Origin of the sequence: Bacillus sp. FSL R9-9410, from assembly GCF_038050385.1 — a bacterium.
Classification (GTDB): Bacteria; Bacillota; Bacilli; order Bacillales; family Bacillaceae_G; genus Bacillus_A; species Bacillus_A cereus_U.
Genome location: NZ_JBBOTV010000003.1, coordinates 346,029 through 403,699, shown reverse-complemented (window position 1 = coordinate 403,699; position 57,671 = coordinate 346,029). Strand labels below are relative to the sequence as shown.

The following is a 57,671-nucleotide window of genomic DNA, read 5'->3' as shown; positions in this document are numbered from 1 at the left end:
TACGCTCGCGTATTTCCTTCCACACTTTATGAAGCATTATCTTCATTTCGATTTCTTCCATGCAAACCTCTTTTACGTGTTTCACTCTTCTCAAGAAATGGAATTCAGAGTTTTTCAAGTCGCCCAGGTACAAATGTAATTTATCAGAGGACATGTGTTGAATAAGTGTGGAAAGCACAACACGTACCATACTACTTTTTCCGCTTCCTGTTTCTCCTGCAATTAATAAATGTGGTGTATTTGCTTCAACCATGTCATACACAATCATATTTCCAAATTGGTCCCGACCTACCACAACAGGAAGACGATGTTGTTTTAGTGACGGCTGCCATTGTTTAAAGCTGTAATTGTATTGTTGTAGTCCTGCATCTGAATGAAACACATTAAGTACAAATCGTTTAATATCTCCTTCAATTGCTACGTTGTGTCCTAATATTTGTTGAAAGCAAAACCATTTCTTTTCGATGTTCTTGGGATCCAAACCATTCAGAATGGTAAATACGTATCTAACTCTTTCTTGTGTGGAGGAAATATCATGTATCTTTGGATAGATCGGAACTTTACCACCTCGTGTTTGATGGTCCACATATAAACCAGCTTTTCCAAATACCCCTATAAGTCGATTCTTCAAATTTTGTTTATGAAACCATTCTTTGATGATTCCCATGTCACACCTCCTAGAACATGATTAAAATTTTAATAAATACATAACCGATGAAACAAACCCCGCCTATCCTCATTCCGTGGTACATTCCATCGCTTAAAAGTTTAGCTGCTGCAACGTGATCATTTTTTACAAGATGCTTTTCTAATATCGCCCCACCAATTGTAATTATTCCTAATGCTCCTAAAGAAATGAATGTAGTTAACATATAAAACTCCCCTTTATAAACAGAATTTGAAATGCTGATGATATATGGGTTTATTAACTGGAAACCTTGATAGTGTTACTTTGATAGCCACTTTGGTAGCGACCTTGATAAAGCATATGGTGTACAGCTTGGACAATATTCACCATTTTTAGGGGGTTATTTTTGGTGAAATTAGGACATTACTGAGGACAACAGATAACTAAGGGAGTGAAAAGTTGTGTGGGGTCTTGGAAAAAAACGTACAAAGCTAGGGAAATTTCTTGATAAACATAAAATTGAACAAGAATGGTTGATAAGGAAATCAGGTCTTGGAAGGAATACGGTAGGAGATTTAGCTAATAATCCTGACAGATCACCCACAAGGAAAACAATGCAAAAGATATTAAAGGTCCTTCGGGAGTTTGACCCAAGAATTAAAGCTGATGATTTTTGGGATATGTAAAAAAACAGCCTTATTGTAGACTGGTTTTTCTGCAACTTTTACATGGACTTTTATAAGTTTTTCCTTGTTTGTGAAAGTTTTCAACATGCATTATCTTTTCACACATGAGAAAGTAAAAAGAATTGATTTCGATACAATTGATAAATTGTGTGATTTATTTAATTGTAGTGTCGGGGAGTTTTTAGAGCGTAGATGAAAGTGATTTCTGGATGTGATTAGAAAATTATTATTAACATTTTCTCTATCGCGCATTTCACGCGATTAAACGATGGATTTGTACATGAAAGAAAAGATAATCGCCTTAAAATCACAATCTCGGCGACTCATTTCATACATTTTCGCGCTTTTTCCGTCCCTCAATACTATTTAGCATGATATAACACGATCAAAAGATGGTGAGCATAAAAAAGAGATTCGCTCCAATTGAAACGAATCTCTTTTTTATGCTCTGGCAAAACTTTGTTTTCTTTGCTGCATATATTTTTTCTTCTTTCTCTCCGATCTCCAAAAACGAAACCCTACGATCATAAATCCTATCGGCCCAAATATTGGCGTCATCATAAAGAACCATCCCAACACAGAAGCTTTTATAAACAAGTAAATGAACCAACCTTTATCGGTCATCATAAATACTGTATTTGAAAAGAAGAAGCTTTTTATTTCATGTGCAAATATTCTCGAAAACGGAAAGAAAATCAGATTGATCGTTATTAAAGTAATCATGCCTGTTTCATATGATGGGATTACCCACCTGAAAAATAAATAGATCAATACACTCCACATATATGTCTTAACTAAATAGCGAGCATTAATAGACTGACACGCCCGAAACATCATTAACATGATTTCACTCCCTTTTTTATTTGATACTGTCGCTATAAAGAGTCTCTTTCCCTTTTTCTAATACGTAACCATTAATACTCCAAACACCTTTCTTATCTTTCTTAGCTTCCTCCTGGACTTTTTTCAGTTCGTCATACAAAGTAGTATTCGGAGTTTTTATGTATCGTACCACGCCAAGCCCTTGTTTTAATATATCCGCTTCTACACATTTTCCATCCAGAAAAACATATGCGAGTTGCCGATGGTAATGATCTTCCTTTTCGCCTTTGTCATACACTAATTCGACTGATTTTCCTTCTAAAAGTTTTTTGGTATAATCAGAAGCTTCCTTACCATACTTCATCGGCTTCTCATTAGGCTTAACACTCTCAGGGGTATCTAAAAGTAACATTCTCACCTTTTTTTCTGTTCCTTTTACTTCGGCCACAAGCGTATCACCGTCAACGACCCGTTTTACTTTCGCCTGTACTTTTTCTAGATCTTTTACCTTATTATAAGATTCATCCGCTACTTGTTTCTGTTCTGTTCCAACTGGTTGACTACTTGTATTTGTTGTATTCGTTGCCGTCTTATTTGCTGTTGCACATCCTGTAAGCAACATACTTGTAACAGTAAGAACTCCAATCCATTTTTTCACTCTCATGCTCTTCATTCATCCCCTTTTCCTATCCTTTTGTTTGTTGTCTTTTCGCCCGCTGCAAGGTACTTACACTAATCCCTGTCATTTCTTCCACTTGCCTATAAGATTTCGTTTTCAATAAATCAAGAGCATGTTCTATTTGCTTCTTATTATATTTCTTCGGTCGTCCTTCTTTAAAATCAGGATTCAACTTCGCAATTGCTTTCCCTTCTTGCGTACGTTCTACAATCATATCTCTTTCAAATTCAGCAAACGAACTCATGATATTAAACATCAATCTACCCGTGGGTGTATCTTCCACTACTCCCATATTGAGTATATGAACCTTAACTCCTTTTTCAAACAACACCCTAATCGTTTGAATAGCATTTTCAGCCGAACGTGCAAAACGATCTAATTTTGTTACAACAAGTGTATCGCCAGTTTCTAATACAGAAAGTAGTTCTTGAAATTTTGGTCGATCAAATTTTGTACCTGTAAACTTTTCGGAGTAAATTTCCTCGCAACCTTCTTTTTTCAACATTTGGATTTGAGTTTCCAATTCTTGGTTCAAGGTACTCACTCTAGCATATCCATATTTCACCAAAATCTCACCTTTTCTACGCTTATTTTTGACCATAAGTTTTGATGTAGGTCTATATACTGATTCTATCACACCGCAACTACGTGTTCAAAACTTTTAAGTTTTGAATAAGGAATTAAAGTATTCCGCTTTCAGAAAAATGAGAATTTATCCTTTTACCAAAATTCTATCAAATGTTAACATATTACTTGCAGCATACAATTTAATAGGAGGAACCAATCCCATGAATTCACTTTTAATTTCTTACGACTTAATTGCTCCAGGTAAGGACTACGACAAAATAACAAAAAAAATCGAAAACTATCCGAACTCTAAACGAATATTAGAATCAGTTTGGATTGTGAATAGTAATAAAAATTCTCAACAAATTGCACAAGATCTCAAATCAGTAACAGATAACAACGATAAAATATTTGTTGTAAGACTAGAATCCACCATCGGTTCCAAAGATGCTTGGTGGATAAACCTCGATGAACACACTCAATGGCTACAAAATCATTTGTAATAAAAACAACAAAAAGCACAAAAAAAAGCAACTACATGCTTTTTTTTGTGCTTTTTACATTAAAGAGGGGCAGCTAAGATACGTGTAAAAATGGTCGTAACCTGTATTGATATTTGATTAAAAATACTGCAAATGAATAATCCGTTATTTTTTGCGCACTCTAATCCATATTATGCAATAAGTTTGGAGTCGATTTTATGTTTAAACGGAAACTGTTAATGGCATTTTGTGGAGTTATAATGATGGTTTTATTTACATCTCCAATAGAAGGCAAGGCAGAAAATATATCTAATAAAGATTTTTATGATTCTTATAATACTTTATTAGCTCCTTACGCAAGTAAAACTATCCGAAGTAAACTTGGACCAGATCATCAGTATAGTTTAACGGATGCAAAAATTATAAAAATTGAGCGACCCCAAAAATATACTTTCACCTTCATTGTAGTAGCTAAATATAGAACGTATACCAACGCTCACAATCCACCTAATCATGTTGTAACAATAACTTATAATGTTAGTCCAAGCGGGGTAAAAGTTATTGATTTCAAACAAAAAAAAGAAAGAAAGTGAGTTTGTATACTCACTTTCTTTTTTATCAATAGGTGGAATAGGTGACTTTTGGTTTACCAAAATTGACTGCATTATTATAATTACTAGTATTAGTTTCTCCAAAATAAATATCAAACCAATTGTATGATAACCCTCTATTACAATATACATCTCCCATGTCTTCTACTACAAATGTGCTCTTTGCAGAACCATTAGGCATTCCAAGGCTTGTATGTGTGTTGATAATAGTACCTTTTGGAAATCTAGTCCCAGATAAAGGGTTGCCACATACAGCTGGATGAACTGCAGCAGTAGTATATTGACGTGGTGTTGTCCCATGATAAGTTTTATTACCTGCAGGAGCCACATATGCTGTTACATTCTCATTTGAATAACTAGCAAGTAGCTCCTTTCCTACTATAGATTCATTAGTTACAGTTTCATTATTTTCATTTAGATTAGTTTCTGCCAAGGAGCTAATTGGCAAGGTAAAAAGTGTTACAAGTGAAAAAAAAGTAATAATAGATTTTTTCAATTTGATATCCCCCTTAAAAACATTGATAAAACAACGTAATTTGTCACCTCCTTTATTTTTTCAATTAACCTGTGTCCTCCCTAGATAGTTACCTGTCACTCCATCTAAAAATATCTCTGCTTCTTTTTGATTTTTACTGCCTATAATTGATAAAAATATATTATTATCCTCTTTAAAAAGTCTAAAATGATATCCTTTAGAAATCACATTTTGTCCAGGTAGTAATGCGAAATCTTGTATCACTTTCTCTACCGCTGTGTTACTGTCAATTTTAATGTCATCATTTTTAATAGTGGGTTCGTTTAATTCCTCTATTACAGATGCCTTTTTTAATTTACTTTTCTCTACCGAGACAATTAATCGTTTTTTTTGATTTAATAAACCAAGGATCATGTTCCAATTTTCTTTTTTTCCGTTTTGACCACTATTTTTCCCATCATCAACACTTCCGATATATATTAATTCACATGCATCATCTATTTTCCGAGCTTCCTTTAGCCCTAATTGATAAGCTTGAAACATTGTAATTCCATCTTGTTTTTCTTGTTTTTCGGAGTTATTTTTTGTTACTTTTGCAACGAAAGGAATATCAGTATCTTTATTATTCAAAAAAGAAAGAACAAGAATAGAGGAGCCAATAACGATAAATAGTAATAATAAAAACATTATTTTTTTCAAAGGATCACTTCCGTTTTTATAAAGATATTTCTACTAAAATTATCATAATCCTTCTATTTATTCCAAAAAAACACAAATTCATATTAGATTCCACAAAGGCGCCGCACCTTCGGAAAACCTCCATTCTCCCCCACAATAAGAGCCGAATTCTTCTTAAAATAGAAAACCAGCTGATTTCATATCAAATTTCCCTAGCATATAATCTCATTAAAATGCGGACAAAACCCCTTAAAAGTTATGAACATGTAAGTTCTATTTCTATCACTACAGTAGTAATGAAATCTGTACCTAAAAATTCAGTTATGTATATTGAGAATGCAAAATAACACTTAAAATTAGTGCAAATTATCCTTTAAAACAACACATCTCAAAAAAATGATACCAATTAATCTCCTTGCCAATTCCAGACTAGCATTGTATCATTACAGATACATAGATAGGGGTTTCTTATTAAAAACACCTAGAAACAAAGTATTTACTATCGTAAACACTAAAAAAAGGAGGGATTTATATGAATTTAAACGAACGTGATGAATTTAAAGCGCTACTCCAAAAAGAACTTTTAACAAGTACACAAGCTGCCGAGATTTTAGGTGTCAGCAAACAACGATTTGGCGTAGTTATAAAGAAAAATGACCTTACACCAATTCACGAATCATCACAAGGAAAACTATTTTTAAGACGTGATATTGAAGGAATATTTAAAGGCACATATAAAACCCCTAACAAACAAGAAAATATATTAATTCAACCATACGGATCTTCTGACGAAGCACTAATTTTTTTCGAAGAGAACAAAGAATTTCTTGAAGATATCACATCAATTTACATATACCGATACAAATTAGACGCTATTCTAGATAATTTTCATGTAGAATTAGACACTGGTTTTGAAAACAAACGATTACTAGATGTTCCCCATTTAGTTTTAAGGGACGATTTTTCCGGAAAAGAAATATGGTTTAAAACATTAAACTGTGGCTATCGTGGACAAGGTCCACGATGCACTATGGATCTACTAACAAATTTAGGTATTGATAGTAATTACGCTAATAGCCTAATTACAAAACACGATGTGGTTAAATTTTTCAAGACAGAAAACGTGACATTTGAAGGAACATTCGATAATGCCACAGTAGATCCATTTCAATCAGAAGGTATTTTATCTTATTCTTGGAATAATAAATTAATTTTCGCTCAAAAAGGAAGCTATACCCTTGAATTCGACAATCAAAGTACTCTTGCATTTCTAAAAGATTACTATTCAATCGTTCCAAATATAAAAGATGTAATTATTTTCAACTCTAAAGAAGAAGCCCTTGAAAAAGGCTATTATACAAGAGATCACCGAAATAAAGAGATTGTTTATCAATTAATTATCCGAGACACTTCAAATAGAGAACTTTGGTTAAGAATCCCTCGAACACAAAATGATAGACCATTAAAACATAGTAAAGATATAAAAGAACTACTTGCAATGTGCGGTATCAATATAGAAGAACCCGTTGATAGTTTCCCAGAAACAATAAAAAAGTGGCTTAACATCCGGCCTCGTATTCAACCTTCCGAAATACTAACAAGAGAGAGCCAGAATATAGTCTTTTAATAAAAAAAGCACACCTGATATAAAACGGTGTGCTTTTTGTTTCATTTCATCAAAGCCGTCCATCCTCGAGTGATTCTTCATATTACATCCCCTTACATTTCCTTCTATACACCTTCAAAACTGAATTAGCATGTACACAGTCTAAGCAACAAAAAAATAACTAGAAATAAATGTCAAACCACTAACGTGTGTAAACCGTTAGTGATGTCAAACATTACCATTTAATGCTATTAGACTTCACTCTCCACTGTTTACATATCAATTTAAAACCTCATAATCCCGTTTCAAACCGTACAGTATCACCACAAACCGTACAGTAAGGGTTGCTAACTGCACGGTTTGTAACTGTAAACTGTCCAAAATTTTAAAGACGGAGTCAAAATAGATGAAGACTAACTCACCAATATGAAACGGATTTACTAGATTGATTGCACTGTTAGTAATCAATCTAATACAGAAAGGAAGAGTAATCAAATGAAAACAAATATTTACTCAAACGAAATCAACAATAACGAAAAGGAGAATTCAAACATGCATCTGGTTAGCAAATACGCACACATACTCTTTGAAATAAAATGCGAGACAGATATCAACGATTCATTCTGTCACGAAATGGAGATTAGCTTAGATGATTGCGAAACATTTTATACAGAAATCAATCTATTAACATTAGAAGTATTCATAGAAGCATATGAAAAATCATACAAAAAGTTAAGTAGAAAACTCAAGAAACACCTACCGATTACTTTAAGTGACAGTATTAATAATATTATAAGTAACATTCCCGAAAGAACTTCCAATCTAAAAGAATTTGAATATACTATCACAATAGAACGTGAAGAGTTGGAACAGTTCATATTAAACTTTGACAACATCCTAACAAAACTATCCATATAACACACACACAAACTATCATGGCATTTTATATCATAGTGCTACCTTACAATTTTGTTCAGCAACGCTATACGGCACAAAATACTATTGAAAATCAGTGTAATTTATCATTAAGATAATACCCTGACATTTAGAACATAAAAAGAGCGATCTAAATAGATTGCTCTTTTTATGTTTCCTATTCGCTTTGGAAAATGCGTGTTTTTATTTTGGTAGATTTATAACTTGAATCCCATTGATTATCTATATCTATTTCTCGCCCAACTAGCAAGAATCTCCTCCCTCGTTTTCAAATCTTTAGGGTCAGCAGAAAACCAGAAGCTTGCATGTTTTTCTTCTTTTACTTCTTCATATAGATCTCGAAATAAAATTTTTGCTTTATTATCATTAAATTCACTTCGTTCTCCGTATTCACCATTTGCTTTTCTACCATTTCTATTAAAAGCATAGCAATAAATTTTATTCGGGTCATCTTTATCACTTTTACTGAGTGAATATACCATAGCATTTTCTTGATCTCTTGTTTTCTCTTCCCTCACTTCCGTAGGAATAGCTGTTGAGAATTGGCGGTAAAATTGTTGGATTGCATCCCCAACACGGGTGCCGTAATCAATATTAAAATAATCTCTTAATGTTTTAGCATCTGTTAAAAGCTTTGCTGAATTTGCAGGAACGCGTAATTTGTCATTAACATTTCCTCTCCTTAAAAACTCTAGCTTTAATAAGGCATACTTAGGTATCGCCTGCCCCTTAGTGTATAATTTTACTAGCACGATAAACTCTTGCTGTTTATATGTAAATAGGAATGCGTCAATAAACCATCCGTTTTCCTCCATATCGCTCTTTAAAGCTTTTAAATTACCCAAAATAGCCAACGTAATCAAACTCCTTCCTCAACACATTGTATAGATTCAATATAATTGTAACATTCTCTATTTTACGAAAAACAACAAACACACATCGATTACGGAATTCACCCGTTGCAATCTCTTCTTTTTCCTCACCACATGAAATATCATAATAACTTTAAATCTACATTTCATGAGATTATATATTCGACATCAAAATTCTGTCTATATTTGTCCCTAACAAATATAGTTTCCGTTTGTAAAAAGCCTCCAGCATTAGTTTGGAGGCTTTTTGTTTTACATTTAAATTACTCTTGAACAACAAAACTCTTCTTTTTTAAGTTCCGCTTTATTTAATTCACATAAATGATTTAAAACAACTTGATAAATCTTCTTATTCATTATTCCACCCAAGAAGCAAATTTGTTATATCCATCATCTTCAATCCAATCATACACACGATAAACCAATGACAATCTAAAGAATTTCCCTCTAAGTGATTCAGGAACGATTTGATTCAACTTATATGGTGCCAAATCTGTATATTCCACCCATTTACCCCCTGCCCACTCATACAAATGTAACTGTTTACCGTCTTCACTATATTGATACCCTAGATAATCGAAGGGATTAGGCCCTTTACTTTTAATATTTCCATATTTATCTTTAAAACCATTAATATGAATCCCTAGTATCTTATTTCCTTTTTCTATACTTTTCATAATTTCATATCTCACCCATCTTCTATTAAAAGTCTGGGATCCGATTAAAACACATGTAACCGAGGTATTGTTAAGTCCGCCATTTATTAATCTTTTAAGAGCTATATCACTTGTTTTTTTCGCATCTTCCCAAAGAGATGCATCAAAGACCCCCGCAGCACTTTGATTTAATTTTGTTACCCAATGATTTCTTACAACATTTACTCTAAAATCAATTACATCCTGATAATGAAAACTAAAAAAAACTCTTTTCGCCATAATTTCATAATTCCTCCCCGATTAATAATAGTAATGATTATTTAGATAAAATCTCTACAAACTCTAGTATAGTGCTAATCAATTCTTCTATTGATAATGTTTCATTATTCAATTCTTCAAACAGTCTCTTCATTCTTGCATCAGCATCAGGGTAATACATTTCAAATTCTTCATTTACTTTATTCCATAAATCTTTTGCAATATAACCAGTCGCACCAACTGGGACGACGTAATTATTTTGCTCAAAAGAAATATCAAATTCTGATTGGACACCATTAGCCTTAACAACCTGTCCTTGGTCTATCTTATTACCATATAAAAAGATGCTTATCCCAGTTCTTGTAATCATATCTCGTCTATATTTTTCCCATTGCTCTTGACCTCTCTCCCCCTGTGGAAACGGTCTTAGAATAAGTCTATCGTCATCTATAGTTCCCTGGTTCATATACAATTCTTCAAGAACTCCATTGATAACAAAACTCCCTACACCAAGCCCAAAACCAGATACTATATTAAAATCCTTTCTTATTAATTCTTTACTTAACTGATGGATAAATTGTTCTGCATGTTCTGTATCCCAATGATTATATTCAACTGCACTACCAGATAAAAATACTGTTTTAGTTTTTATATTATTTTCAATTCGATGTAATATCTCGGTAATCTCATCGTAACTATTAAGTACAACAGCCTTTATATTAAAACGTGATAAATCACTAATAAATAATTCCTGTTTTCTTACTCTATATTCAAAATCTGCCTCTAACTCATTTGGTTTTCGCTCTTCTTTTTTTATTAAGCAATAATGTCGTCTTTGATCCCTTTCATAGGCACTTCTTACTCGACTTAATATATAATCTAGGTTAGGATCAGTAAAACTAAATCCAACAAATAAAAACGTCCTAGAAACTAGGTCCCCACTCAACGCTTTAATATAAGGATCCATTTTCATAGAATACTTTTCATAATCATCTTTAATCAAAACTGCTTCAGAGGGATGTTCCACGTCTCCATGCATTTTATATACGACTGCATCTCTTTTCACCTTTGTAGTAGATAATTGTTTTACGGTATACTTCACATCAGCAATCTTATTTTCTTCGTCTAACGCTTTTTCAATTAATCTATCATAATTTGTCGTCCAATAAGTATGAATTGGTAATCTAGCTAAAATTTTGTGATTCACAGTCAAATCTACTTTTCGAGAAAATTCATCCAGGATAATTTGATTAATTCTACCTCTATTCCCCTGATTCTCATTACAGTAATATTGCGCAAGACTTACTAAATCATTTTCTTTATTTACATCTAATCCAATTTCTTCAGCAATAGGCTCCAATAACTTCGCCCAACTAACATACCCTACAGACATTGATAAACCTGCTCCTGCAAAAATCGCGGCATTCTCTTCCATCACTTCTTTTGTAAAATCCTTAACAAATCGTTCAACTATTGGATTCATTTTCATTCCCCTTACCTAATATACAAATATACATCTCTTACATAAATATTTTATCATACAATAAATTTTTGCATAACAAATCAATCTCGTAATAAAATCTACTAAGCTTACTAGCCAATTGACTTCTCCCTTGTTGGTAGCGCTTTCGTAATTCAAAAAAGTATAAAACTTTCAAAAAAATATTAAGATTGAGGTTGCAACCCTTCACTTGTGGGACTAGGTAATATACTCATTTTCGGCTTAATCCAATATAAATCATCAATAAACCATACAAAACGTTCAATTAAATCCATTTCTTTTTTATACGATTCCCATATTTCCTGCATATCCACTTCAAAATCATAAGGATAAAAAGAAGTAAATGTGTTCAATTGAAAAATATCCGTAATTTCATTCTTTTTATTTTCTACAAATCTATATGAATAGGTATAAGCATCTTTTTCTGACCAATGCATTTTTTCTATAACATCTTCAATATTACCCTCTAACTCTTGGGTATAATCTGTATAGTTTCTTAAAACAACATTCAAACGTTTTTTTAAAAAATTCGCTTGTTCGCAATGACGTAACTCATGGATTAGTAAACATACAAACTTCCAATAAAAGGTGTTTGGACAGTGTTGATGGTGTTCAAAAAGTAAATCTTCAAACAGAAAAACAGTCTTTTCACGATGGTAAAATATCGCTTCACCTTCTTCCTCTAAAAACTCCCTTACCTTTCTTTCTAGCCTAGGTTTGAATTTGTTCTGTTTAAAAACCTCTTTTATAGTTGTTATATAGACTTTGACCTTTAACCTTCTTATTTGTTCTGGCAATAAGTTTACAACTTGTTGTATTTGTAAATCAGAAACATATTTCCCTTGATTAAATATTTCCATTATTATCACTCTCTTATCATTCAACTGATTTTCATATTCTTATACTAATTTTAATATATAGATTATTTTTCTTTTGAATCCGCATTTTTCCATAGCTACTATAACAGTTAACGTATCAGATTCCCATTCTCGTTTGTTTTTGTTCAAATTCCTTTTTCCTACGCACTCTTTCTAACGAAATACCCCTCATAATAAGTCTATTCTGTTCAAACTAATAACTCAAACGACAATCAACAATTTCTTCTATTACAAACACACAGCGATTCCGGAAGGCATCCGTCGCAATCACTTCTTTTTTGTATGTATCAACCTTTGTTACAGTCACCATCTCATGATGGATAGCACCGTTCCGATAATAAGATATATGTATTTCCTCTTCCGAACGCAAGGAGTGTTGTATTGCTTGCCCTATCTCTTCCACCTGCTGTGGGTCCAGAATTGGTTTTTGTATTTTATTTTGTTCCTCGATCATCTCACGAATCCCCTTGAACTGTTCCGGAAGACTAGCAAAGGGCAACCACTTTATCATGCCCCTCCCTTTTGGCATATGAGAATTCCTCATGCTTTGTGGCCCCCTAACAACATATTTCTTTCCCTTGCCGTACTCACATCACAATACGAAACCCCTCTTAAAATGCTGTTCTTCCCAAATTTCGATCTAATATCGTCCATTACATATGCTAATTTCATTTCTCTTTCTCTTCTTTCTACATTATCAAATAAGGAAAGTTGTTCCTCTCCATCTTGAATCAAATTTGTAAGAGATACAGAAATACTCCGTATCGGTTCTCCTGTATATAACCTATGTAAATAATTCATACATACATTGTAAATATCCATAGTCAAACAGCTCGCACGTGGCAAAGTACATGACTTTTTTATTCCACCCCTGTAGTCCCTGCTATAACCGATTGAAAAATGTATCGTTTGAGCTAACTTCCTTTCTCTCCTTAACCGATAAGGGGTCACCTTATCAAAAAAAGCAAATTGTACGTTAAGACACATTTAAGTCAATACCCTGTACGCTACAGGGTAAAATAGTCCTCAGGCAAGCGTTGCAAAAATTAACATATATGCAACACTTCCCTTGGGCTTGATTTTTATAGCGTCACGACGTTGCATATATTACGTTGCAAATCAATCCCCCGAAATGATACGATATTTGTAGCAAAATAGAAAAACAGACTTATGCAACGTTAGGAGAGCAAAAAATGAACTACGCATATATTCGAGTATCTACTCCACAACAAGATTATACATTTCAAAAAAAAGAAATTCTTACATATTGTGAAACTAACAAAATTGAGTTGTTAGAAGAATGTATTTTTGAAGAAAAGCAAAGTGGAAAAAATATGGAGAGAGAACAATTCCAAGTTCTTATGCAGCGACTAAGTCCAGAGGACACACTTATTGTCTATAAATTAGATCGTTTAGGAAGAAATCTTTCTGATATGATTCGTACTCATGAAAAGCTGATCAAAAATGATATTGGGATTATTGCTATTAATGATAACATTGATACTCGGAAAAAAGATGACATGACTACGAAAGTAATGGTTACAATCTTATCTTTATTTGCTGATATTGAACGAAACTATATACTGGAGCGAACACAGGCTGGACGTATTAGGTATGTAGAAAATGGCGGAAAACTGGGGAGAACTCCTAAAATCAATAAGTCTAAAACTGATTTGATACTCGAGTTACTTGATCAAGGAAAAACGAAACAGGAAATTTCTGATTTTTTAAATGTTGATAGAACCACCATTTATCGTACACTAAAACGAAATGGTTATTAGGAAAATTATTCATAACGAATGCTATCTATGCATCTAATTTCGTTTTCAAGGAATATTTGGCCATAAAAAACTGCATCTCTAATTATTAGTTATGTCCAACAATTAGAGGTGCTACTTTTCTAGTACAATGTTTTTTTGTCGTGTCGAGCTAAATATAGCATACATATAACAAGGGAATGCAGTACACATCAGCATACAAGCATTCCCTTGTTATTTTTATGTTATTACTTTACATTTTATGTCCCCACTGGTCAAAGTGATAATCTTTACCGTCGATTTTAAACCAACCGTCTGCATAAAGTGAACCATCTTCTCTAGCACAATACCAAAGGTATCCGTATGCAAGAGGAATAGGTCTATATCCACCACCAACTTGGAACCAGCCCGTTTTAGCTGCCCCTTTCTCATCGAAGTAATAATATTTATTATCGATAGTTTGCCAGCCCGTTTGTGCTACGCCGTTATTGTCGAAATGGTATAATTTACCATCGTTTTTTTCAAACCCTGCTCGGTTAGTTGATCCGTCTTCATGAAAATAATATCTTTTTCCGTCAACGTTTTTATAATCATTGAACGTATCATTGAGGCCATTTGTGAAATAGTATCTTTTACCGTCTATCATTTTCCAACCGGTATAGGAAGGTCCATCCGCTAAACTATAATATGCTATTGTATTCTCATTTTTGTTGATTCCTGTTTTCAAAATCGAACCATCTTGATTAAATGCTAATATTTTGTCGTCAAACTTAACATTAACAATGCTGTTTATAGCTTCTCCATTTAGATTAGAAACTCTCTCAAGTACGCCTTTGTCAGAAAAATGAAGAATGATATTTTGATCTTCTAGACGTAGTTCACCTTTATCGACCAGAGTACCTTCGAAATAATAAATTTTACCATCGATTTCCTGCAAACCCTTTTCAATAAGTGCTCCAGAAGCATCGGAATAGGAACGACCCTTATAGCTCCATACTGATCGTTGCAAAGCACCAGAATCATCGAAAGTATAAAACTTACCCTCAATCCGGTCATTACCTTTATTTCTCGCCGTAACTAATTCTCCAGTAGACGGATCAAAATAATAAGTCTTCCCCTTAATGTCTTGCCAGCCTTTCAAAAGGGCTCCTTCAGCATCTGCAAAATGATACTTTGAATCTTTGTTTACCCAACTGTTCTTTATTACATTCCCAGAAGAATCTTTTGCAATCCATTTAGTAGAATCTTTTTCATCAGCTACAAACTGTACTTCGTCATACTTCTGTCTCTCATTTTCTTTACCCGGATACCACTCTATTAACCAATTGTGAATTTCATTGTTGCTTTTATCATCGAAACGAATTTCAGAGTAGAAACGCTCACCAGTACCGAACTTTGAAGTATCCCTATCACCAGCTAAACTTACTCCATTCTTGTTATTTAAACGGAACTGAACTGTACCATCATCAGAATTTTCTATCTGAACAAGTTCAAACACTTCATCATCGCCAAGCGAATCGGAATATTGAAGTTCGTTTCCTTCTTTTCCTGAAAGGTATTTTGAACCTGTTTTTACGATTACTTTATTCGTTCCTTTTTTATAAGGGATAATTTGATAAGGTTTACCATCATTTAGTCTAATGAATGGCAGTAGCAGACCTGTCTCTATGACGTTAGTACGCTCCGCCAATACATCAGATAATCGATCATAATAATCTGCACGAGCTTTAGGATCATTATTAACATAGTTGTCAAGGACATCTTTAGATACTGGCTTTGAAGTCAATGTTATCAATTGTTTTTGCTTATCTGATAATTTATTTGCTATCTGATCAAATAGGGAATCCGAATTTTTAACAATCACATCCCAATCTGGAGTCCAGCTGTCTGCATATTTTTTATAAAGTGGAAGAAGAAATCTTGGGTTTTTACCAGATGCTTTTTCTACAAATGCATGTTGGCCTTGATTTATCACAACTCCGGTCTTTCCTTCGTCTAATTGTGCTTGTGTAATGTAAAGAAGATCGTGTTCTGAGACATTTGCTGCATTAGGGTTTAAATCTATAATTGCTCCTGCGTCAGTAATTTTAAGCTGCTGCCCAGATTTTAGTGGATGAGTTTCAATTCTTCCATTTGGATAGCGTACTTTAACTTGTTTAATAAAATTCACATCACCTTGTGTATGATACATGGAAATATTAAATTCCCCAGATGTAAAACTAGGAGCCTGGTAAGTTTCGTTTTCTGCATATACATCAATGTGAGTGCCTGGGTCTCGATCCCCAGGGTCTAGTCCAAGTGTTTCATAAGTATTTGCTACAGCACCTAATACAGTAATACCTATATCTACTACTGCACCTATCCCTGCGCTAGCCTTATTTTCTGCAATAGGAGCGACAGAAAAAAGAATACCTAATGCCGCTGCAGTAGGAATTACTTTCTTTCCAATTCCAATTGTTTTAAATTTCTTCTTCATTTTTGTTGTCCTCTCTTAGTAAGATTTAGCCTAGATTGCTTACATGTAACACTGTAAAAAACAAACATATAAATACTGTCGTATATTGATTTAAAATATAAAATCAATATTTATAAATTCATCTTAGTTTAAAAACCTTTCAAAAGTCTTTCATAAATGTTACAAAAGTCTTTCATTAATATCGTATAAAATTCTGAACTTTTTACGATAGTCTATATTTTTTCAGCTTGGCCCCATGCTCATTAAGCGAAGATTTTTAAGTATCCCCAAAACAAAATTTTTATTTGTAAAATGAATGAAGTAGTAAACAAGAAAGGCTGGCAAAATGCCAACCTTTCTTGTTTTTTGGGTCTTAATTTTTATTTTAATAAGATATATCGGTGGTTTACTTATGTATCAATCATTTTATTCCTATTGGTATGTCCAAGTTTTAGAAATTACTTACAAGAGTCCTGAATTGTTTGTATGAGAAGCAATGAAATGGTTTTGTAACATTTATGAAAGACTTTTGAAAGGGATTTAAATTAAGATAAGCTTACAGATAATAATGTGAATATGTTGGAAACAGTATAAATTAGAAAGTAAGGTGCAAATCCATGAAGGAAAAGATAAAGAGATATATAAAAAAAATCCCCCCTGTAGGAATAGCGATGGGGATTGTATTCAGTTTCAACCCATTTACAAAACATAAAGCAAAAGCAGACGTTGATACAAGAGAAACGATTCTTACAACATTTGGAGATACCTATGATACGTTTCTAAAAGAGCCTTTTGTTATTTTTTTATCAGAAGAAAGTGCTAAAAATGATTATACAGCTAACAATGAAAACCGTGCTTACAAAGCTCCTACTTTTAACAAAGGAGAATTTGGTATTAGTGTGTATGATTATAATAAAAACCAAAGCTTTTCTAAGAGAATTAAACTTTTCTATAAAGATGGGAAAGTTGAATATAAAACGATAAAACATGGTCAACAACTTCTCATTAAGCAAGCTGGTATCATAGTGGACTTAACTCCTGATGCCTCAGATCCATATGAACATGATATGTATTATATTACACAAAAACAATTAGATGACGGGAATACTGGTATTGCGCTTACGAATTGGCAAACATATTACTTAAAAAGTGACAATAGTGGTCAAATGAATGGTCCTTTAGCTCTAAAGTATATTAGACAGGAGTTTCCAAATATAAAACCAGGTAGTGCTTCTTTTGACCTAATGAAACTTTTTCATGCACTACCAGAAGAGAAACGAAAACTGGCAACATTAACTTCGAATCCAGTAAAAGAATCTGATATTTTTAGTTATACCTCTGATGAGCTTGCTGAGATAAAGAGACATAAGCTCGGCGTCGTTACACAGCATAAAAATGAAGAATGTTCTTCTATTTCTGTGAAAATTAGAAACAGGGATAACGTCTTGCGGACATGGGAGGATATTACGAATATTTCTGCTTCATCTAATTGGATCCCAGAAGATAGGAGCACATTTACAATTATTCCAATTGAAAAAGGATCTAATAAGGTGTACATAGAAGCAAATGCAACCTATCTTACATCTGCAAATGGTGAGGTGGGCGTTACAGGATTTCGCGCTTATGGACAAGTATGGACACTTGTTAATTATGGATTTGAAATCTTCTCTTTAAAAAATAACCACGGACAATATTTATCTGTTAATGATACATTCGTATGTCTTACTGACAAGCCTGATAAAAACACTATATTTTCCATTACTATTCAAAAAGATAAATAGAATGAGTGGTTAGCTAAATGGTATTCTAGCAAATAAAATGCAAGTTGATATAACCTCTAGAAGCTTTACAAACATTTTTAACGAGTAACGAACTAACAAGTCAATTTTCTGTACGTTAAGGAAATCGGCTACACAGATCCCTAAGTTGTTTTTAATCAATCTTTATTTCAAACCAAAAATAATTTGCCCTTACGTTGAGTATATGTATTCAATGTAAGGGCCCTTTTAAATTCATATTTTAATTTTCTTGGTTAAGATAACGTATATATCTCGGCTGAACCCCTTATTCCCCCCTTTTCGAGGGGATGGGCAAAAACACCCAATTTCGTGCTAAATAGAATGTTGTATAAATTTAATTACTCGTCATTGAAAGAAAACCAGATAATACAAACTTTCATTGTAACAAAAATGAACGTTTTTGTTACAAATCGAATAACTAAGGCTGAACCATAAATTCGTCTACAAATGATATGGAATATTTTGTATTAATACCCCTTTTCGGGGGATGGGCAAAGATACCAAATGTTAAAATGTTAACTGTACGATGAGATTAGTTTCCTTGTTACTACAATCACACAGAATTGCCCCTAGCTCCTGATAGGGCTTTTTCTAAATATCTTTATTTACATGAGAAACGTAGGTACGTTATAATAATCTCTTATTACATTCAAAGAGGTGCAAAAAATGAATAAAACCGAATTAACAAAAATGGTAGCAGAAAAAGCAGAACTTACACAAAAAGATGCAGCTGTAGCAACACAAGCTGTATTAGATGCTATAACAAATGCGCTTGCAAATGAAGAGAAAGTACAGATTCTTGGATTTGGTACATTTGAAGTACGTGAAAGATCTGCACGTACAGGACGTAACCCACAAACAGGTGAAGAAATGCAAATCGCTGCTTCAAAAGCACCTGCTTTTAAGGCTGGAAAAGAATTAAAAGAGGCAGTGAAATAATTACACATAGTGAAAAGGATCTGATATTCATATCAGGTCCTTTTTCTTTAGTAACATACTATAATTGCTTATCGTGTCTGTTTAACCAGGATTTAGAAACTTTTTGTTCTCCAGATACTTCAATCTTAACCTCGCCATTTTCTTTGTATATCCGTTCAATGATTGGTATCGTCACCATTTGTTTTTCTTTTTGTTTTCGAAAAGTATCCAAGTTGATAATAGTCATGTTGCACTCTCCTTTAATGATTTCTAAAGAAAAAGGCACCCGTATGAGTGCCCTTCCCCTAACTTGAACTACCATTTACTTTTAAGAAACATCGCTTAAAGAAAATTGTATCATATTTGTTATTTTTTGAGAATACTGATTATTAACACAGCTAAATTAAACAGAAAGAACTAACTTACTATCAAATTTGGAAGTTCATAGATGTGTAAATATATTAATTATTTTACTAGAAATTGCTGTAATGCCTCTACTAAGAATTTTGCCCCTTGTGGGCTAACATTGATTTTCCCATCTGCTAATGACAGATTACGTTCTGCAACCTCACCAGTAATCATACAAGCATGATTGGGTTCATATTTTTTCAATAGAATTGCCTCCCCTTCCACAAAGATTTCCATTGGTGTTTTATCATGTATATCAAAAGTTCTTCTTAATTCTTTTGGGAGTACTACTCGTCCTAATCCATCTATTTTCCTAGTTATTCCTATTGATCTCATTTGAATACAATCCTTTCACTTGTTATATTTTCAGTGGAATCTAGTCCCCGCTATAATTCCTCTACTTGTGACCAATCACATTTCAGACCATTTTCTTTAGCCCAGTTCTCTATCTGTTCTTGTGTCCATCCTTTTCTTGTTCCTATTTCTACATACGGCTTTGGAAGTGCTGCGAGTATTTTTGTACGATCATTTCGCCTCTTAAGCCATACTGATAATGCTGTAGGATTTCCTGAGAAAACTACTTTGCTGATGTCCCTATTCCCGTAAGCTTTGATTGTCATGCTTAATCTCCTTCTCTATTTCTTCCCATATTTCATTTATCTTGGTTGTTTGGAAATACCGCATGAGTGTACTAGCACATAATCCGAATTCTTTGAAACGACGTATTGGAATACGTCCCTCATTCACTTTATATACACGTTTTAATTTATCTGCCAATCCTTGTTTGGTATAAACTTTGCGAGTACCGTACGTTGAAACAAGCCCTACTCTTTTATGTAATTCAAGCATACCACCAAATCGTAGAGTAAAGACATCTGCATTATATATATTATGAGATTCATTTAATTGCTTTGATGTTGCTGCTTGTCCTAAACAATTAGAAAAATCAACATACATTTGAAGTAATTCTTCATCGGTTTCATTCACAACCTCGGGTGTCTTATTCATTGGTGTAATACCAGCTGCAATTAAAGCATTATTATAGTTTTGAAACATGTTTATAAAGATATGACGACTATATCCTAACTGTTCAAGCTTCTTTTGGGAAGGTACTTCCCCAAATTTTTTATACAATTCTTGCAGTATTTGAATGAGTTCTTCTCTTGTATAGTGAAATCCACACAAATCGTCTTTAGAAACACCAGATAACAAAAGTATGCGATTCCAGCGCATGTTAAAACGGGTCTCATAATATGTTACGGATGGCACTACTTCTTTATTTCTTTCGTTCATAAATACATTCTTTTTAGTCGTTCCAAGACGCATTATCTCATCCTTAAGTAACTGTAGTAGCTCTTTATCACTTTGTGTGTAGACTGTCCCGTCAAAAGGCTCATAGCCTAATGAAGTAATGAAATCTCTATACCCCATATGAAGATACCGCTTAATTACTTTGGAATCTGGCAATGTTTTGTCTGTAATCAAATCATTTGTTGTCGGGATTCTATTATTCTTACGAATCCACATATGAAATATCTCGATAATTGCTTCTGCTGTAAAAGTTCTCTGATTTAGATGTTCAAAACCAGCCGCAGCAAGGGCATTATTCCAACTCCCAAATATTTTTTTTATGGGCGTCTGTTGTTTAATATCTCTTTTGGTTGGAATCTTCCCTAATTCTTTCGCTTTATACTGAATAATCAAGATCAACTCTTCTTTTGTATATTGCATTCGTCACTCACCTACATGAAAGAATATTATCTTCTTTTCCCAACAGCTACTTTTATTCCTTTTTCGATAGCATTCCATACTTCAATTACATCGTAGTGATCTAACTCTTCTTTTGAAAGACTATTAGTTAAGTAGGTTTCATAGGAACCCTCTGAATTAGTTACATTTTCAAGATAAAAATCTAATTCATTATCATATTCATCTTTGTTTTTGCTATGACTCCCTTCACACATTTCAATTGCAACATATTCCTTTGCGAGTTCTTCTAAACTTCTCATTCCTACACTCCCCTTAATTATATTCTTATATTTATAATAACAAATACGTAGACAAACGTCTACGTATTTGTTTCCTCAAAAAATAAATTAGGAATCACTATACACGCTATAGATATTAAACAGCGTATCGGTTATGACTAGATTTTTTAAACTTGAAGGGAATTAACTGTATATCGTGTATAATTAGACAGTACCCCCTATCTTAATTTTACTATCTTATTTCAAAAGGGTATCTACACAGAACAAAGCTATTTTATTATAAAGGGAACGGAATGAAGATTTTCACTAAAGAATGGGGTGAATTAAGATGAGTCAAATGGAAAGAGATTTACAAAAGAAGAGGAAACAAGAAAAGTTGGATATGATTTATAATCATGCAGTGCAGGGAGAAGGCTATTTCCAGAGTCCATCTTATTACTGGAAAAGTATTGTGGTACAACATTTCAATAGGATACAACGCAAAGAGATGAATGTTGAACAACTTGTCAATTTTCTTGAAAAAGAGGGAATCAAGTTCTCACAACCTAAAGCGTTGATTCAGTATCCAGTGGTAGAATGTTTGAAATATATTGCAAAAGTAAGCAAAGAAAATTTACAACTATGAAAAATATCTAATACCATTACTTTAATAAGGAGTAGAGTCACATACCCATCAAGTTAAGAAATTCATTGTTACCCAAAACGAAAAAATGAGTTAAAGGCTCATAGACCACTATAGAAAGATAAAATTTTCATTTTAGGGGTAATCTAAAATAATAGCTTGATGGATGTGTGGTACTACCCCATCGCTATCAAGCTAAGCTTATGCAAAGTCAATTTTAGGCGAGATTGTTTCTTTTTTCTAAAGAGCAAGTGTAAGTGTTTGAAAGATTTGCATACGAAATAAACCCTAACGGGTTTCACTTTTTTGAATTAAGCGGCTTGGTTATCAGACATGGTACAATTGTAAACGACACCTAATATATCAAAGATCGTTTTTTTATCATATCGATGAGATTTCCGCCCATTTTGCTGTAGGAGATTGAACAGGCGAAGTAACACTTTTGATAGCTCTTGGGTGTTTTTCTTACGATTAGTCAACTATTTTTTAGAGTTATAATTGATTAAATGCCAGAGATTTTAAGCCAATTAGAATGCAAACCAAATACCCCTAATATGTGTCCATTTTTTACTAGGGGGAAGATATGGTATGATGGATGAAACTATGGTTTCAGACGGTTAACCGATAATCATAGTGCATATTATGTGTAATGAGATAGAAGAGAAGCTTCAATAATTTATTTACACATGCAATGGACGCAACTTTATGACACTTGTTATAAGGTTGCGTTTTTAATTTATCGTAATACTCAACAATATGATTTTGTCCGTAACGTCGTTGTTTAATCATGTTCTGGATGATGAGGAAAAGGAGCTTCCGCAAATGTTTATTTCCACGTTTATTGATTTTATCTTTAAAAAAGGTTTTACCTGATTGAAAACGGCGTATATCAATACCAGCAAATGCATTGAGTTGCTTGTTATTGTTAAAACGAGTAATATCTCCTATTTCAGCCATCAAGCGTACGGCAGTATTCGGTCCAATCCCAGGGAGACTGCGAATGATATCGTATTCTGCGCGTTGCTCAGCTACATACACCATCTTGCTAATACAGCTTTCTTTTTGGTGAAGAAGCTCTTGATAGCGCCTTGCGTATAATTTGAGCTGGTCACACAGAACATCGTTCTGAGAAACAGCAGGATAGCAAATTTTCGCTATTTCAAGTATCTGAATCGCTTTTTTCTCCGCCGTAATATTTGATATTTTTTTATTGGTATTGGCACGAATACGATTTTTTATAATGGTTTTAGAAAGACCTAAAACACAATCTGGGTGGGGAAATAGTTGAACAAAATTTAAAAACAAATCAGATTTACTAGTAAATATTCTTTCCAATTCTGGAAATGTTAATTGGATTACTTTATGCATACGGCCGCGAATTATTGATAATTCATCATCCAGTTCACTATATAATCTAGAAAGAGATTTTAACTGATAGAATAAATTATCAGTTCCGGTAGATACCCTTCGGGTAACTGTAAAATGAGTGAGAGCTAATCGGTGTGCGTCGCTTCGGTCTGTCTTATGAATCCGCAAGGAATCACATTGTATTTTGGCTTCTAGTGGGTTTAATAAACAATATGTATACTGGTTATTTTGCATAAATCGTTCTAGCTGTCTGGAATAGATTCCTGTTGCTTCGAACACAATTTCAGGTGATTCGCCGGTTTCATCTGTAAGCTTATGTATCTTTTCTTGTAGCTTTTTAAAATCAGGCTTAGTATGCTTGATTTCACTTTCGAATACACATTGTTTTTGTACATTATAAATTACCATATAACTTTTACCCATACTGACATCAAATGCAATAACGTGTTTCATATAGCTCCTCCTCAGGTGGAATTGAAGTCTTCAACTTACACTTATCGATTCTCATTTCTTATACACGATCTCGAAGACCAACATACTAAAAACTGATTCAAATAAGGTAAGTGAAGAAGGTCAGTTTTGTATACGGATTCAGGATCCCAAAACACCCACGACCTCCTCTTCACTTCTACTATATAAAAAATAGTAGTGCGAACCAATGCCTTGGTCTGCACTACTAATCTTAGTATGTTTTGTATAGTTTGGAATAGAAGAAGAAAATAGTCTTTAATCATATATATGGCTTTATACTCACTAAGCTCTCGTTTTTTCTTCATGAGGAGCAATTGGCGCATCTGAAACATGATAGAAGAACAGAGTAGAATGGCAATCAACTGACCATATAAATGGCACTCCAATCGTTCTGGTTTTATCTTTTTACAATGATGAATTTGAAAGAATGACTTCCACGTTTTAAATAAAATTTCGATTTGCCAACGCAAAGAATACCAGTCATGTACCTGTCCCATCGGGACAATATCTGTAGGGGTGTTTGTCATATATACATTGATACCACTGAGTCGTTTACTACGAGGAGAATACTTCATTCCTTTCTTTTTTTCTCTTACAGCTTGATCTTGTAATCGTTTTTGTTGCTGTTGTTTTGTTAATCGATGAAAAATTACACGAGCTGGCACTTTATCAATCATACCTACATAAGCATCAGCTATTTCACATGTTTGTCCTGGTTGAAGAGAGTTCATTACCGTCTCCATATCTATCTGTATATACTCTGTACCTTTCTTAATTCTTCCATCTTGAAAATAATCAGGGTTAGGATTTTTTTGATAAATACGTGTATTCGACTTGATACGAGAGATATAGTAGGCCTCTTTATCTTGTATATATTGAAGGTCTTTTAAATGAAAATAACCTAAATCTCGGATACATAAATCATTCGCCGTCACAGTTGGGGCACACAGAGAGCCGTAAGTGCGATCATGTTGTTTACCTGGACCTGTATGAATATGTAGGAACTGTCCACTTAACAAATCATACTCAAGTTGAATTTTTATCCCAGCTGTATGGCTGCATCCTCCTGCACCTGGATAAACCGATGAAAATACATCCGGGAGTTGAAATGCAGTTGAATCTAAAATACGAATACGCTTGAAAACAGAAGTGTATGGAGAAGAAATCGGCATAGATGCGGCCAATTTTTTGCTTAATAGTTCGGCTAGTAGGTGTTGTAAAAGTTGGACGGCCGCCTTATTAAATCGTTGATTCAGTCCCTCAGGACTGATAAGTACTGCTGTTGATGCTTCTAAACAGCTAGATAACTGAGTTAAAGAAGTCATAGCTACATTTTGGCTCACCCATACACATAAAGCGACTAAATCTTTTGCTTGGTACTTACTGGTTCGTTGTACAAAACCAACATCTCTAGCAAGATCCCGTAAGGTATTTGGAGATAAAAAACTTTGAATCTCTTGAGCAAATAGTTGTAATTCGTCAGACACAGAAACAGACATAAAAAACGCCATCCTTTCCTATGATTCTACAGAAAGAATAGCGCATTTTTTCATTTTAGGGGCATTTCTTTTTATTAGCTTGATAGCGATGTGGTACTACCCCTATGTAAACTGTAATTTCATTAACCTTTATTATTATATATAAATTCATTAATTAATATATCGATGTCTTGACTTAAATATAAAACTTGCTTATGAGTAAAGCCATACTTCTCTACAAGTTTAATTAGTTCTTGTTTCTTTTCTTCAATTAGTTTTTGTAAATTTCCCATCTCCATATCTTTAAAAGCTCCTTTAATACTATTTAGCAGTTAAATTATAGTATAAATATAAAAATAAGGGAACTGGAAATTTTAGTATTTGAGATTTAGAGCAGACTAATATATATATTTATTATTCTTCTCCCTTTGTCTATTTACAATATTTGATTGTAGTTCTGTAACCTTTTTTATTCACCTCGGGTTATTCTACGAATAGTTTGAGGTATAAGTACTTTTTATTTAATATTTAGTGCTGTATACATTTTATTCCAAGGATAGTTCGTGGAAGTATTTTCATATTCAAATCTCCCACTTTGGTTACCCGATCCATCCCATTTTCGTTCCCAGCCATCTATAATACGATCACCATTTACATCTATCATTGTGGAAGAAATCTCCTTTACTTTTTCACCATTCATTTTAGCAACAGGAAGGTGACCATATCCCATTTCTTTTGTATAAATGTATAAGTAACTTCCTCCATGATCTTTAGTCGTACTAAGATTGTTGACGTTTACATATTCAATCCCACCTAGTTCTGATTCAACTTTTACTACATTTAAAGACGTTAGAGCGGGAGCTGGTCCTGCTGATGCCTCAGGTGCCATTCCTAGCCCAACTACTGCTGCAACTGCTAAAGACGAAATTCCTAAAATAGACTTTTTAAACATATCCCCATCCCCTTTTTTATATTTATAAGCTCGATTGCAACATATTTTTACAAATATCTTTCTTTTTTTAAAAAAGTTAACAAAATAGACTCTTTTGATATGTAATTTAGCATATTGATTGACTTTCGGCTGAATCACATTTAGGGTGGATTGAATAATATATAAAAATCTATATATGCAGAATTGCATTTAAAATCTTCTATATTGATGTTATACTAAGATTAATCGAGAAGCATCTAATTAATTATGATTAATCACTACATTTTCTTAAATAGCATGTCAACGTATAAAAAGACACTTTAAGTAGTGTCTTTTTATACGTTTTGACCCCTAATACTAGGGTAGAACTAACACATAGTTATAAACTGTATAGAATCCCCTATTGTATGTTGTTTGCTTTTTTTATTATTATTCTGGTACGTGAAATTATAATGATTTTGTTTGTTTTTTGTGTCACTTGTAAAAATTAATATAGCATTCTATATGGATTATATGGTAATATATAAGTAGAAAATTTGTTACCATTGTTTATACTCTATTGTACGTAGCGTGAAGGACAAACCTTACGCCCAGTTAACTCGGGCGAGGTTTGTCCTTTTTTTTATTTTAAGGAGGAATTTACTATGAAAAAAATGTATAAAATCGGAGCAGTTTTAACAACCTTATGTGTTGCTTGTATCGCGATCTTTACTTTAACTAAGAATGAATCAGTCAAAACAGAAACTGTAACACCAGAAAAAGCAATTGTATCTGCTGCAGATGCAGAAAGAGCACCAAAAAATATAAAAGATATTTCAAAAAAAGAATTAAAGCAAAAAATAGAATCCCATGAAGAGTTTATTGCATATTACTACCAACCAACCTGTCATTATTGCAAAAAAGCTGCACCGGATATCAATAGTATGTCAAAAAATCATGATAGAACCATCTATCGTATTGATATTTCTACACCAGAAAATCAAAGTGCATTTCAAGAGTTTAATATTCCTGGTACTCCAGTTGTTGTAGCCTATAACAGAGGAGAAGAGGTTGAACGCCTTGAAGGAGCAGTGTCAGCTGCTACATATGATGGATTCTTTGCGAGACGTAATTCGAGCGCTAGTTAATATAGTGCTCGTTTTTCTTTGTAAGAAAGGAGAATTTACATGCAACAAAACGCCCGTATTTATTCTTTAGACATAATAAGGGGTATGGCCATACTATGTATCCTATTTGCTAATCTACCTACTATGACGGGACTAGATTCCTTTAATCAAGCAGGTTACTCCGGTATAGATAAAGTAGTTCGTTTTCTAGTAGATTTACTAATATCATCAAAGTTTTATACCATTTTTGCATTCTTATTCGGCGTGGGATTTTATATCTTTATGAGAAATACAGAAAAAAAGGGGTATCCCATATATAAACTATTTAGTCGTAGGTTATGTATTCTATTACTATTTGGTGTAATTCACTTTATCTTTCTGTGGTATGGAGATATTTTACATGCATATGCTATAGCAGGTTTTGTTCTATTGTTCTTTTATAAGCGGTCTACTAAGCTTATTTTTATAACAGGTTGTAGTTTTTTACTAGCTAGTTATACTCTACATGTTATTTTATTTTTACATGCAAGTCCTTCTATTCCTGAAGAGATACCAAAATACTATCAATATATGTTTACAGGCAACACTACTAATCACACAGTGAATCTATTTTCGAATTATTTACATCAAGTAAAAGCTCGTTTGTTCTTTCTTATGACACAGGAATTTCAACAACTTCTAATAGGGATGCCGGAATATATTGGGTTATTTTTAATTGGTTTATGGGCTGGAAAGAAGAATATTTTTAGACGTATATCGGATCTCAGAGGGAAAATTCAAGTTTTACAGTGGAGTTCGCTATTCCTATCATGTCTGCTCTCCCTCCCTATCATCTATTATTTTATAGAAACAGATGTCTATTACTCTAGCCATATCCAGTTATGGATTCTATTCGGAGGAAAATCCCTCGCTATATTCTACATATGTTTTCTTCTTTTAATATGCGAGAATGAAAAATATGTAGGGTGGCTACAACCTTTTATGGCTGTTGGTAAATTTGCCTTAACTAACTATATTAGCCAAAGTATACTCACGCTAGTGATTCTCTCAGCGTGCTTCCAGGACATTTCACAGTTAACATACTGGCAACTATGTATCTTTGGGATCCTTATTTGTATCGTACAATGTATATTCAGTACACTATGGAGTAAGTATTTCCGATATGGACCTATCGAATGGCTATGGAGAAAATGGATTTTTGAATGGGGTACTGCCCCGTGCCCATTAATTTTAAAAATCAGATTAACTCCAAAACAAAAATTTCACACAAAAAGACCAGGATTACATCAGAAGACAACTGCAACTTTACAACTACTTAAATCAAGACCTAAGAATCTGCTTAATGCAAATTGCATCTGACTACATAAGAAGGCTTATAGGAAAGCATAAAAAAACGGACTGTAAGATCCTACCCTTACAATCCATCATCAATTGCAATTAAAGAATACAGAGATCTCTAATGCAATATACCCATATAAAGTATACTATAATCCTACATCACTTATAACTAAAAGGAGTCGAATATATTCGACTCCTTTTTTTACCTATTTCTTAACTTCAGCCCATTTATAGTTAAATTCCCCACCAAAATCATTCGTCACAATACCTTTTACAGAAGAACGCTGTAAATATGATCTACCTTGCTGATAGAAAGGCGCTACTGCTCCATCTTCTAATAAGATTTTCTCTGCTTGTTTCATTGCTTTCCAACGTGCCTTTTCATCACCTGCTAAATCCGTTTTCACTTTATGAATTAGTTCATCATATTGTTTATTTGAATACTTATCAAAGTTATATGTACTATCTGTCGTAAATAAATCTAAAAATGTAATAGGATCAGGAATATCTGGCCCCCATACATCAACAGCTATGTCATAATCGCTACTTAATAACAATTCAATTTGTTGTTTACGTGGCTGCGGTTTAACATTCACAGTTAATCCATTCAAATTCTTTTCAAGCTCACCCTTTAAATACTCTGCATTTCTCTTCGCTAACGCATTGTCACTAGTTAGCAATTCTAATGTTACTTCCTCTTTCCCTAGCTCTTGCTTGGCTTTTTTCCAATCTTCTTTCGCTGCATCCACATCATATTTCGCTAAATTCCCATTCTCTTTTCGGAAGTTTTTTCCGTCCGATCCCTTTGCAAAATTAAGCGGCACAATCCCTTCCGCTGGAAGTGAACCATTGTTTAGCACTGTTTCCGTAAAAGCCTTCTTATCAAACGACTGACTGATTGCCAATCTTGCATATTTATTTTTTAACACTTCATTTTTTTGGTTCAAACGTAAAAACTGCATAGTAACTTCAGCGCACTCCTTGAAGTCAGGATTATTTCTATATTTATCTACAAAATCTCCTGTTAATCCTACACGATCAATTTGATCTGATTCATACAAATTCACTTCTGTTGACTTATCTTTTATAATATCAAAGTTAATTTCGTCTAATTTAACTGTTTTAGCATCCCAATAGCTTTTGTTCTTCCTAAATTGAAAACCTTACTCATGCTTCCAACTATCTAACGTAAATGCTCCATTATAAATTAACTGATCCGCTTCTAGACCATATTGATTCCCTTTTGATTCAAAGTACTTCTCGTTTATTGGTAAAAACGTAGGAAACGTTGTCAAATTTATAAAGTAAGGAACGGGTTGTTCTAATTGGATTTCTAATGTTTTATTATCTACTGCCTTTATCCCTAACTGATCTACAGGTAACTCTTTGCTTTTTATCTTCTTTGCATTCTTTATATCAAAGAACAAAAACGAATATTCTGCCGCTGTATCAGGGTTCACAGCTCTTTTCCAAGCAAACACGAAGTCTTCAGCTGTAACAGGCATTCCGTTTGACCATTTCGATTCTCTCAGGTGAAATGTATACGTTTTTTTATCTTCACTCACATCATAAGATTTCGCCACACCAGGAATTACTTTATTGTCTTCCCCTAGTGTATACAAACCTTCGAACACATTACGCATTACATTCATTGATTCACTATCAGTCGCCTTTGTTACATCCATTGTTGGGATCTCCGCTATATACGGTAAATTAATGGATTGTTTTGTTTCATTCTTGTCAGTTGCCTTTGCTGTATTTCCAGTCTCTTTTCCCCCACTACTACAAGCTGTTAGTAGCAGACTAGCTCCTATAATAGAAGCCACAACCGGTGTAACTTTTTTAAACATCTTACTTTCTTCCTCTCTAAATGTACGGTTCATTTAATCGAATTATCTATATATTTAACTTTAAAGGCTACGAGAAAAGAAATACCTTTTCTCATTATATATGTTTTATCTAAACAATAAACCTCTAATTACTTTACCTTTAAAAACGTAGCACTCCAGAGATTATTGTGTCAATCACTAAAATTCATTTCAAATATGGTATGTGAAATTATAAACCGTAAAAAAACATCACTATTTTGATGTTTAGGCCTAAATATAAATTTATACTTTTATAAAAATATAAATTTGTACACTTTCTATCAAACCTCAATTTAAAACAATTATTCCTTCACCAAGATATTGACCCATACACAAAAAAACATTAAGAACATATAGGTAACTATGATGAAAAATTCAAACTCAGAAAAGAGGTTGTAAAATTATGTATTATAATCCTTATCCACCTCAACAGCCATACCAGTATCCATACAATCAACAATATCCTGATACATTTAGAACTGATTTCACCACTTTGATCGGTGATTTTTTCACTGTACCCAACACAATACCTGATGTTGGTGGCGTAATATCAATACCCGCTGGAACTCGTGTATTCATTCATGACGTATCCTCCAGTGGAGTTACCATAGTAGCTCCTAGCAAAAAAGGTGCCACATGTAGAGCTATATCCGTTACTATTAGTCCTGAAACCTTAGATGGTGTGGCTAGTTTTAGATAAAATAAGATGAAACCATTTTGTAAAAAGATTAATCAAAGTGGTTTCATCTTATTTGTAGTCATAATTCAAATTAAAATTCGGAGTACATTCATTGATGAGTGTACTCATTTCCAAAACATCCACCAAGAATTTTTCTTCGATCTTGCTGCCGCTATTTCTTCCTGGGCTGATACAATAGTACGTTTAGCATCTTGAATCTCCCTGACCATCTTCATAAGATTATCATCTCTTAGCTCTAACCTTTTTTCTATCCTTTCTTCACGTTCCTTACGATCTTTCATATCTTCCTTTATTAATTTATTTCTTTCTTTAATATCCTCTTCGATTAATTTGTTCTTTTGATCTATACGATCACCTAGTCTCTTTTCCATTTCTAATAGTTTTGCTTGCTGCACCTTATTAATCTCTTCTATCATAGCGCTATAATTAAGTAAAAACCTTTTAAAACGAACCAGTTATCTCAGCAAAAAAGTAAAACACCCGGTTCATTCAACAGGTGTTTTACCTTTTATCTCCATAGTGGGGTTCAGCCGAGATACGTGTAAAACTTGGTCACAACAATACATTATTTACCAATTAGTCTTTAGAGTATAAAAATATTGTTGAATTTCAAACTAAGTTTAAAGAAAGAAGTAAGGAGGATAGATAGATGATTACCTTAAACAATTCACAGCAGTTCATCGTTATTCCGTAACAGAGGGATTTGAAGGCGGATTCCTCTCTGGAGACTCGACCAAATCCGATTCTGGACTTTATTGGAATGTAGGAGTAATGAGAGTTCATAAATCTGAAAGTATTGTACCGAAGGATATAGACGAATCAGATATATTTCGGCTTACTGATGTAGAAGATATGATTAAGAAAGCAAATAAACTCGATGGAGTAGGGAGAGGAAAAGAATTTGTCGGTGCGATTCCTACTTTTGAACAAGGAAATCATAATGGCATCATAAAAAACGGAGTCATTTTCTTTCGAGAGACTGCGGCAGAATTAAAAAATGTTCCGGTACAAGCACTTAAAGAATATGATCAAGATGTTACAACATCAGTTAAATCTAAATTTTTTGCAGTAAATAGGGTTCTGGTGCAAAAAGATGATAAATAAAAAAGAATCAAGGATTCCTAACGGAATCACCTGTTAAGCAGTTAATCCAAACAGCTGGTTGATAAAAATATTCTGATTTTGGACAGACTGGTCCTGCAAATCAATTTGTTCTTTTTTGACCATATGCATGGCTTCAACACCACTCAATATAGAGGCTGATGTTTTGTATGATTTAAATCCCAACATAGAGCGTATACGTTTTTTAATAAAACGATGATCTTGTTCTACTATGTTATTTAAATATTTTATCCTTCGGATTTTGGTGCCTATTGGTATCCTTTTTTCTTTCTTCAACTGTTCGATAGCAATTGGATAAGCAGGGTTCTTATCAACCGTGATAATACGAGGTTTTGGGACATGAAAAGACTGCAAGGCTTTCTTGAAGAATCGCTTTGCAGCCTTATGATTTCTAGACTTACTCAAATAAAAGTCAATCGTGTTTCCCTCAGAATCAACAGCACGATATAAATACATCCATTGTCCTTTTACTTTTATATATGTTTCGTCCACTCTCCATGAGTTATTCGTTTGTTTGAAATGACGTCGAATTCGTTTATCAAACTCCGGTCCATATTGATGCACCCATCGCATAATAGTTGTATGAGCCAGGAATAACCCTCGTTCCTCCATCATTTCCACCAAATCACGAAAGCTTAAGTTGTACCGTAGGTACCAACGTACAGTTAACAAGATGATGTCTGGTTGATAATGTTTCCACTTAAATAAATTCTCCTTTTCCATACTGATCACACACCTTTTATAGAGTAGTACTATCAGTATTTCCAAGTTTGATAGACCATTTTCATATACTTCAAAGTTTTTGCACCAGAACCTTTTCTGGAATATCTTCTTTTTTAATAACTAAAATCATGCATTCTTGTATCGCTTCCTTTTTTTATCGCTTTATTATATGTGCCAATAGGGAATTCGTTATCTGATCCAAAGCCTAAGTCAATTTTATTTAAATCCTCATCATACCCAAATAAAAAATCTTTCCTTTTCCTCTTCTTATTTTTTTATTAGTGTTGACACATAAAAAGAGGTTCAGACACAAAAATAGGCTGTGGAGAAGACTTTCTCCACAGCCTGAAAAAACACTTCTCTTAAGATAGAGAAGTGTTTTTCCTTCATTATTGATTAGAGCTAAAAGATTGTGATTTTTTTGCAGCTGATTGTGCATTTTGTTTTTTCACTGCATGCACATCCGTTTCAGTTGCAAATTCTGTACCATAACTAGCATTTGCACTTTGTGCACCTGAAGCTTGTGCTTTCTTTGCCTCTGCTTGTGCATTCGCTTGTTTTACTGCTTGTACATTTGTTTCAGTTGCGAATTCTGTACCATAGCTAGCATTTGTGCTTTGTGCACCTGAAGCTTGTGCTTTCTTTGCCTCTGCTTGTGCATTCGCTTGTTTTACTGCTTGTACATTTGTTTCAGTTGCGAATTCTGTACCATAGCTAGCATTTGTACTTTGGATGCTAGCGCCAGAAGTTGCCTTATTGTAACCTTGTTGTTTTTTGTTCATCTTTCTCACCTCCACAATCAATAATGTAACCAGCCCATTTAAAATCTATTCTTAATTTTATTTTTAAACTTCCGCATATTATTTCAATATTCATTCAAACTACATATTATAGAGATGAAAGTATGTACATAGGACGAGATATGACTGAACAAACCATGCTTTTAAGAAATGAATGGAAAGAAGAAGAAATATTAATTACATATTATGAAAACGGTTATTTACTCTCTAGTTATATGACTGTTGTTGATATTGATCCGCTAAATAGTACTGTCATATGTACCGATGCTTTTTATAATAAGATGACACTACAATTTTCTAACATAACAGACGTAAAATAGAATAGATTTAAGTAATCACGTTTGGATTGTTATAAAGGAGTGTATAAAATGCAAGGGAATCAGATAAGAAAGAATACAGCAAGAACAGTTATTCATAATGATATAAATAACTATCCCTATTTAAGTATTCCTATGATTATCAATGAGAAAGATGGAAAGCTTTATGAAATTTTAAGCGCCGGTTTTCATACTAATGATGCAGTAGCAATAATATCAACGGACGGTTTTGCTACAACTAGGGTAAATACACCGATCGTAACAGTAAAAAACAATGATAGTAGCATTCAAGCATACCGCTTACCTTTAGAACTGGAATATTGGGTGCTTTCTTGTATGCGTGCTGCTTCAGCAGGAAAAAATCCGTTTCCATGTAAAGTTGCTTTTGGAATCATTGACACTAAATTCCATGTAGAATTTAAATAAAAAAGAAGGGGCTACTCAATTTGAGCTCCTTCTTTCTTCAGTTATATAAACATCAATTCTCTATATTGTTTATAGGAACAAACACATTCATTGCTTCCACTGTTAGAATCTATTCTCCCCTTTGTTTATCTTCAGGTTTATAAGTTTAGCGCACTCTAAGGGCAATATAAGGCTTCATTCCCCAAGTAGTAGATACTGTATTCCCACATAACATATTTCTACCAGAATATCTTATTGCCCCTGCTTTAAAGTCAAATGTATCAAATTGTTTAAAGGTTTCTAATGGACTTTTCCCTTGAATTGCTCGTCTAATAACATCTGCAGCTATTTCATTAGCTACTCTCCTCATCTCAGCCGTGAACTTGTGTTGTGCATCAGTTTGTAATGATGAAATAGTACGATTTACTAAGTTATTTATCCAGTACAAGAAGGCACTTGGATTAGCGCTAAATACAGATACTCCCTGTAATACATCTTTTTCTGCAATGTCATTTGCCCAAGCTGTAACCCAACCGCCATTTTCAATTTTGAGTTCTAAGTCAAACTTATTTGTCAGGTATCCAGTATGACCGTGACACACAGGAGGATGATGCACTGCATGATCTATCTCATGCCCTAAATGTTCTAATCCACTGCTCAGCAAACTCATTCGTTCCAATTCAGAATTATGAATATCATGTATTGACGTTCCAGTGTATTCATAATTCCAATTACTATAATAATCATAATGACACTCTGGATAAGATAATGGATACAAAGGAAGAAATCTAGATAAATATTGTGGAGAGTAATTACTAAATTGACCACATGGAATTATATATGAGCTATATGTTTTAATTAGCATGATAATTCCTCCTATACTTCTATTATTGAAAGCAATATATGGTAAACAAGGTTAGTTAGGTACTTGTCTAAATTTAAATGGGTATAAAAGAGTATAAATTGGGGAACTTACTAAAAGGAGAATTTGATAATAATAGACCAAATTCCGAATATGGGCCAGTCTCAGCATACACATTTCTCTAACGAATTTAATCCAGGAAGGGGAGGAACAAGTTTCTCTTTTTGATAACGTAACGCAGTAAGAACAAGAAATGAATTTAGCGAAAGTAATGGATGGAATACGCAAAAAGTCTTGGAAAACCAGCATTTGACGAAGGGTTTCCTACACGCATAGCGCCACAGCTAGATACATAAACACGTTTATAGGAGTAGCATCACGAGGAGCTGAAACCGAAATATTTGCCTTTGATCAGAAATAAAAAAACAAAAGTTATATATTAAACTTTTAGTTTTTTATTGAATAATTTAGGAACTAAACTGAAACTCTTGCATACTATGTAATTAGGAAAAACAGTTTTGGAAACAAAACGACCTTTCCATCGGTGTCATCCGAAGGGAGGACCGATGTCTTCCCGCCCTACATAAGAAGATCACCTTAGGGTGGTCTTTTTGGTTCTGGTGCAAAAATCATTTAATAGGGATAGAAAGCCTACACAGACTGTGTAATTACAAATTATGATGCAATTCCAAACAGCTTATGTATGAACTTCACCTCATTTTATACAGACTTCACCTGTCGGTGAAGTTGTCCTTTTTTCAGTATGAATCTTGGTCATAGAGCACCATAAATAGTGCTCTTTTTATTTAAATGATGATCTTGTTTTGAACTACCCCCACTTTCACTTCGTTTAGAAGTGGAGGATTCCTAAGTAAAGAGTTCTATCGAACTCTAATTTATTAGGCTATCCCCGCAGTCCTTGCGGTTAGAAGCTTTATTGCTTCATTCTTTAGATTGATACTTGCGTTAATATCTCTATCATGATGTGTACGACAAGAAGGGCAGTCCCATTTACGTAGGTTTAGATTTTTAACGTCTTTGTTTTGATATCCACAACAAGAACATAATTGGCTTGAAGCAAATGTTTTCGATACGACAATGACTTGTTTGCCGTACCATTTTGCTTTATATTCCAACATGGTTCGAAACTGTGACCATGATACCTCACTAATTGCTTTTGCTAACTTATGATTCTTTAGCATATTCGATACTTGCAAATCTTCTATACCGATAACATCGTGGTTTTTGATGATTTCAGTTGAGACTTTGTCCAAGTAATCTTTTCTAGCATCTGTCATGTATTCATGAATTCTAGCAACCTTTACTCGTTGTTTATTCCAGCGAGAAGATCCTTTCGTTCTTCTAGAAAGAACACGCTGTGATTTCGCCAACTTCTCTTCTAATGATCGAAAAAACTTCGGATTTTTATAGGTTGTTCCATCTGACAAAATGGCGAAATCTTTTAGTCCTACATCCATTCCAATGTAAGAATGTGTTTTCGGAAGTTCTTGCACTTCTGTTTCCACTAACAATGACACAAGGTATCTGCCAGAAGGGTTTCGTCTAACCGTAGCATTTAAAATACGTCCATTTACTTCACGGCTTTTGGCAAATCGAACAAGACCTAGTTTCGGCAATTTAATTTTGTTTCCTACAACGGTAATGTTTTCATTTGTTTGTTTTGTGGTGTAAGATTGTACAATGTTTTTCTTAGATTTAAAACGCGGGACACTGTTTTGTTTTTTGAAAAAACGTGTATAAGCATCCGCAAGGTTGCGAACAGACGACTGAATCGCAATACTATCTACTTCTTTTAACCAAACAAACTCTTTCTTCATGGCGGGAAGTTTGGCAGAGCATGTACCATATGTCAAACCTTTACCTGTTTCTTTGTATGCGTTATCCCATAGAGATAGGAAATGATTGAATACAAAACGAGAACAACCAATCGTTTTATTGATTAGAGTTGCTTGTGCTTTATTTGGATATATACGAAATTTATATGCTTTATTGATAATCATTCATTTCACCTCCATTTCGACATGTGTCTATTATACAACAAACGTACATTCGATAGGTAGTGAAGTGATCATGACAAATTGTCCAGTAACACTTTACATATGTCGAACAATTAAGATGGCTCCATACCATCCCTTGTTCGAAGCCAATTCATCTCCCACCTACTCACTGGGCTGTGGCCCTTCACGTTCCTTGAGGAAGGAGTTTTCTTGGCTAAAATGATAAATTTAATAAAGTTCTTATGAATAGAGCAATCTATATCTAAAAGGAGTAATCATGAAAATTTTAAATATATTGCTCTTTCAATTGGATAGATTGCATTATTCGTGGTGGGCTATATTTTTCTTTAAATACATATGCCTTATGAATAAAATTCAATATTCCGTTAACACTACAGATAACATGGTAATCCTTTCTCCGATTTCCTTGCTTGAGCAGTTAACTTTTGTTAGCTGCTCTTTAATTTGTAAGAAGAGCACTCATTCAAAAACACCTACATATAATGCTATGACTTCCTTTTTCAATTCAATCAATATTTTCTCCCTAAGAGAAAATCTCCCATCATTCTCTCCCTAAATAATTGTATTTAGAAATTTTATTTATACCTTTTAATTGTTCGCTTTTTAATTCTAGCTCACTTATTTTTCTTTATAACTTTTGTATGGTGTTAATGGTCAGAAATGCTATATCCGGAGATTCTTTTTCATATTCCTCCCGAGTCATTAACTCACCTTTTCACTCGAAAATTTTTGAAATAAGCATAGCATAATCATGAATTTCACTGTTTGTTAACTTAGACTCTCTAGCCAGTTCAGCTAGTTCTAAAGGGTTTACTCTACACGATTTATATTCTATTTTAATATCTTTATAAACTCTCGATATTGTTTATGCTCTAATTTCAAGTTTTTTGTTGAATTCAGTTTTTAATTCAATAATTTCTTCACGAGGAATCCAATTTTTAGAACAGAAAATGCACAATCTAGATTCACATCGTTTTAATTCATCTTTGCAGTAGCCAATTTCGACCTTTTCTTTATGAAAATTAGAAGTTTGGAAAAGAGTATGTAATAATCAACATTAAATAAACCGAATATTATGATATGACCTCAAAGAGCTGATACATAATTTATTTAGATTGGAAAATTAAAACCTTATCTACCCGCCTTATGGCGTCTTTTCTTTTTTTAAAAGGACCTGCTCAATCACTCTATAAAAACATAAGGTAAAATGAATCCATTAAAATACTTGAGTGACCCCTTGTTTTATCCTCTTACCAAAAGGAGGAACTATTATGGGCTTTGGTGGTAGTTGTGGCGGCGGCTTTGCTGGTGGCTTTGCTTTATTAGTTGTATTATTTATTTTATTAATCATAGTTGGAGCTGCTTGCTTCTGCTAAAAAACTATTAGAAAAGACACTCTTATATGCAGTGACCCCTGTCAAGTAGACAGTAATTAAAAAGCACAACTAAGCAACCTGAGTTCTATATTTATATGGACTCAGGTTATTTAATTTCTTTTGAAATCTTTGATGATTATAAAAATGTATATATTTGTGCACGGCAAGTTTAACCTCATTCGCTTTACGGAAGGAGTATAAATGAAAACACTCTGCCTTAAAGTGACTGAAGAAGTTTTCCATACAGGCATTATCCCAACAGTTGCCTCTTCGAGACATACTTGCCTTCATCTGATATTTTTTAAGTAATTGATTATATTGACGAGATGTATACTGGGACCCTTGATCACTATGTAAGAGGATTCCCTTCACATTTCGTCTTTTTTTTGCCTTTTTAAGCGTATCTAACACAAGCTTTAAGTCGTTTCTACGACTGGTTTCATAGGCAACAATCTCATTATTATATAAATCCTTAATTGCGGATAAATACAAGCGCTGTCCGTTGAAAATCAAGTAGGTAATATCCGTTACCCATTTTTCATTCGGTCTTGAAGCGTGAAAGTCTCTATTTAGATGATTATCTGAAATCACATAAGCCTCTTTTTTGCCGTAATAAGGTCGTTTTTTCCTAATTATAGCTTTGATACCTAATTCACTCATCAATCTTTGGATGCGCTTATGATTCAAATGAAGGTTATATGTGGCTTTCAGTCACACTTGTATTCTTCTATATCCATAAATCCCTCTTAGTTTTGTATGACACTCCAATATTTTTTTCTTGAATTCAGTGTCCGCTAATTGCTTTTTAGAAGGCACTGCGTGTCGCTTTATCCATTTGTAATAGCCACTTCTGGTTACACCAGCAATGGCACATAATAGAGTAACCGTATATCTTTTTTCTAACATTTCATATATAACTTCACACTTTCTCGCTTTGGATATAGCTGACATGCCTCCATTTACATTCCTAAGAGATTTTTTAACATCTCATTCTCCGCTTCTAATCGTTTAATCTTAGCTTCTGGATTTTCAGATTTCGTTCTTGGTCTACCTAAACCTGGCCCTTTCGCTTTCCCACGTTTTTCTTCTAGCCCTTTGATACCTTCAGCTTTAAAGTGTTTCAACCAACGACTTACAACTGAGTGATGAATGCCTAATTCTTTCGCAACCGTTTTAAAGCTCATGCCTTCTTTTAAGTATAAATCTACAGCTTTTTTCTTAAATTCTACATCGTAAGTGAATCTAATTTTGCTCATAGAAAAAAATCCCCTCCATAGTAAACAGGTTAATGTGCTTTCTTTTTCCTGTCTACTATAAGGGGATCATATCAATATGAGTGTCTTTTCTTTATTTCTAAATGGAATTGCTCATTCATTCCATAAAAACATATAGTAATGTAAACCTATTAAAACAACAATCTATCCCATTGTTAAGTCTTCTAATTAAAGGAGGAAAAATTATGAGTTACGGTGATTCTTGCGGCGGCTTTGCTTTACTGATCATTCTCTTCATCTTGTTAATCATTATCGGATGTAGCTGTTGGGGCGGCGGATTCGGATACTAGGAAAGGGCACTGTTATTAGAGTCCCTTTTCTATACACACTACCTAAATAATGCAATTATGCATAACATCAAAAAAATACATATAATTAATAATAAATATAGTGAAATAATGAATGTGGATGCATACTATAAAGCAGATTCTTTTGAAAAGCATAACATATCGTTCATTTTAAAAGATATGGCGTCACTCTGATACTGATCTCAATTCTTTTGTATGCTGTGTACTAACAATCTAGTGCATATAGACGATTCTGTTTTATAGGATGTGTTTACACGTATAACAAAGGGATAATACGGAAAAATTTATATTAATGAACGTGGTTCAAGTCGGAGGAAGGCACCTTAGAGGGTTCTTCTTTTATAAAGAAAAATCCTGATGCTCCCCTCTATATAACTAAAAAAATTGTGTTATAATATCTCCTGAACATATGTATGGGATAACGACTACTTGCTGTTGGTAAGTAGCAATTTATCTAATGAAGAGATCACTTGTTTCCAAGACAAGTGATCTTTATATATACATTTCCCTTACTATATTTGAGATTCACAAGAAATTCAATTGAACATATTTGCAAAAGTCATTCCTACATTATTTTTTCGTTTCATTTGTTTCTCCAAGTAAAGCTTCGTTATTTGGATATTTTCATGACCTCCTCATAGAGTAGGGCGATCTTGTTCGTTTACATTTGCACGCTGCAATTCTTCTTAAAGAGGTTTTTCTCTATACCCAAATACATGTAGATGCTAAAAAAGAACGTATCAGTACTGTTTTCTTCGCGAGCGTTGACGCTAGAACTGGAATTTCTCTTTCCATTCTTCACGCTTTTTAACCAGTTACTATATCTACATATATGCCAAGACCATAATATTTTCAATAAAGAAGCATAGCGCTATACGCCTTCCCCGTTCAATTCAAATTCTTCCGCCTGTTACGCTGTATATTGACAAAACGAAAGAATCTCCGCTACATAACTCTTTTTTATGTCCTCTTTCGCTTTTTCTTCTCATCCATATCTTTTTATAATTGTAGAAAAAACAACTCAACACTTTACTGATTACTTATTATACAAAGGAAGAACGTCATTATTTAGACAAAACTATACATGGTATTTATACTACTCCTAATCGAATTTATAAATCATTTGATTTACCAAGCCCTATAGAAAGTGTAATTCAAACCGAACAATCTGATCGGGCATTACGAGATAAGGACTTTATATCTAGTTAGGAGGAAAAACAAAGAAAGAAAAGATGATTAATTTAACTTCCACTTTTCATAAAATCGATTCGTATCCCCAGCACTAAAAAGTATCTAGTCATTCCCTTCTCGAAAAAGAAACAAACCCATTAGTAGGATTCATGCTCATCGACAACTGTAAAAAACAGGGTTTTTGTCAACATAGAATCCATTGGTAGCCATGTTACAAGAAACAATCAGTCATAGTACACCGCAAATCAAACTGAAATATGTTGATTAATTAAAGAGGAGAAGATGGTATTATTAAACCAATTTTATATTTAAATGAAAAATCCACACTTAACTGGACTCATATACTCACACCATCCCTTCTAGACGAGCATAAAATGTACTAACGAACGAAAGGGGGTAATTATTATGGGTTTTGGTTTTGGTGGAGGTTGTGATTTCAATAGATGTGATGATCGGAGAGATCATCACAGAAAAGAAGAAAGAGAAGACAATAGAAGAGAACAGAATAACAATCCAGAGTTATTACAATTCTTAAGAACATTAACTCCTGGTACTTGTATTGTTATTCAATATGATTCTCAAAGACCTACAAGTGCAACATTCCAAGGTTTTCAAGGGAACAATGTAATTATTTTATCTGACTTTGATTGTTTCCCAGGATTAGCACGTATTGCGATTAACAGAATTAACGTAATCTCTATAAATTCACCTGATTGTAATCGTTTCTGTTGCAAGCGTAAGAAGCATTGTAGAGAATGTGAAGAACATGAGCATGATCATAGAGATGATTTTTAAAAATGAATGAATAGAAATACCTTTCCTTTAATTTTATAAGCCAATTTGCAGAAAAAACACCTATTAAAAAATAGGTGTTTTTTCTTTCCTAAATTTACTGAACTGAACGTAAATAACAAACCATTTCATATAGCGGACATATACTATTGTAAGGTCGGCATCCAAATGACCCAAATAAATACCCATGCCAAGAAATAAAACTACAAAGTATTTCTTGGCACCTTTTACATAAAACAAATAAATTTATTAAAAATGTACAAGTTAATTACAGATTTCGCAATGTGGGAAAGGCCATATCGGACTTTAGTCCGCCTTTAGGCATGGGATGAAAGGATCGCTTTTTCATAGAAAAACAGTTGTGTTTTGGTTATACTTGAACTATAGACAAGCACAAGTCTTTAAAACGCCTATGTGTTCCTTGAAAACAAGATATCATATGGAGTTTGATAGCCGAATTCACGCTATCGGTAAAATGATATGTGTCGTCAAGAACAAGACGCTAAAACATATGAACACGCATCTGTACGGTATGGTTATAGTACCGTAGCTCACGAACCTATACGGTCTGTCGTGAGAGTGGTGATGGCACACCGCAATCTTGCACGTCAGCGATACCAGAAATGGACTTCGCCTTTGGTAGCAAGAATCCCACTGACGTTAGTCAGCTTGCCCCTTTAGGGGGGGGAGTGTCAACAAGTTATTCATATTATATAATTAAGGATTAATAGATCCTATACCACCACTCCATAAAGTTACCTATATTTATTTAACTGTCTAAATGTGCAAACCTAATTGAAAATGGTTCGTTTTGAAACAATCAATTCGTGTGCTAATTCTCCCACAGTAAATTTTTTCATTCGATTAACCATCATAATCATTTCATTTAATCTATTTGCTCTAGACACCGAATCTCCTACATAACTATGACATAATTTGGCATCGTTATAATATATAGTCATGGATATTTAAATGATAAAAATAGATACAAAAAACACATGGATAGCAATTTATCTGTGTTTTTTTGTTTTATCTAGATTTCTTTAAATTATTTCTAACCGCACTTCCCGAAAGAATTCTCCTTACTCAAGCGTGTGCAGGACGATAGCCCAACGGTAAGTGGAAGATGAATTTTGGTTGGCGTAAGCCAACATATTTGCTACCCTATACTTTTATACAAATCGCTCTTTGAAAACTGAAGATATAAGGTTGTTGTAGGAAATTCGTCTACAAGGTAAAATCTTCAACGTTCTATCGTCCTGCGCTACTGAAATATGTGAAAACCAGGCGAAGAAAGTAGCGTATATGTGTCTAACGTACTCATACTATTTTTAGGGGGAGGGACTACCCTGTTAGATTGGTAAACATAAGTGACTAGTAAAAATCACTTACTTCCCAAGAAGCTCCCACTTCAAGCGTCAGCTAAGTGGTGAGTAGTTCACTAACTTCACATTTCAATAGGAGAAACCCTATTGATACAAATTTTTTTATCTTAACATTGTAAATCTGCAAAATCCTGACACCACTCCTAAAACTAGCAAACAAGTGTTAAATTAACGCTCTTTTATACTTTCTTTAATTACAGATTGTTTTTATCACTGTTTAAAATGTGTTATAAACCTGTTCACAAGTTGCGGCTGTTGGTTGAAAAAAACAGTGTTTTTTAAAACGCCCGACAAAAGGCTGATTATACCATTGTTGAGGACAATCACCTGGTGGCCTAAAATACCATAAACTAAATTTCCCAGGCCAGTACCTCTCTCCATTGATTACTCGACGAGCTAAGCGTTTTTCACTTTCTCTTGCTCTTTGATAGAAATAACCGTGAGTAACAGCTTCAAATGCGTGTTCTTGGTAAATCATTTGTCTAATGGTACGAAGATTTTTAAAATCGGAACAATTGGCTCTTATTCGGTTAATTCCTACATTTCCGACGAGCAACATACCCTGAATTCCTTCTCCTTCGGCTTCTGCTCTCAGTAATCTTGCTAAAAGTGCAATATCTGCATCTGTAGCGTTAACAACCCCCATGACTTCACCTCCATTATATTTTCTTCTTATAGTATTGCTTATTAGTCAGGATAATGACTTTTTCACATAATATAGATTGTTGTGTCTACGAAGGATGAAAGATAATTACTCTTTCATGGAAGGATTTGTATTGTCATTGGTATGAGTCTTAAAGATGGAACGACAGTTGAAGAAAAATTGCTAAATAAACTCATGCATAGAGGTATTTATAAGGATTATGTAGTTTCAATAGTTGGGGTTACTTATTTACATTTACTTTTGAGAAATATGATTCAAGTTAGTATTTTATCTTTTTCCGACATGCGTCTCCTCAAAATAAATAGAGAGACACTTGTCTCTCTTCAAAAAGTACTTTTGGGAATTTTAAATTGTCCCTCTTAGTATCAAACCTAGAACGGCCATAATTATCGTACTGATAATAATCCGTAAAATCCAAGAGGTATTCGTACTGATTTTTTCTAATTGCTTATTAATTGTAGAAATGTCTTTCTCGTTAATTATTATTCGAGTTTCTAAATTACGAATATCACGCATGATCTCTTTTTGTTCTGATTTTAGACTGTCAATTTTCACATTTAAGTCTTCCATATACTCACATCCTTCTAATATCTTAATAGAACAATCCCTATATGTTATGAGACAACCTTTTCCGGTGTGAATGTATACGAGTTATTTCCATGTTGAATCTTTATTTTATACATCTTTCCCAATTGTATTTATCATTTCTAAACTAGTACAAGCATTTGTTAATTGACCGATGGTTGTACTAATTAATCATATTCGGTTGTTTTGTTAGAACTTAAATCGAATCTCAACTACATTCTTCATATTTTAAGTATTATCAATAAAAAGTTTAGAAAATTCATGAACAAAAAACGCTCTTTCAAAGGATTTTATCAATTTCGACGGTTATTACTGCCTCTATGTCTGCGTCTACAGAACATTAAATACCCATTTTGTTCAATAAAAAGAGAGCATCCAGGACAGTAGATGCTCTTAATGTGATAAGGAGTTTTAACTGAAAATCGGAATAAAGGTGGAGCGGTTAAGCTCGTCCTATACTTTAATATATGCTTGTTCTTCTTGAAAGATGAAAAGTAAAAAGACACCTTAATTAGGTGTCTTTTTGATGTATAAGAGGTAGCTACCTGGAAAAGACCTTTCTGTATCATTATATGATTATCAATTCTCGTTATACCTAAAATGGCTGTTAAATACGTTTATTGTGTATTTTGATAGTAATTGATTTTTTCGCGAATAGCGGACGCAATAAATTCGTCAATAGTGCTGTTTGTTTCTTCGACTATTTTATTAAGTACTTGATATTCTTTACTGGACATCGTAACTGGTTTTGTCACACTGCTGCTATCTAAATAGACGCTGTTATTAATACGTTTCACTAATTTCCCTTCAATTAAATATGGTGAGAGGCTCTCAATCCACTCCATTTGCATACCCATAGGCAATTCAATAAGTGATTGTCGTACATCTAAATACCAAAAGCCCTCCTCTTCTGAAATCTTTATATTTCTTGGTGAGACATATTGGAGTATTAAGTCAACTTTTTGGAAAGAACTACTACGTAATTGATCAGACTTAGTTGACACTCCCACCCCTAAAGGGGCAAGCTGACTAACGTCAGTGGGATTCTTGCTACCAAAGGCGAAGTCCATTTCTGGTATCGCTGACGTGCAAGATGGCGGTGTGCCATCACCACTCTCACGACAGACCGTATAGGTTCGTGAGCTACGGTACTATAACCATACCGTACAGATGCGTGTCCAAATGTTTTAACGTCTTGTTCTTGACGACACATATCATTTTACCGATAGCATGAATTAGGCTATCGAACTCCATATGATATCTTATTTTCAAGGAACACATTGGTGTTTTAAAGACTTGTACTTGTCTATAGTTTAAGTATAACCAAAACACAACTGTTTTTCTATGAAAAAGCGATCCTTTCATCCCATGCCTAAAGGCGGACTAAAGTCCGGTATGGGCTTTCCCGTATCGCAAAAACTTAACAAACCTTTGATGATGGCTACGAGGTTTATCAGATAACTCGTATGCAGGTTCATATCCCGATTTTTTTGCTTCTTTTAAGGTGAATTCACTTTCAAATTCATCAATTAGTGTAATATCCCCACGCTTAGGGATAGTAATGACGCTTAGGGATAGTAATGACTCTTGCTATTGTATTCCCCTGGATATATCTTTGGAAAAGTACAGTATGATACTTTTGAGAGAATGTATACATTGCATTCGATTGATCCAATCGATGTACAAGCTTGCCTAACTCTTCTTCTTGAAGGAATTTAGTCTCACGGTTACGATATTCCTGTATAGTAGCTGTCAATTCTCCATCTTCTAACCATTTTTCTAATTGATATGTACTTATATCGTATTTTTTACTAGCCTGGTATAAAGTAAGACCTTCTATCTCCCTTTCCTTTTTAATTGAGTCTACATCCTCTTTTCTAAAAAGGAAACTCCCATCTAATCGCCATGTATCTTTATTGTTTGGAATTAATTGTCCCTGCTTCATAAGATTATTAACAACGAAACTACTAACGCTTAAATACTCCTTTACTTCCGTTGTATTCATATTGATTGGTTGATTCTCATTCATATTATTTCTCCTTTCATTTAATTTGTATTTTTAAATAGATTAACCTATTTTAATTTAAAACTTAAGAAATATATAACTGTAATTTATTACATCACAGGTAATGTTCAGGTTATTTATAAAGATAATCAAAAGTTATTTATAATTTCCAATTAAATTAATTTATATGTTTAAATAAAAAAACACAGATAATTTATAGAAATAAAATTTATACAACCATAGAAAATGGGAGATTTTCTATACTAGTTATATAATTTTATAATTTTATAATTTTATAATTTTATAATTTTATAATTATATAATTATATAACTTAATCTTATTATGTAAAAAAATTCGCATGTATATAAGGGATAATAATAGATATAAAGTTAATTCATTAGGAGTTGAATCATATTGAAATTTGAATTAAATTCGATTTATAACGAAACTTCTTTAGAAATCAATAAACAAAATTTTATAAACATAATTTTAGTGTGGAATCGTGACTATATAGATGAAGCGGAATTTAAAAAAGATAATAATGAACGAGACAATATGTGTACATATGAGGGATTTTCAGATGAAGAGATTTTATATTATTACTTGAACCGGCAAACACATTTCGATCAGGGAAAGCGTATCAAAGATGCATCAAAAACTCTTTACGCACGTGATCTAAGCCAATTTTATACAAAGTGCAGAATTTCTTCAACAAGATGTAAAAGATTATGAAGATGGACAAGTTTGGAGGAATCTAAGAAAGCATCATATCCGTAACTATCAAAAATGGTTATCTCAGGAGGCACTCTCCTATCAATCAAAAGAAAAATATAAACCATCTACGATTAGTCGAAAACTCGGGATTCTACGTTCTTATTTAAAATGGTTATATGAAGTCCAATATATTCATGAACCAATTCATGTAGCGATTCTAAGCACGACTGTGAATAAACAACATAAGCCAAAACGTGAGTTATCATATGAGGAAGTGAAGCAACTACTACATTACTACAAGGATAATGAAATTAATTATGCTTTATTATCGGTTCTGGCTACTACAGGGTTACGTGTTGCAGAAGTAGCACACGCAATGTGGAAAGACTTCGAATATGACGCTATACGTGAACGTTACTATTTAACAGTTGCTACAAAGGGAGATAATGAACGGATTGTTTCTATATAATAAGGAGATTTTTAACCGTATCGTTTCGTTCCGAATACGTAGAAAATTGCCTGTAGATATCGGAAATATAAATGGTGGGACCATATTTCAAACGAAGAACCATACTGCTTATAGGGAAAATTATCTATCACAATATATTTCTAAGATCATAAAAGATACAAAATTATCCTTTACGGAGAATATACGTATTACTCCCCACTTCTTCCGACCTTTCTATGTGCAGTACTTATATGACTACAAGGGACTTGCACCTCATGTTATCGCAGCTGCAGTAGGTCATAAAAATGACCGGACAACAAAAGAAAACTACCTAAAACAAAGATTAACGAAAGATAACGATGCAGGTACTCTCTCTGTCTAGAATTCTAATTTCGTTCATATTAAAATTAATTGTGTAATTTATATATAACAAAGAAAAACCTGTCATGGATACTTTTTTATACGAACAAGATATATATAATTTAATTGGTGATGTATGCGTTGATATAAATTCTAGCGAAGAAATATTAGTAGGGTTAATCATTACATCATTGATACGAACTAACTTGTTTTTTTGATTATTTCCCATATATTTAAATAAGACTCATTAATTGTTTGAGATGCATGTTAAATTTATACTCTTTCTCACTGTTCATAAACACTTTTACTCCACTCCTGAATTTTTAATTTATTCGCACAATTCAATTCAAATTTACATATACTCTGTATGCACATGTATTCAGATCACATTTGGGCGTGTGATTTGAAACCTACTTTTCAAAAAGCGCTATATAAGCGCTTTTTTCATATGTAAATAATCTCTATAAAATGAAATTTTTGTTACATTACCTTCCGAATAACATTTCCAATCCGGTTTATACTATAACTGTGACTTTAAAGTTACACAACCTAAATTGTAGGGCCTAATTTTCTTTTGTACAACAAGTGGTTAGCTAATCAAGCTGGCTGCTTTGTTGTGCCAAATGAAGTTTTTACTCAGATTTACGAGTCACTTCTTCTATCAGCCAAGATACGATATTAAAATCATTAGCTTCACACCTTAAGGATGTTCCGTTCAAAAAACACTCCCTCATATCCTCAATTAATTCTTCAGCAGCTTCAATTCGTTCCATACCAATTACACACCTTTTTAGAGTAATAGTATCAGTATGTCCAAGTTGTATAGATTTTTTGCACCAGCACCAGAACCAAAAATAATATTATTAAACAAATTTCATATTTAAATAAAAAATCCACACTTAACTAGACTCATATACCCACACTATCCTTTCTAGACGAGCATAAGATGTACTGACGAACGAAAGGGGGTAATTTTATGGGTTTTGGTTTTGGTGGAGGTTGTGATTTCAATAGATGTGATGATCGGAGAGATCATCATAGAGATCATCACAGAAAAGATGAAAACAATAGACAGGTGAATAATAATCCAGAATTAGCACAATTCTTACACACATTAACTCCTGGTACTTGTATTGTTATTCAATATGATCACCAAAGGCCTACAAGTGCAACATTCCAAGGTTTTCAAGGGAACAACGTAATTATTTTATCTGACTTTGATTGTTTCCCAGGATTAGCACGTATTGCGATTAACAGAATTAACGTAATCTCTATAAATTCACCTGAATGTAATCGTTTCTGTTGCAAGCGTAAGCATTGTAGAGAATCTGATGAGCATGATCATAAAGATGACTTTTAAAAATGATTGAATAGAAAAACCTTTCCTTTAATTTTATAAGCCAATTTGCAGAAAAAACACCTATTAAAAAATAGGTGTTTTTTCTTTCCTAAATTTACTGAACTGAACGTAAATAACAAACCATTTCATATAGCGGACATATACTATTGTAAGGTCGGCATCCAAATGACCCAAATAAATACCCACGCCAAGAAATAAAACTACAAAGTATTTCTTGGCACCTTTTACATAAAACAAAAAAATTATTAAAAATGCACAAACCTAATTAAAAATTTACACATATAATGTACCCTACCTCTCTTATCATCTTAAAAAAGGGATTTATTTTATATAAATCCCTTTTTTAAGTATTTAAATACCTAATATAATCTACATAACATAATCAATCCTCAAACAAATAACATAATAATTCCTAAAAACAAAATAAGATAAGAGCCCTCCCCTCTTATCTTTTACTTATATTTATTTAAAGTGTTATTAAGCTACGCGTCGAACACTAATAACATCTAGACTTGTCACATTAAGGGTCCCAGCAGCATCTACCCAAACAAGAAATCCATCCTCTACACGAATAAAGACGCCTGTTCCATCGATCGCAGTTCCGCCTGAAAAAACTGTAATTCTGTCGCCTTCTCGTAAACCGTCTAATCTTCTTCGTCCTTCAAAATTTCCCACTTCGCTCACCTCCCCATAGTCTCTATTTCTTCGGTTTCTATTACGTTTAACATATTCACATTATTTAAAATGCTATTAAGCTACGCGTCGAACACTAATAACATCTAGGCTTGTCACATTAAGAGTCGCAGCAGCATCTACCCAAACAAGAAATCCATCCTCTATACGAATAAAGACGCCTGTTCCATCGATCTGACCTCCGCCTGAAAAAACTGTAATTCTGTCGCCTTCTCGTAAACCATCTAATCTTCTTCGTCCTTCAAAATTTCCCACTTCGCTCACCTCCTCATGGTCTCTATTTCTTCGGTTTCTATTACATTCAACACATTTACATTATTTAAAGTGCTATTAAGCTACGCGTCGAACACTAATAACATCTAGGCTTGTCACATTAATGTTTGCAGCAGCATCCACCCAAATAAGAAATCCATCCTCTATACGAATAAAGACGCCTGTTCCATCGATCTGACCTCCGCCTGAAAAAACGTTAATTCTGTCACCTTCTCGTAAACCGTTTAATCTTCTTCGTCCTTCAAAATTCCCCAGTTCTCTTACTTCCTCACGTTCTCTTCTTCTTCTTCGGTTTCTATTACATTCATCACATTCACATCTACGTTCAAAAGACATTTAATATACCCCCTTTTTCCTAAAAATTTTTATCTGCATTATATAATATGAAAGAAATAAATTAATTGATTAGACTTTCTTCCTCTATCAAACATCCAATTAACTAATTTATCAAAAAAAAAATCACCAATTTTAACAATTGTACAAGCCATTTTGTATTACTTACATACATTAACAATGAGATGATAATCATCTTACTATACTCCAAATCCCAAATTACCTGTTCGTTAACTATCTTTAAAAGATAGAAAAAAGGACAGTTTTCAACTGTCCTTTTTTATTATTTACAAAGATATATATTTTGGAAATTAAACACCTCTTACTAATAAATACATATATTATATAGTGCTCCAACACACTGCTAAATAAACTCCACAAACAAAGAACTTATTTTCTATCTGTCAAGAATTTAAGTTCTTTTTTATCTATTTCACATTCATTTATATTAATAAGTGGATTCCATTTCCTTTCCGTATAATCGATTCTACGCGTTTTATCCTACGTTCCTTGCCCATGAGAGTTCCTCTCACCCTCAAAGAACTTTTGCAGCATGAAAGCTAGGGTTCAGCAACTTCACATGTGGCATCACCACAATTCCTTTTAAATATTTACTGGTTGTTCAGATAAATACTTATTAAACGCTTTAAATAAACAACTAAAACAAACTGATCAATTTCATTCCAAAATAGAGATTCTCCTAATTCATCTTAACTTTTTGTTTTTATAAACATCGCATCTTTTTTACAAACATCTTGACTCTATTTCAAGCTCACAGTGACCTCTATATGGTTAACATTTACAAAAAAAACAAAATACATTCGAATTTCTTTTTATTTTTCAGATAAAGAGAGGTGGGATACATGACTAACAGTAAAGTTAACTATACGAAAGGTAGCTATAGATATTAGCCCTATATTCTCGATGTTAATTTTTCTAGTCTATGTATTAAATTATCTACCTTTATGAGAAGTTTATATACTATGTTTTGTTTTAGTATTTTTAGGAGTTGGATGGTATAGTTTATTTATTGTGTTAATGTCTGAAAAAACAGCTCTTTATTGTGCTTGCACCATCCACATTTGGATTAATAGTTGATTATTTTAATGGATACAAAATCCCTTTCTTCTTATTAATTTCATTTATATCTATAGGGATATATGACTTAACATTACAGAAGGAAACAACAGATTTAAAACATCAAAAAAAACTGAAATTATGCCTCTTCAATAGTAAAGAGTAAATATCATAGAGTAACCATAAGGTCGTTCTATGGCGTTTATAAAAAACTCCTAATAAGTCAAGTTTGAATACTTGTTCCAGTGTACGATGGTTCCATAAATCATGTGCTATAAAAATCCGTTGAATCCACATAGATAATAGTGTAGCCTTGGAACAAAGTTTGATTAAATTAACTTAATAAACCTTGATAAAAAAGGCAAATTAAAAAAGCGTGTTTTGAAAAAAAGATTGTTCAAAACACGCTTTTCTATATTCAATTGAATCATCCTTTTATAAAAAAGTTTGATAATTTTTGTGATTTTTGCTCAATTAAAACACCCAATTTTTGAAAATCGTCGTTTAAATCTTATTCAAGATAAGCACCCAATTAGTGCAATAATATTTTTTGTTACTGCTTCAGCTGGAGTAAATACTTCGGTTATAGTTTGTCATTATTTAGGTTATAAATCAGTCCTTTTATCTTTATCTGGATTCTCCCCTAAACTAATGACCTTTTCTCCTTTTTCATAGTTTTGAATTAGGTCGGGATCCCTAAAAATCGCGTACGTTCCAAACAATCTCACCGCGCTCGTCCCACGTACTGTGATGCCGCTCAAATCCTATCTTTTCTAGCACCCGGAAGGACGCAACATTCCAAGCGCGTACAGTCGACCAAAGTCTGTGGCGCCCGGCAGCAATCGCAGCGTCCAGCACAACGGATGCTGCCTCAGTCGCCTAGCCTTTACGGTGAGCACTGCGGAACAACTCGTATGCGATCTCCGGCTCTTCAAGTGTGGCACGACCGATAATCAAGCCACAGTATCCGATGAAATCGCCTTCGTCTCGTCGGCGAATAGTGTGAGAAGGGAAATGCCATTTTCGACTGCTCTCTTGCGCATCTCGATAAGCTGGCTACAAACGGCGTCAAGGGTTGGCATGTCCACACCACGTTCGCCAATTAATTTTCTCATCCAGGCTGAATCGGATTCCTCCCACATACTCAGGTCAAGTTGTTCAGTTTTCAGCTGGAACACCATAGCTTTAAATAAAGCTGTCATAGTGGAAACCCGGTTGATTCGCGAATCTATTTTCCAACTCTCGCGAGAGTTTATAGCAACAGTATACAAAACATTAGTGTTATTTTATGCATAAGCAATTACCCTACAAAATAGACTTTTTTATCAAACTTTTTTACTAATTATCAATCTTTATTTTAAATCTACAAATAGAGTATATGTAAAAAATGAATCTCCTGAATTCTTTTGGGATGGGACAGTAAAAAAGCAATCTTATGTCAAAAAGAAAAAAAGAGTTACATACTCTGTAAGAAGTAAACGTTTATCAGAAATCAATGTTTATATTACCAGCATACCATGGGCAATTATTCCGTTGAAGTAGGATTATGATATCTACTCACTACGTAAGCAAATAGAAATTGTATTTAAAACATGGAAGTCTTTTTTGGATATTAATTATTGTCACAATATTAAGTGAGAGCGCCTAGAATTTCATCTTTATGGACTGTTAATCGCTATTTTTCTTTGTTCTTCCACTATGTTTAAAATGCGACAATGGATATAAATAAATGTAAAATGGTTAAAAAAGAACTTAAATTCTAGACAGATAGATAATAAATTCTTTTTTGTTAAGGGAGTGCTTTTTAATAGTGTGTTAGAGCACTATATAATATATGTATTTATTAGTAAGAGGTGTTTAATTTTTATTATTTATAAAGATAGTTACCGAACAAGTAATTTAGGGTTTTGGGGTATAAGATGATTATCATCTCATTGTTAATGTATGTAAGTAATACAAAATGGCTTGTACAATTGTTGAAATTAGCTAATTGGGCAATTGGTAGAGGAAGAACATCTAATCCATTAATTTATTTCTTTCATAATATATAGTGCAAATAAGTTTTTTAGGAAAAAGGGGTTATGTTAAATGTCTTTTAAACGTAGATGTGAATGTGATGAATGTAATAGAAACCGAAGAAAAAGAAACCGTGAGGAAGTAAGGGAATTGGGGAATTTTGAAAGATGAAGAAGATTAAATGGTTTACGGGAAGGCGACAAAATTAGAGTTTTTTTAGGTGGAGATCCGATCGATGGAACAGGAGTCTTTATTCGTATAGAGGATGGATTTCTTATTTGGGTGGATGCTGCTGTGAATATTAATATGACAAGCCTAGATGCTATTAGTGTTCAACGAGTAATTTAATAACGCTTTAAATAAAGATAAGGGGAAAGCTCTTATCTTATTTTGTTTTTAGGAATTATTATGTTATATAGATTAAATTAAGTATTTAAACATTTAAAAAAGAAGGGATTTATATAAAATAAATCCCTTTAATAAGATAATAGAAAGGTAGAATACATTATATGTGTAGGTTTTTAATTAGGTTTGTACATTTTTAATAAATTTATTTATTTTATGTAAAAGGTGCCAAGAAATACTTTGTAGTTTTATTTCTTGGCATGGGTATTTATTTGGGTCATTTGGATGCCGACCTTACAATAGTATATGTCCACTATATGGAATGGTCTGTTATTTACGTTCAGTTCAGTGAGATTTAGAAAAGAAAAACACCTATTTTTTAATAGGTGTTTTTCCTGCAAATTGGCTTATAAATTAAGGGAAAAAATTTTCTTTTAATTAAAATTTATTAATCTTCTCTATGATCATGTTTATGTTCGTCACATTCTTTACAATGTCTGCGACGTTTACAGCAGAAACGATCACAATCAGGTGAATTTATAGAGATTACGTTAATTTTGTTAATCGCAATACGTGCTAATCCCGGGAAACAATCAAAGTCAGATAAAATGATTACGTTGTTTCCTTGAAAACCTTGGAATGTTGCACTTGTAGGTCTTTGAGAATCATATTGAATAACAATACAAGTACCAGGAGTTAATGTTCTTAAGAATTGTAATAATTCTGGATTATTATTCTCCTGTCTATGGTTTTCTTCTCTTCTGTGATGATCTCTGTGGTGATCTCTCCGATCATCACATCTATTGAAATCACAACATCCACCAAAGCCAAAACCCATAAAATTACCCCCTTTCGTTCGTCAGTACATCTTATGCTCGTCTAGAAAGGATAGTGTGGGTATATGAGTCTAGTTAAGTGTGGATTTTTTATTTAATTATGAAATTTGTTTAATAAGGATCTTTTTATGTATTATCCCTTAAAAATTATATCCTAATAATGTACTACTAAAAAATTTGCCAACTTGTCTATTTCAATTCTTATGCTCGAACATATTCTATTTTGATAACTAATAATAAGTTAATTTAATAGAATTACATTGTTAGGTGTCAAAATTAGAAGTAAAGGAAGGTGATAGAGAATGGATAATAATGAAATTCTAACTCTGTTGCAAGCATTTCAATTGGTTGGGGCGAGAGTTGTATTATTTTTACCATCATTTCACGTAGAAGGCCTTATTACACAGATTGGAGAAAATTTTGTTACTCTTCGTCGTGGTAATGGGGAAGGCGTTGAAGTAGAAAGTAATGCAAATGGTGGGGCTCTTGAAAATCCAAACCAAATTAGTGTTGCAATTAGTAGCATTTTAGCGGTAAGTGATGATCGAGGAGCATAATAACTTAAAAATGTACTGGGTATTATAAATACCCAGTACATTTTTATATAATGTGCTTACTATATAATACATACTTATTATTGGGGGGACATAGATGTGTCAGTTTTGTTTAAATTCTGATAATAATAAACGTAAATTTAGATTATTTGAAATAAATCCGATTCCCCTTATCGCTCCATGTAAATCAAGAAGGAGTTTTGATACTTTATTAGAATCAGAAAAATCTTCTGATGTTTTATTAAAATCAAAAATGTCCCCTAACACCTCTTTAGAATTAAAGGGATCTTCTTATCATTCAGTAGTGAATAGTTCTAGCAATAATTCTGCAGAAGTAGCAAATGAGATTAGAGAACTTTTATATGCCTATCAGTTGCTTCATTTACGTACTGTATTGTTTTTAGAAGGCATTCATATCAAAGGCATTATAATGAATGTGAGTCAAAATTTAGTTACTGTTATTGGACCAAATGTAGAAGTAGCAAGTAATTCAACTGGTAATATTATAGGTTTTCCGAACAAAATTAATGTTAGACTTGAGTCTATTCAAGCAATTGGTGATGTAAAATAGTTTTCTCGTTAAAATGTAAAAAACAATAGGGTAAAGAGTGATTTTTAATGTTGATTTATATTATATGGCAAAATTAAATCGAAAATGTATCAAGAATATTATCTTTTTCTTCTTTGTTAATTCCAATATATTTTAGATTGACACTCCTTGCCTCTTTAGGGATCGGAGTGTCAAATTCATGCATATTAAGTAATATCAAGCACATAATAGCAGCGACATCGGGAAATGTTAATCTGTACGTTAGAGTTACCCCTTATATTTTGAGAAGGCCCCGAATAAGGTTTCTTTTTGCTACACCTTTTGAGAAGGACAAGCATATACTGGAGTGTGGGGGAAACCACTTTATATATAAGAGCATCTAACAATTGTGGATGCTCTTTTTATTTGCACACAAAGAATTGTTAAAAATACTATATTGAAGGGGCTACCCCATGCCCATCAAGCTAATGAAATTAGTTGACCCAAAACAAAAAAATGTACATTTTCACTTGGAGATGCCAATTTTCTCGTTATGGGATATTTACTTTTCTGAGCTTGATAGCGATGGACGATATCCCTATTACGTAATGATTGTTAGACGTCCAATTTGATTACACTCTTCAGCGAACCAAAGATCGCCATCCGGACAAAACGTGATACCATGTGGCTCTGCATTATTTGTAGGTATCGTATATTCCGTAATAACTCCTTCAACTGTAAT

The 57,671-nt window shown here is 33.3% G+C and carries 59 protein-coding genes and 17 pseudogenes (2 of these 76 cut by a window edge); 29 read left to right on the top strand and 47 right to left on the bottom strand.

The genetic code is table 11. The annotated features are described in order from the left end of the window. Both MKX77_RS28760 and MKX77_RS28755 read right to left on the bottom strand, forming a co-directional pair. Positions 1-667: the 5' portion of an FtsK/SpoIIIE domain-containing protein gene (locus MKX77_RS28760; RefSeq protein ID WP_341308515.1), read on the bottom strand. Its footprint begins 500 nt before the window's first position; 667 of the gene's 1,167 nt are visible here — the first part of the coding sequence; its start codon is at positions 665-667; its stop codon lies beyond the left edge, outside the window. Between the two features lie 10 nt (positions 668-677). Continuing rightward, on the bottom strand, positions 678-872 hold the full coding sequence (locus tag MKX77_RS28755) for a hypothetical protein (RefSeq protein WP_341308514.1): 195 nt from the start codon (positions 870-872) through the stop codon (positions 678-680). A gap of 217 nt (positions 873-1,089) precedes the next feature. On the opposite strand from MKX77_RS28755, the gene MKX77_RS28750 reads away from it, so the two are divergent. Further along, positions 1,090-1,314 carry a helix-turn-helix domain-containing protein gene (locus MKX77_RS28750; RefSeq protein ID WP_341308513.1) on the top strand — a complete coding sequence of 75 codons (225 nt, stop codon included), beginning with the start codon at positions 1,090-1,092 and terminating at the stop codon, positions 1,312-1,314. Between the two features lie 85 nt (positions 1,315-1,399). Further along, positions 1,400-1,510: a helix-turn-helix domain-containing protein gene (locus MKX77_RS30800; RefSeq protein WP_286097042.1), complete on the top strand. Its 111-nt coding sequence runs from the start codon at positions 1,400-1,402 to the stop codon at positions 1,508-1,510. A 245-nt stretch (positions 1,511-1,755) separates the two neighbouring features. Here MKX77_RS30800 and MKX77_RS28745 read toward each other — a convergent pair whose 3' ends face one another. Genes MKX77_RS28745 through MKX77_RS28735 form a run of 3 tightly spaced genes read right to left on the bottom strand, consistent with a single transcriptional unit; the run spans position 1,756 to position 3,380 of the window. Further along, a complete protein-coding gene (locus MKX77_RS28745; RefSeq protein ID WP_341308512.1) occupies positions 1,756-2,157 on the bottom strand; it encodes a hypothetical protein in 402 nt (133 codons plus the stop codon). 16 nt (positions 2,158-2,173) lie between these two features. Continuing rightward, positions 2,174-2,800, bottom strand: coding sequence for a thermonuclease family protein (locus MKX77_RS28740; protein WP_341308511.1), 627 nt, complete (start codon positions 2,798-2,800; stop codon positions 2,174-2,176). A gap of 22 nt (positions 2,801-2,822) precedes the next feature. After that, positions 2,823-3,380, bottom strand: a complete 558-nt coding sequence (locus MKX77_RS28735; RefSeq protein ID WP_341308510.1) for a recombinase family protein — start codon at positions 3,378-3,380, stop codon at positions 2,823-2,825. 223 nt (positions 3,381-3,603) lie between these two features. Here MKX77_RS28735 and MKX77_RS28730 point away from each other — a divergent pair, with 223 nt between their 5' ends. Together MKX77_RS28730 and MKX77_RS28725 are read left to right on the top strand one after the other, a co-directional pair. Then, positions 3,604-3,885, top strand: a complete 282-nt coding sequence (locus MKX77_RS28730; protein ID WP_341308509.1) for a CRISPR-associated protein Cas2 — start codon at positions 3,604-3,606, stop codon at positions 3,883-3,885. 197 nt (positions 3,886-4,082) lie between these two features. Next, positions 4,083-4,457, top strand: a complete 375-nt coding sequence (locus tag MKX77_RS28725; RefSeq protein WP_341308508.1) for a DUF3888 domain-containing protein — start codon at positions 4,083-4,085, stop codon at positions 4,455-4,457. A gap of 25 nt (positions 4,458-4,482) precedes the next feature. Here the strand turns inward: MKX77_RS28725 and MKX77_RS28720 are convergent, their stop codons facing one another. After that, positions 4,483-4,971 carry a hypothetical protein gene (locus tag MKX77_RS28720; protein ID WP_341308507.1) on the bottom strand — a complete coding sequence of 163 codons (489 nt, stop codon included), beginning with the start codon at positions 4,969-4,971 and terminating at the stop codon, positions 4,483-4,485. Positions 4,972-5,031: 60 nt separating this feature from the next. Next, positions 5,032-5,649 carry a hypothetical protein gene (locus MKX77_RS28715; RefSeq protein ID WP_341308506.1) on the bottom strand — a complete coding sequence of 206 codons (618 nt, stop codon included), beginning with the start codon at positions 5,647-5,649 and terminating at the stop codon, positions 5,032-5,034. Positions 5,650-6,160: 511 nt separating this feature from the next. Between MKX77_RS28715 and MKX77_RS28710 the strand changes: the two genes are divergently transcribed. Both MKX77_RS28710 and MKX77_RS28705 read left to right on the top strand, forming a co-directional pair. Next, the gene (locus MKX77_RS28710; RefSeq protein WP_341308505.1) at positions 6,161-7,255 is read left to right on the top strand and encodes a hypothetical protein; all 1,095 of its coding nucleotides are present in this window, start codon (positions 6,161-6,163) and stop codon (positions 7,253-7,255) included. Between the two features lie 474 nt (positions 7,256-7,729). After that, positions 7,730-8,152, top strand: a complete 423-nt coding sequence (locus MKX77_RS28705) for a hypothetical protein (RefSeq protein ID WP_341308504.1) — start codon at positions 7,730-7,732, stop codon at positions 8,150-8,152. 236 nt (positions 8,153-8,388) lie between these two features. Here the strand turns inward: MKX77_RS28705 and MKX77_RS28700 are convergent, their stop codons facing one another. The 6 genes and pseudogenes from MKX77_RS28700 to MKX77_RS28675 all read right to left on the bottom strand — a co-directional run. Continuing rightward, on the bottom strand, positions 8,389-9,024 hold the full coding sequence (locus MKX77_RS28700) for a DUF6037 family protein (protein WP_341308503.1): 636 nt from the start codon (positions 9,022-9,024) through the stop codon (positions 8,389-8,391). A gap of 374 nt (positions 9,025-9,398) precedes the next feature. Beyond that, positions 9,399-9,977, bottom strand: a complete 579-nt coding sequence (gene thsB / locus MKX77_RS28695; protein WP_341308502.1) for a Thoeris anti-phage system ThsA activator ThsB — start codon at positions 9,975-9,977, stop codon at positions 9,399-9,401. A 37-nt stretch (positions 9,978-10,014) separates the two neighbouring features. After that, positions 10,015-11,445 (bottom strand): Thoeris anti-phage system NAD(+) hydrolase ThsA, encoded by a 1,431-nt coding sequence (gene thsA / locus MKX77_RS28690; protein WP_341308501.1) that lies wholly within the window; start codon positions 11,443-11,445, stop codon positions 10,015-10,017. A gap of 176 nt (positions 11,446-11,621) precedes the next feature. After that, entirely contained in the window at positions 11,622-12,317 is a 696-nt protein-coding gene (locus tag MKX77_RS28685) for a hypothetical protein (protein ID WP_341308500.1), read from the bottom strand. A gap of 211 nt (positions 12,318-12,528) precedes the next feature. Beyond that, positions 12,529-12,879: a YolD-like family protein gene (locus tag MKX77_RS28680; RefSeq protein ID WP_341308499.1), complete on the bottom strand. Its 351-nt coding sequence runs from the start codon at positions 12,877-12,879 to the stop codon at positions 12,529-12,531. Next, positions 12,876-13,277: pseudogene (locus MKX77_RS28675) on the bottom strand (DinB/UmuC family translesion DNA polymerase); the annotation flags it as partial. The pseudogene MKX77_RS28675 and the gene MKX77_RS28680, both read right to left, overlap by 4 nt. Before the next feature lie 251 nt (positions 13,278-13,528). Between MKX77_RS28675 and MKX77_RS28670 the strand changes: the two are divergent. Then, positions 13,529-14,116 (top strand): recombinase family protein, encoded by a 588-nt coding sequence (locus tag MKX77_RS28670; RefSeq protein ID WP_341308498.1) that lies wholly within the window; start codon positions 13,529-13,531, stop codon positions 14,114-14,116. A 229-nt stretch (positions 14,117-14,345) separates the two neighbouring features. Here the strand turns inward: MKX77_RS28670 and MKX77_RS28665 are convergent, their stop codons facing one another. Further along, on the bottom strand, positions 14,346-16,568 hold the full coding sequence (locus MKX77_RS28665) for an N-acetylmuramoyl-L-alanine amidase family protein (protein ID WP_341308497.1): 2,223 nt from the start codon (positions 16,566-16,568) through the stop codon (positions 14,346-14,348). A gap of 596 nt (positions 16,569-17,164) precedes the next feature. Between MKX77_RS28665 and MKX77_RS28660 the strand changes: the two genes are divergently transcribed. Then, positions 17,165-18,328, top strand: a complete 1,164-nt coding sequence (locus tag MKX77_RS28660) for a hypothetical protein (RefSeq protein WP_341308496.1) — start codon at positions 17,165-17,167, stop codon at positions 18,326-18,328. A gap of 684 nt (positions 18,329-19,012) precedes the next feature. Then, a complete protein-coding gene (locus MKX77_RS28655) occupies positions 19,013-19,285 on the top strand; it encodes an HU family DNA-binding protein (RefSeq protein WP_341308495.1) in 273 nt (90 codons plus the stop codon). A 58-nt stretch (positions 19,286-19,343) separates the two neighbouring features. Here MKX77_RS28655 and MKX77_RS28650 read toward each other — a convergent pair whose 3' ends face one another. From MKX77_RS28650 to MKX77_RS28630, 5 genes are all read right to left on the bottom strand, one after another. Then, on the bottom strand, positions 19,344-19,511 hold the full coding sequence (locus MKX77_RS28650; RefSeq protein ID WP_341308494.1) for a hypothetical protein: 168 nt from the start codon (positions 19,509-19,511) through the stop codon (positions 19,344-19,346). A gap of 218 nt (positions 19,512-19,729) precedes the next feature. Continuing rightward, a complete protein-coding gene (locus tag MKX77_RS28645) occupies positions 19,730-20,008 on the bottom strand; it encodes an AbrB/MazE/SpoVT family DNA-binding domain-containing protein (protein WP_341308493.1) in 279 nt (92 codons plus the stop codon). A 50-nt stretch (positions 20,009-20,058) separates the two neighbouring features. Continuing rightward, positions 20,059-20,292 (bottom strand): hypothetical protein, encoded by a 234-nt coding sequence (locus tag MKX77_RS28640; protein WP_341308492.1) that lies wholly within the window; start codon positions 20,290-20,292, stop codon positions 20,059-20,061. Next, a complete protein-coding gene (locus tag MKX77_RS28635; protein ID WP_341308491.1) occupies positions 20,267-21,403 on the bottom strand; it encodes a homing endonuclease associated repeat-containing protein in 1,137 nt (378 codons plus the stop codon). Before MKX77_RS28635 ends, MKX77_RS28640 begins: the two co-directional genes overlap by 26 nt. A 26-nt stretch (positions 21,404-21,429) precedes the next feature. Next, a complete protein-coding gene (locus MKX77_RS28630; RefSeq protein ID WP_341308490.1) occupies positions 21,430-21,681 on the bottom strand; it encodes a hypothetical protein in 252 nt (83 codons plus the stop codon). Positions 21,682-21,988: 307 nt separating this feature from the next. Between MKX77_RS28630 and MKX77_RS28625 the strand changes: the two genes are divergently transcribed. Next, the gene (locus MKX77_RS28625; RefSeq protein WP_341308489.1) at positions 21,989-22,285 is read left to right on the top strand and encodes a hypothetical protein; all 297 of its coding nucleotides are present in this window, start codon (positions 21,989-21,991) and stop codon (positions 22,283-22,285) included. 308 nt (positions 22,286-22,593) lie between these two features. On the opposite strand, the pseudogene MKX77_RS28620 reads toward MKX77_RS28625, so the two are convergent. The 5 genes and pseudogenes from MKX77_RS28620 to MKX77_RS28600 all read right to left on the bottom strand — a co-directional run. Continuing rightward, a pseudogene (locus MKX77_RS28620) lies at positions 22,594-22,749 on the bottom strand (IS4 family transposase); the annotation flags it as partial. Positions 22,750-22,891: 142 nt separating this feature from the next. Continuing rightward, on the bottom strand, positions 22,892-24,103 hold the full coding sequence (locus MKX77_RS28615) for an IS110 family transposase (protein ID WP_341308488.1): 1,212 nt from the start codon (positions 24,101-24,103) through the stop codon (positions 22,892-22,894). A gap of 41 nt (positions 24,104-24,144) precedes the next feature. Further along, complete coding sequence (locus MKX77_RS28610) at positions 24,145-25,620, bottom strand: IS4 family transposase (RefSeq protein WP_341308487.1); 1,476 nt, start codon at positions 25,618-25,620, stop codon at positions 24,145-24,147. Between the two features lie 122 nt (positions 25,621-25,742). Then, the gene (locus tag MKX77_RS28605; protein ID WP_002169801.1) at positions 25,743-25,898 is read right to left on the bottom strand and encodes an aspartyl-phosphate phosphatase Spo0E family protein; all 156 of its coding nucleotides are present in this window, start codon (positions 25,896-25,898) and stop codon (positions 25,743-25,745) included. A gap of 218 nt (positions 25,899-26,116) precedes the next feature. Then, the gene (locus tag MKX77_RS28600) at positions 26,117-26,551 is read right to left on the bottom strand and encodes a DUF4879 domain-containing protein (RefSeq protein ID WP_341308486.1); all 435 of its coding nucleotides are present in this window, start codon (positions 26,549-26,551) and stop codon (positions 26,117-26,119) included. Positions 26,552-27,174: 623 nt separating this feature from the next. On the opposite strand from MKX77_RS28600, the gene MKX77_RS28595 reads away from it, so the two are divergent. The 3 genes and pseudogenes from MKX77_RS28595 to MKX77_RS28585 form a co-directional block, all read left to right on the top strand. Then, positions 27,175-27,657: a thioredoxin family protein gene (locus MKX77_RS28595; RefSeq protein WP_258127037.1), complete on the top strand. Its 483-nt coding sequence runs from the start codon at positions 27,175-27,177 to the stop codon at positions 27,655-27,657. 39 nt (positions 27,658-27,696) lie between these two features. After that, positions 27,697-28,839 (top strand): annotated as a pseudogene (locus MKX77_RS28590) (DUF418 domain-containing protein); the annotation flags it as partial. A 52-nt stretch (positions 28,840-28,891) separates the two neighbouring features. Beyond that, positions 28,892-29,077, top strand: a pseudogene (locus MKX77_RS28585) (hypothetical protein); the annotation flags it as partial. 103 nt (positions 29,078-29,180) lie between these two features. Here the strand turns inward: MKX77_RS28585 and MKX77_RS28580 are convergent. From MKX77_RS28580 to MKX77_RS28570, 3 genes and pseudogenes are all read right to left on the bottom strand, one after another. After that, positions 29,181-30,824, bottom strand: a pseudogene (locus tag MKX77_RS28580) (peptide ABC transporter substrate-binding protein). A gap of 471 nt (positions 30,825-31,295) precedes the next feature. Further along, positions 31,296-31,421, bottom strand: a complete 126-nt coding sequence (locus MKX77_RS28575) for a hypothetical protein (RefSeq protein ID WP_341308485.1) — start codon at positions 31,419-31,421, stop codon at positions 31,296-31,298. A gap of 225 nt (positions 31,422-31,646) precedes the next feature. Further along, a pseudogene (locus MKX77_RS28570) lies at positions 31,647-31,982 on the bottom strand (DUF3967 domain-containing protein); the annotation flags it as partial. 331 nt (positions 31,983-32,313) lie between these two features. Here MKX77_RS28570 and MKX77_RS28565 point away from each other — a divergent pair. Beyond that, on the top strand, positions 32,314-32,646 hold the full coding sequence (locus tag MKX77_RS28565) for a hypothetical protein (protein ID WP_341308484.1): 333 nt from the start codon (positions 32,314-32,316) through the stop codon (positions 32,644-32,646). Between the two features lie 33 nt (positions 32,647-32,679). Here the strand turns inward: MKX77_RS28565 and MKX77_RS28560 are convergent, their stop codons facing one another. Further along, on the bottom strand, positions 32,680-33,387 hold the full coding sequence (locus MKX77_RS28560) for an IS6 family transposase (protein ID WP_341308483.1): 708 nt from the start codon (positions 33,385-33,387) through the stop codon (positions 32,680-32,682). Between the two features lie 389 nt (positions 33,388-33,776). After that, the gene (locus MKX77_RS28555; RefSeq protein ID WP_341308567.1) at positions 33,777-34,184 is read right to left on the bottom strand and encodes a gamma-type small acid-soluble spore protein; all 408 of its coding nucleotides are present in this window, start codon (positions 34,182-34,184) and stop codon (positions 33,777-33,779) included. A 107-nt stretch (positions 34,185-34,291) separates the two neighbouring features. Here MKX77_RS28555 and MKX77_RS28550 point away from each other — a divergent pair, with 107 nt between their 5' ends. Then, positions 34,292-34,507, top strand: coding sequence for a YolD-like family protein (locus MKX77_RS28550; RefSeq protein ID WP_341308482.1), 216 nt, complete (start codon positions 34,292-34,294; stop codon positions 34,505-34,507). Positions 34,508-34,555: 48 nt separating this feature from the next. After that, a complete protein-coding gene (locus MKX77_RS28545) occupies positions 34,556-34,930 on the top strand; it encodes a hypothetical protein (protein WP_341308481.1) in 375 nt (124 codons plus the stop codon). A 145-nt stretch (positions 34,931-35,075) separates the two neighbouring features. Here MKX77_RS28545 and MKX77_RS28540 read toward each other — a convergent pair whose 3' ends face one another. After that, positions 35,076-35,774 carry a hypothetical protein gene (locus tag MKX77_RS28540; protein WP_341308480.1) on the bottom strand — a complete coding sequence of 233 codons (699 nt, stop codon included), beginning with the start codon at positions 35,772-35,774 and terminating at the stop codon, positions 35,076-35,078. Between the two features lie 163 nt (positions 35,775-35,937). Between MKX77_RS28540 and MKX77_RS28535 the strand changes: the two are divergent. Continuing rightward, a pseudogene (locus MKX77_RS28535) lies at positions 35,938-36,081 on the top strand (DNA repair protein); the annotation flags it as partial. Positions 36,082-36,670: 589 nt separating this feature from the next. Here the strand turns inward: MKX77_RS28535 and tnpB are convergent. Next, complete coding sequence (tnpB, locus tag MKX77_RS28530; RefSeq protein ID WP_341308479.1) at positions 36,671-37,792, bottom strand: IS200/IS605 family element RNA-guided endonuclease TnpB; 1,122 nt, start codon at positions 37,790-37,792, stop codon at positions 36,671-36,673. 1,289 nt (positions 37,793-39,081) lie between these two features. Between tnpB and MKX77_RS28525 the strand changes: the two genes are divergently transcribed. Then, positions 39,082-39,186, top strand: a complete 105-nt coding sequence (locus MKX77_RS28525; protein ID WP_000505684.1) for a YjcZ family sporulation protein — start codon at positions 39,082-39,084, stop codon at positions 39,184-39,186. A 69-nt stretch (positions 39,187-39,255) separates the two neighbouring features. Here the strand turns inward: MKX77_RS28525 and MKX77_RS28520 are convergent, their stop codons facing one another. From MKX77_RS28520 to MKX77_RS28510, 3 genes are read right to left on the bottom strand one after another with little or no spacing between them, the layout of a single operon-like run. Beyond that, on the bottom strand, positions 39,256-39,897 hold the full coding sequence (locus MKX77_RS28520; protein ID WP_341308566.1) for an IS3 family transposase: 642 nt from the start codon (positions 39,895-39,897) through the stop codon (positions 39,256-39,258). After that, complete coding sequence (locus MKX77_RS28515; protein WP_341308478.1) at positions 39,898-40,137, bottom strand: transposase; 240 nt, start codon at positions 40,135-40,137, stop codon at positions 39,898-39,900. An 8-nt stretch (positions 40,138-40,145) separates the two neighbouring features. Continuing rightward, the gene (locus tag MKX77_RS28510) at positions 40,146-40,442 is read right to left on the bottom strand and encodes a transposase (RefSeq protein WP_341308477.1); all 297 of its coding nucleotides are present in this window, start codon (positions 40,440-40,442) and stop codon (positions 40,146-40,148) included. Positions 40,443-40,645: 203 nt separating this feature from the next. On the opposite strand from MKX77_RS28510, the gene MKX77_RS28505 reads away from it, so the two are divergent. Continuing rightward, positions 40,646-40,750 carry a YjcZ family sporulation protein gene (locus MKX77_RS28505; RefSeq protein WP_012259989.1) on the top strand — a complete coding sequence of 35 codons (105 nt, stop codon included), beginning with the start codon at positions 40,646-40,648 and terminating at the stop codon, positions 40,748-40,750. Between the two features lie 707 nt (positions 40,751-41,457). Here MKX77_RS28505 and MKX77_RS28500 read toward each other — a convergent pair. Beyond that, positions 41,458-41,761, bottom strand: a pseudogene (locus tag MKX77_RS28500) (tyrosine-type recombinase/integrase); the annotation flags it as partial. A 48-nt stretch (positions 41,762-41,809) separates the two neighbouring features. Between MKX77_RS28500 and MKX77_RS30795 the strand changes: the two are divergent. From MKX77_RS30795 to MKX77_RS28495, 3 genes and pseudogenes are all read left to right on the top strand, one after another. Next, a pseudogene (locus tag MKX77_RS30795) lies at positions 41,810-41,974 on the top strand (integrase); the annotation flags it as partial. Between the two features lie 5 nt (positions 41,975-41,979). Further along, positions 41,980-42,271, top strand: a pseudogene (locus tag MKX77_RS30790) (tyrosine-type recombinase/integrase); the annotation flags it as partial. 93 nt (positions 42,272-42,364) lie between these two features. Further along, positions 42,365-42,754, top strand: a complete 390-nt coding sequence (locus MKX77_RS28495) for a hypothetical protein (RefSeq protein WP_098478628.1) — start codon at positions 42,365-42,367, stop codon at positions 42,752-42,754. 788 nt (positions 42,755-43,542) lie between these two features. On the opposite strand, the gene MKX77_RS28490 is transcribed toward MKX77_RS28495, so the two are convergent. The 5 genes and pseudogenes from MKX77_RS28490 to MKX77_RS28470 all read right to left on the bottom strand — a co-directional run. Then, positions 43,543-43,659: a DeoR family transcriptional regulator gene (locus MKX77_RS28490; protein ID WP_341308476.1), complete on the bottom strand. Its 117-nt coding sequence runs from the start codon at positions 43,657-43,659 to the stop codon at positions 43,543-43,545. A gap of 694 nt (positions 43,660-44,353) precedes the next feature. Beyond that, entirely contained in the window at positions 44,354-44,782 is a 429-nt protein-coding gene (locus MKX77_RS28485; protein WP_002144383.1) for a cell wall hydrolase, read from the bottom strand. Between the two features lie 363 nt (positions 44,783-45,145). Continuing rightward, the gene (locus MKX77_RS28480; RefSeq protein WP_002151817.1) at positions 45,146-45,370 is read right to left on the bottom strand and encodes a hemolysin XhlA family protein; all 225 of its coding nucleotides are present in this window, start codon (positions 45,368-45,370) and stop codon (positions 45,146-45,148) included. Positions 45,371-46,002: 632 nt separating this feature from the next. Beyond that, complete coding sequence (locus tag MKX77_RS28475) at positions 46,003-46,389, bottom strand: hypothetical protein (protein WP_445819130.1); 387 nt, start codon at positions 46,387-46,389, stop codon at positions 46,003-46,005. A 412-nt stretch (positions 46,390-46,801) separates the two neighbouring features. Next, positions 46,802-47,414 (bottom strand): annotated as a pseudogene (locus tag MKX77_RS28470) (DNA-binding protein); the annotation flags it as partial. A 391-nt stretch (positions 47,415-47,805) separates the two neighbouring features. Here MKX77_RS28470 and MKX77_RS28465 point away from each other — a divergent pair. Continuing rightward, a pseudogene (locus tag MKX77_RS28465) lies at positions 47,806-48,935 on the top strand (tyrosine-type recombinase/integrase). Between the two features lie 610 nt (positions 48,936-49,545). Here MKX77_RS28465 and MKX77_RS28460 read toward each other — a convergent pair. Beyond that, the gene (locus MKX77_RS28460) at positions 49,546-49,686 is read right to left on the bottom strand and encodes a hypothetical protein (RefSeq protein ID WP_179117605.1); all 141 of its coding nucleotides are present in this window, start codon (positions 49,684-49,686) and stop codon (positions 49,546-49,548) included. 203 nt (positions 49,687-49,889) lie between these two features. Between MKX77_RS28460 and MKX77_RS28455 the strand changes: the two genes are divergently transcribed. Further along, a complete protein-coding gene (locus MKX77_RS28455) occupies positions 49,890-50,273 on the top strand; it encodes a hypothetical protein (protein WP_215601472.1) in 384 nt (127 codons plus the stop codon). A 477-nt stretch (positions 50,274-50,750) separates the two neighbouring features. On the opposite strand, the pseudogene MKX77_RS28450 reads toward MKX77_RS28455, so the two are convergent. The 4 genes and pseudogenes from MKX77_RS28450 to MKX77_RS28435 form a co-directional block, all read right to left on the bottom strand. Continuing rightward, positions 50,751-51,008, bottom strand: a pseudogene (locus MKX77_RS28450) (hypothetical protein); the annotation flags it as partial. A gap of 15 nt (positions 51,009-51,023) precedes the next feature. Next, a pseudogene (locus MKX77_RS28445) lies at positions 51,024-51,281 on the bottom strand (hypothetical protein); the annotation flags it as partial. Positions 51,282-51,296: 15 nt separating this feature from the next. After that, a complete protein-coding gene (locus MKX77_RS28440; RefSeq protein ID WP_078182370.1) occupies positions 51,297-51,575 on the bottom strand; it encodes a hypothetical protein in 279 nt (92 codons plus the stop codon). Positions 51,576-53,345: 1,770 nt separating this feature from the next. Further along, positions 53,346-53,851 (bottom strand): annotated as a pseudogene (locus tag MKX77_RS28435) (GNAT family N-acetyltransferase). 157 nt (positions 53,852-54,008) lie between these two features. On the opposite strand from MKX77_RS28435, the pseudogene MKX77_RS28430 reads away from it, so the two are divergent. The 3 genes and pseudogenes from MKX77_RS28430 to MKX77_RS28420 all read left to right on the top strand — a co-directional run. Further along, positions 54,009-54,365, top strand: a pseudogene (locus MKX77_RS28430) (transposase); the annotation flags it as partial. Between the two features lie 203 nt (positions 54,366-54,568). After that, positions 54,569-54,700, top strand: a complete 132-nt coding sequence (locus MKX77_RS28425) for a hypothetical protein (RefSeq protein ID WP_341308475.1) — start codon at positions 54,569-54,571, stop codon at positions 54,698-54,700. Positions 54,701-54,737: 37 nt separating this feature from the next. Further along, positions 54,738-55,013 (top strand): annotated as a pseudogene (locus tag MKX77_RS28420) (hypothetical protein). Between the two features lie 445 nt (positions 55,014-55,458). Here MKX77_RS28420 and MKX77_RS28415 read toward each other — a convergent pair. Then, a complete protein-coding gene (locus MKX77_RS28415; RefSeq protein WP_341308474.1) occupies positions 55,459-55,848 on the bottom strand; it encodes a hypothetical protein in 390 nt (129 codons plus the stop codon). 300 nt (positions 55,849-56,148) lie between these two features. Here MKX77_RS28415 and MKX77_RS28410 point away from each other — a divergent pair, with 300 nt between their 5' ends. Further along, entirely contained in the window at positions 56,149-56,403 is a 255-nt protein-coding gene (locus MKX77_RS28410) for a hypothetical protein (protein WP_002144365.1), read from the top strand. Positions 56,404-56,497: 94 nt separating this feature from the next. Continuing rightward, on the top strand, positions 56,498-56,971 hold the full coding sequence (locus MKX77_RS28405; protein WP_078181872.1) for a hypothetical protein: 474 nt from the start codon (positions 56,498-56,500) through the stop codon (positions 56,969-56,971). 559 nt (positions 56,972-57,530) lie between these two features. Here the strand turns inward: MKX77_RS28405 and MKX77_RS28400 are convergent. Continuing rightward, on the bottom strand, positions 57,531-57,671 hold the final stretch of the coding sequence (locus MKX77_RS28400; RefSeq protein ID WP_341308473.1) for a Vgb family protein. It continues 750 nt past the right edge of the window; only the last 141 of its 891 coding nucleotides appear in the window; its start codon lies off the right edge, out of view — the gene reads right to left on this strand; the stop codon is at positions 57,531-57,533.

Coding starts and splice junctions, on each gene's coding strand:
- MKX77_RS28595 (WP_258127037.1), top strand. CDS start 27,175: ATGAAAAAAATGTATAAAATCGGAGCAGTTTTAACAACCTTATGTGTT.
- MKX77_RS28645 (WP_341308493.1), bottom strand. CDS start 20,008: ATGAGATCAATAGGAATAACTAGGAAAATAGATGGATTAGGACGAGTA.
- MKX77_RS28545 (WP_341308481.1), top strand. CDS start 34,556: ATGCAAGGGAATCAGATAAGAAAGAATACAGCAAGAACAGTTATTCAT.
- MKX77_RS28650 (WP_341308494.1), bottom strand. CDS start 19,511: ATGACTATTATCAACTTGGATACTTTTCGAAAACAAAAAGAAAAACAA.
- MKX77_RS28440 (WP_078182370.1), bottom strand. CDS start 51,575: ATGTCTTTTGAACGTAGATGTGAATGTGATGAATGTAATAGAAACCGA.
- MKX77_RS28525 (WP_000505684.1), top strand. CDS start 39,082: ATGGGCTTTGGTGGTAGTTGTGGCGGCGGCTTTGCTGGTGGCTTTGCT.
- MKX77_RS28485 (WP_002144383.1), bottom strand. CDS start 44,782: ATGGGGGTTGTTAACGCTACAGATGCAGATATTGCACTTTTAGCAAGA.
- MKX77_RS28560 (WP_341308483.1), bottom strand. CDS start 33,387: ATGGAAAAGGAGAATTTATTTAAGTGGAAACATTATCAACCAGACATC.
- MKX77_RS28615 (WP_341308488.1), bottom strand. CDS start 24,103: ATGAAACACGTTATTGCATTTGATGTCAGTATGGGTAAAAGTTATATG.
- MKX77_RS28415 (WP_341308474.1), bottom strand. CDS start 55,848: ATGGGTTTTGGCTTTGGTGGATGTTGTGATTTCAATAGATGTGATGAT.
- MKX77_RS28480 (WP_002151817.1), bottom strand. CDS start 45,370: ATGGAAGACTTAAATGTGAAAATTGACAGTCTAAAATCAGAACAAAAA.
- MKX77_RS28425 (WP_341308475.1), top strand. CDS start 54,569: ATGATTATCATCTCATTGTTAATGTATGTAAGTAATACAAAATGGCTT.
- MKX77_RS28605 (WP_002169801.1), bottom strand. CDS start 25,898: ATGGAGATGGGAAATTTACAAAAACTAATTGAAGAAAAGAAACAAGAA.
- MKX77_RS28710 (WP_341308505.1), top strand. CDS start 6,161: ATGAATTTAAACGAACGTGATGAATTTAAAGCGCTACTCCAAAAAGAA.
- tnpB (WP_341308479.1), bottom strand. CDS start 37,792: ATGATTATCAATAAAGCATATAAATTTCGTATATATCCAAATAAAGCA.
- thsA (WP_341308501.1), bottom strand. CDS start 11,445: ATGAAAATGAATCCAATAGTTGAACGATTTGTTAAGGATTTTACAAAA.
- MKX77_RS28455 (WP_215601472.1), top strand. CDS start 49,890: ATGGGTTTTGGTTTTGGTGGAGGTTGTGATTTCAATAGATGTGATGAT.
- MKX77_RS28505 (WP_012259989.1), top strand. CDS start 40,646: ATGAGTTACGGTGATTCTTGCGGCGGCTTTGCTTTACTGATCATTCTC.
- MKX77_RS28725 (WP_341308508.1), top strand. CDS start 4,083: ATGTTTAAACGGAAACTGTTAATGGCATTTTGTGGAGTTATAATGATG.
- MKX77_RS28495 (WP_098478628.1), top strand. CDS start 42,365: ATGGGTTTTGGTTTTGGTGGAGGTTGTGATTTCAATAGATGTGATGAT.
- MKX77_RS28405 (WP_078181872.1), top strand. CDS start 56,498: ATGTGTCAGTTTTGTTTAAATTCTGATAATAATAAACGTAAATTTAGA.
- MKX77_RS28740 (WP_341308511.1), bottom strand. CDS start 2,800: ATGAGAGTGAAAAAATGGATTGGAGTTCTTACTGTTACAAGTATGTTG.
- MKX77_RS28630 (WP_341308490.1), bottom strand. CDS start 21,681: ATGAGAAGTTTAGAAGAACTCGCAAAGGAATATGTTGCAATTGAAATG.
- MKX77_RS28515 (WP_341308478.1), bottom strand. CDS start 40,137: ATGTCAGCTATATCCAAAGCGAGAAAGTGTGAAGTTATATATGAAATG.
- MKX77_RS28565 (WP_341308484.1), top strand. CDS start 32,314: ATGAGAGTTCATAAATCTGAAAGTATTGTACCGAAGGATATAGACGAA.
- MKX77_RS28540 (WP_341308480.1), bottom strand. CDS start 35,774: ATGCTAATTAAAACATATAGCTCATATATAATTCCATGTGGTCAATTT.
- thsB (WP_341308502.1), bottom strand. CDS start 9,977: ATGGCGAAAAGAGTTTTTTTTAGTTTTCATTATCAGGATGTAATTGAT.
- MKX77_RS28680 (WP_341308499.1), bottom strand. CDS start 12,879: ATGAGGAATTCTCATATGCCAAAAGGGAGGGGCATGATAAAGTGGTTG.
- MKX77_RS28670 (WP_341308498.1), top strand. CDS start 13,529: ATGAACTACGCATATATTCGAGTATCTACTCCACAACAAGATTATACA.
- MKX77_RS28705 (WP_341308504.1), top strand. CDS start 7,730: ATGAAAACAAATATTTACTCAAACGAAATCAACAATAACGAAAAGGAG.
- MKX77_RS28575 (WP_341308485.1), bottom strand. CDS start 31,421: ATGAATACACGAGTTCCAGCGGGTATTGATATTACGCCACCAACATCA.
- MKX77_RS28635 (WP_341308491.1), bottom strand. CDS start 21,403: ATGCAATATACAAAAGAAGAGTTGATCTTGATTATTCAGTATAAAGCG.
- MKX77_RS28665 (WP_341308497.1), bottom strand. CDS start 16,568: ATGAAGAAGAAATTTAAAACAATTGGAATTGGAAAGAAAGTAATTCCT.
- MKX77_RS28610 (WP_341308487.1), bottom strand. CDS start 25,620: ATGTCTGTTTCTGTGTCTGACGAATTACAACTATTTGCTCAAGAGATT.
- MKX77_RS28640 (WP_341308492.1), bottom strand. CDS start 20,292: ATGACAATCAAAGCTTACGGGAATAGGGACATCAGCAAAGTAGTTTTC.
- MKX77_RS28745 (WP_341308512.1), bottom strand. CDS start 2,157: ATGTTAATGATGTTTCGGGCGTGTCAGTCTATTAATGCTCGCTATTTA.
- MKX77_RS28685 (WP_341308500.1), bottom strand. CDS start 12,317: ATGGAAATATTTAATCAAGGGAAATATGTTTCTGATTTACAAATACAA.
- MKX77_RS28600 (WP_341308486.1), bottom strand. CDS start 26,551: ATGTTTAAAAAGTCTATTTTAGGAATTTCGTCTTTAGCAGTTGCAGCA.
- MKX77_RS28510 (WP_341308477.1), bottom strand. CDS start 40,442: ATGAGCAAAATTAGATTCACTTACGATGTAGAATTTAAGAAAAAAGCT.
- MKX77_RS28730 (WP_341308509.1), top strand. CDS start 3,604: ATGAATTCACTTTTAATTTCTTACGACTTAATTGCTCCAGGTAAGGAC.
- MKX77_RS30800 (WP_286097042.1), top strand. CDS start 1,400: ATGCATTATCTTTTCACACATGAGAAAGTAAAAAGAATTGATTTCGAT.
- MKX77_RS28655 (WP_341308495.1), top strand. CDS start 19,013: ATGAATAAAACCGAATTAACAAAAATGGTAGCAGAAAAAGCAGAACTT.
- MKX77_RS28625 (WP_341308489.1), top strand. CDS start 21,989: ATGAGTCAAATGGAAAGAGATTTACAAAAGAAGAGGAAACAAGAAAAG.
- MKX77_RS28755 (WP_341308514.1), bottom strand. CDS start 872: ATGTTAACTACATTCATTTCTTTAGGAGCATTAGGAATAATTACAATT.
- MKX77_RS28460 (WP_179117605.1), bottom strand. CDS start 49,686: ATGGAACGAATTGAAGCTGCTGAAGAATTAATTGAGGATATGAGGGAG.
- MKX77_RS28410 (WP_002144365.1), top strand. CDS start 56,149: ATGGATAATAATGAAATTCTAACTCTGTTGCAAGCATTTCAATTGGTT.
- MKX77_RS28550 (WP_341308482.1), top strand. CDS start 34,292: ATGTACATAGGACGAGATATGACTGAACAAACCATGCTTTTAAGAAAT.
- MKX77_RS28660 (WP_341308496.1), top strand. CDS start 17,165: ATGAAGGAAAAGATAAAGAGATATATAAAAAAAATCCCCCCTGTAGGA.